At 71.3% G+C, this 57,671-nt stretch carries 35 protein-coding genes (1 of these 35 running past the window's edge); 6 read left to right on the top strand and 29 right to left on the bottom strand.

Translation table 11 applies throughout. From position 1 onward, the window contains the following. Both mazG and WC326_06325 read right to left on the bottom strand, forming a co-directional pair. Positions 1 to 800, bottom strand: partial view of a nucleoside triphosphate pyrophosphohydrolase gene (mazG, locus tag WC326_06330; protein MFA7330678.1) — the 5' portion only. 76 nt of this gene lie to the left of the window's left edge; only the first 800 of its 876 coding nucleotides appear in the window; it begins with the start codon at positions 798 to 800; its stop codon lies off the left edge, out of view. Beyond that, the gene (locus WC326_06325; GenBank protein MFA7330677.1) at positions 790 to 1,581 is read right to left on the bottom strand and encodes an RNA methyltransferase; all 792 of its coding nucleotides are present in this window, start codon (positions 1,579 to 1,581) and stop codon (positions 790 to 792) included. The genes mazG and WC326_06325 overlap by 11 nt, the downstream gene beginning before the upstream one ends. 161 nt (positions 1,582 to 1,742) lie before the next feature. On the opposite strand from WC326_06325, the gene acnA reads away from it, so the two are divergent. Then, on the top strand, positions 1,743 to 4,466 hold the full coding sequence (gene acnA, locus WC326_06320; protein MFA7330676.1) for an aconitate hydratase AcnA: 2,724 nt from the start codon (positions 1,743 to 1,745) through the stop codon (positions 4,464 to 4,466). A 97-nt stretch (positions 4,467 to 4,563) separates the two neighbouring features. On the opposite strand, the gene WC326_06315 is transcribed toward acnA, so the two are convergent. From WC326_06315 to purL, 6 genes are read right to left on the bottom strand one after another with little or no spacing between them, the layout of a single operon-like run. Then, positions 4,564 to 5,442 carry an EamA family transporter gene (locus tag WC326_06315; GenBank protein ID MFA7330675.1) on the bottom strand — a complete coding sequence of 293 codons (879 nt, stop codon included), beginning with the start codon at positions 5,440 to 5,442 and terminating at the stop codon, positions 4,564 to 4,566. A 46-nt stretch (positions 5,443 to 5,488) separates the two neighbouring features. After that, entirely contained in the window at positions 5,489 to 8,164 is a 2,676-nt protein-coding gene (locus WC326_06310) for an SIS domain-containing protein (protein MFA7330674.1), read from the bottom strand. A gap of 24 nt (positions 8,165 to 8,188) precedes the next feature. Next, on the bottom strand, positions 8,189 to 15,880 hold the full coding sequence (locus WC326_06305; GenBank protein MFA7330673.1) for a CHAT domain-containing protein: 7,692 nt from the start codon (positions 15,878 to 15,880) through the stop codon (positions 8,189 to 8,191). Then, positions 15,877 to 16,407 (bottom strand): DUF1318 domain-containing protein, encoded by a 531-nt coding sequence (locus WC326_06300; protein MFA7330672.1) that lies wholly within the window; start codon positions 16,405 to 16,407, stop codon positions 15,877 to 15,879. Before WC326_06300 ends, WC326_06305 begins: the two co-directional genes overlap by 4 nt. Beyond that, entirely contained in the window at positions 16,404 to 19,922 is a 3,519-nt protein-coding gene (locus WC326_06295) for a hypothetical protein (protein ID MFA7330671.1), read from the bottom strand. The genes WC326_06300 and WC326_06295 overlap by 4 nt, the downstream gene beginning before the upstream one ends. Positions 19,923 to 19,925: 3 nt before the next feature. Continuing rightward, positions 19,926 to 22,157, bottom strand: a complete 2,232-nt coding sequence (gene purL, locus WC326_06290; GenBank protein MFA7330670.1) for a phosphoribosylformylglycinamidine synthase subunit PurL — start codon at positions 22,155 to 22,157, stop codon at positions 19,926 to 19,928. Positions 22,158 to 22,382: 225 nt separating this feature from the next. Here purL and WC326_06285 point away from each other — a divergent pair, with 225 nt between their 5' ends. Next, entirely contained in the window at positions 22,383 to 22,790 is a 408-nt protein-coding gene (locus WC326_06285) for an Rrf2 family transcriptional regulator (protein ID MFA7330669.1), read from the top strand. Between the two features lie 19 nt (positions 22,791 to 22,809). On the opposite strand, the gene WC326_06280 is transcribed toward WC326_06285, so the two are convergent. Together WC326_06280 and WC326_06275 are read right to left on the bottom strand one after the other, a co-directional pair. Next, positions 22,810 to 25,419: a hypothetical protein gene (locus WC326_06280; GenBank protein ID MFA7330668.1), complete on the bottom strand. Its 2,610-nt coding sequence runs from the start codon at positions 25,417 to 25,419 to the stop codon at positions 22,810 to 22,812. A 119-nt stretch (positions 25,420 to 25,538) separates the two neighbouring features. Next, positions 25,539 to 25,709: a hypothetical protein gene (locus WC326_06275; protein ID MFA7330667.1), complete on the bottom strand. Its 171-nt coding sequence runs from the start codon at positions 25,707 to 25,709 to the stop codon at positions 25,539 to 25,541. 139 nt (positions 25,710 to 25,848) lie between these two features. Between WC326_06275 and WC326_06270 the strand changes: the two genes are divergently transcribed. The 3 genes from WC326_06270 (at position 25,849) to WC326_06260 (ending at position 28,691) form a co-directional block, all read left to right on the top strand. After that, positions 25,849 to 28,053: an oligopeptide transporter, OPT family gene (locus WC326_06270; protein ID MFA7330666.1), complete on the top strand. Its 2,205-nt coding sequence runs from the start codon at positions 25,849 to 25,851 to the stop codon at positions 28,051 to 28,053. 162 nt (positions 28,054 to 28,215) lie between these two features. Further along, positions 28,216 to 28,401, top strand: coding sequence for a hypothetical protein (locus WC326_06265; protein MFA7330665.1), 186 nt, complete (start codon positions 28,216 to 28,218; stop codon positions 28,399 to 28,401). Next, on the top strand, positions 28,389 to 28,691 hold the full coding sequence (locus tag WC326_06260) for a type II toxin-antitoxin system RelE/ParE family toxin (protein MFA7330664.1): 303 nt from the start codon (positions 28,389 to 28,391) through the stop codon (positions 28,689 to 28,691). Before WC326_06265 ends, WC326_06260 begins: the two co-directional genes overlap by 13 nt. 176 nt (positions 28,692 to 28,867) lie before the next feature. On the opposite strand, the gene WC326_06255 is transcribed toward WC326_06260, so the two are convergent. From WC326_06255 to WC326_06185, 15 genes are all read right to left on the bottom strand, one after another. Further along, complete coding sequence (locus WC326_06255; protein ID MFA7330663.1) at positions 28,868 to 29,827, bottom strand: sugar nucleotide-binding protein; 960 nt, start codon at positions 29,825 to 29,827, stop codon at positions 28,868 to 28,870. A 183-nt stretch (positions 29,828 to 30,010) separates the two neighbouring features. Next, the gene (locus WC326_06250; protein ID MFA7330662.1) at positions 30,011 to 30,781 is read right to left on the bottom strand and encodes a hypothetical protein; all 771 of its coding nucleotides are present in this window, start codon (positions 30,779 to 30,781) and stop codon (positions 30,011 to 30,013) included. 1 nt (position 30,782) lies between these two features. After that, positions 30,783 to 31,811: a hypothetical protein gene (locus WC326_06245; GenBank protein MFA7330661.1), complete on the bottom strand. Its 1,029-nt coding sequence runs from the start codon at positions 31,809 to 31,811 to the stop codon at positions 30,783 to 30,785. Next, a complete protein-coding gene (locus WC326_06240; protein ID MFA7330660.1) occupies positions 31,808 to 35,038 on the bottom strand; it encodes a hypothetical protein in 3,231 nt (1,076 codons plus the stop codon). Before WC326_06240 ends, WC326_06245 begins: the two co-directional genes overlap by 4 nt. Next, positions 35,020 to 38,034 carry an immune inhibitor A domain-containing protein gene (locus WC326_06235; GenBank protein ID MFA7330659.1) on the bottom strand — a complete coding sequence of 1,005 codons (3,015 nt, stop codon included), beginning with the start codon at positions 38,032 to 38,034 and terminating at the stop codon, positions 35,020 to 35,022. Before WC326_06235 ends, WC326_06240 begins: the two co-directional genes overlap by 19 nt. 115 nt (positions 38,035 to 38,149) lie before the next feature. Beyond that, positions 38,150 to 39,373, bottom strand: coding sequence for a PorV/PorQ family protein (locus tag WC326_06230; GenBank protein MFA7330658.1), 1,224 nt, complete (start codon positions 39,371 to 39,373; stop codon positions 38,150 to 38,152). 344 nt (positions 39,374 to 39,717) lie between these two features. Continuing rightward, positions 39,718 to 40,812 carry a PorV/PorQ family protein gene (locus tag WC326_06225; GenBank protein MFA7330657.1) on the bottom strand — a complete coding sequence of 365 codons (1,095 nt, stop codon included), beginning with the start codon at positions 40,810 to 40,812 and terminating at the stop codon, positions 39,718 to 39,720. A 100-nt stretch (positions 40,813 to 40,912) separates the two neighbouring features. Beyond that, positions 40,913 to 41,758, bottom strand: coding sequence for an enoyl-CoA hydratase-related protein (locus WC326_06220; protein MFA7330656.1), 846 nt, complete (start codon positions 41,756 to 41,758; stop codon positions 40,913 to 40,915). Between the two features lie 357 nt (positions 41,759 to 42,115). Beyond that, complete coding sequence (locus tag WC326_06215; protein MFA7330655.1) at positions 42,116 to 43,510, bottom strand: SGNH/GDSL hydrolase family protein; 1,395 nt, start codon at positions 43,508 to 43,510, stop codon at positions 42,116 to 42,118. Between the two features lie 2 nt (positions 43,511 to 43,512). Continuing rightward, positions 43,513 to 44,781, bottom strand: a complete 1,269-nt coding sequence (locus tag WC326_06210; GenBank protein ID MFA7330654.1) for an outer membrane protein transport protein — start codon at positions 44,779 to 44,781, stop codon at positions 43,513 to 43,515. Between the two features lie 31 nt (positions 44,782 to 44,812). Beyond that, positions 44,813 to 45,604 carry a tetratricopeptide repeat protein gene (locus WC326_06205; protein ID MFA7330653.1) on the bottom strand — a complete coding sequence of 264 codons (792 nt, stop codon included), beginning with the start codon at positions 45,602 to 45,604 and terminating at the stop codon, positions 44,813 to 44,815. Between the two features lie 78 nt (positions 45,605 to 45,682). Next, positions 45,683 to 45,868 (bottom strand): hypothetical protein, encoded by a 186-nt coding sequence (locus tag WC326_06200; protein ID MFA7330652.1) that lies wholly within the window; start codon positions 45,866 to 45,868, stop codon positions 45,683 to 45,685. Positions 45,869 to 45,965: 97 nt separating this feature from the next. Beyond that, positions 45,966 to 46,481 carry an HIT domain-containing protein gene (locus WC326_06195; GenBank protein MFA7330651.1) on the bottom strand — a complete coding sequence of 172 codons (516 nt, stop codon included), beginning with the start codon at positions 46,479 to 46,481 and terminating at the stop codon, positions 45,966 to 45,968. Between the two features lie 137 nt (positions 46,482 to 46,618). Continuing rightward, the gene (locus WC326_06190) at positions 46,619 to 48,685 is read right to left on the bottom strand and encodes an elongation factor G (GenBank protein MFA7330650.1); all 2,067 of its coding nucleotides are present in this window, start codon (positions 48,683 to 48,685) and stop codon (positions 46,619 to 46,621) included. Next, entirely contained in the window at positions 48,682 to 50,250 is a 1,569-nt protein-coding gene (locus WC326_06185) for a class I adenylate-forming enzyme family protein (protein ID MFA7330649.1), read from the bottom strand. Before WC326_06185 ends, WC326_06190 begins: the two co-directional genes overlap by 4 nt. Positions 50,251 to 50,416: 166 nt before the next feature. On the opposite strand from WC326_06185, the gene WC326_06180 reads away from it, so the two are divergent. Then, on the top strand, positions 50,417 to 53,716 hold the full coding sequence (locus WC326_06180) for an AAA family ATPase (protein MFA7330648.1): 3,300 nt from the start codon (positions 50,417 to 50,419) through the stop codon (positions 53,714 to 53,716). On the opposite strand, the gene WC326_06175 is transcribed toward WC326_06180, so the two are convergent. The 4 genes from WC326_06175 to WC326_06160 all read right to left on the bottom strand — a co-directional run bounded on the left by WC326_06175 (position 53,717) and on the right by WC326_06160 (position 57,456). After that, positions 53,717 to 54,394, bottom strand: coding sequence for a hypothetical protein (locus tag WC326_06175; protein MFA7330647.1), 678 nt, complete (start codon positions 54,392 to 54,394; stop codon positions 53,717 to 53,719). Positions 54,395 to 54,527: 133 nt separating this feature from the next. After that, complete coding sequence (locus tag WC326_06170; protein ID MFA7330646.1) at positions 54,528 to 55,787, bottom strand: aminoacetone oxidase family FAD-binding enzyme; 1,260 nt, start codon at positions 55,785 to 55,787, stop codon at positions 54,528 to 54,530. Further along, complete coding sequence (locus WC326_06165) at positions 55,784 to 56,680, bottom strand: AEC family transporter (GenBank protein MFA7330645.1); 897 nt, start codon at positions 56,678 to 56,680, stop codon at positions 55,784 to 55,786. The genes WC326_06170 and WC326_06165 overlap by 4 nt, the downstream gene beginning before the upstream one ends. A 2-nt stretch (positions 56,681 to 56,682) precedes the next feature. Then, the gene (locus WC326_06160) at positions 56,683 to 57,456 is read right to left on the bottom strand and encodes an AMP nucleosidase (protein ID MFA7330644.1); all 774 of its coding nucleotides are present in this window, start codon (positions 57,454 to 57,456) and stop codon (positions 56,683 to 56,685) included. Between the last annotated feature and the right edge of the window lie 215 nt (positions 57,457 to 57,671).

Raw genomic sequence — 57,671 nt, 5'->3', positions numbered from 1 at the left:
AGATCCGTCTGCGCGATGTCGCCGCCGGCGGCGCGCAGGCGGCGCTCCACGTCCCGGAAGCGGCGGATGAATTTGTCGTTGGTGCGCCGCAGGGCGTCCTCGGGTTGCACGCCCAGGTAGCGGGCCACGTTGACCACCGAGAACAGGAAGTCGCCGAACTCGGCCTCCGCGTCGCGCAGTGCGCCGCTGGCCAGGGCCTGGCGGAACTCGCCGTACTCCTCCTCGAGCTTCTGCAGCGCGCCGGCGGCCGCCGGCCATTCGAAGCCCACCCCCGCCACCTTCTCCTGGATCCGCTGGGCGCGCAGCAACCCGGGCAGCGCGACCGGCAACCCGTCGAGAATGGAATCGCGGCGCGCGCCGGACGAATTCTGCTCCTGGGCCTTGACCCGCTCCCAGAGGCGCTCCACCTCCCGCGCGTCCGCCGCGGCCGCCTCCCCGAACACGTGCGGGTGGCGGCGCAGCAACTTCTGGGAAATCTGCGTCAGCGAGTCGCTCAAGCGGAAACTGCCGCTCTCCTCGGCCAGCTCGGCCTGGAAGGCCACGTGCAGGCAGAGGTCACCCAGCTCTTCGCAGAGCTCCTCGGCGGATCCCGAGTCGATGGCCGCCAGCACCTCGTGACACTCCTCCAGCAGATAGGGCCGCAGACTCTCCGGCGTCTGCTCGCGATCCCAGGGACAGCCCTCCGGACTGCGCAGCACCTTGAGGATCTTCAACAGCCGCGCCAGGGCGCGTCCGTCGCCCTCGGCCTCCTCCACCTGCGCGGGGCTGAGCCGGGCGTCCAGCTCTTCGTCACTCAGCACGGGGTTCCTCCCGGGCGCCGAAGGAGAACAGCAGCACGGCCGCCGCCACAGAGGCGTTGAGGCTGCCGATTCGGCCTTGCATGGGAATCCGCAGCTCCAGGTCCAGGCACTCGCGCACCCGCTGGGACAGTCCCCGGCCCTCTCCGCCCAGCACCAGGGCCAGCGGACCGGCGGGCCGGTAGTCGGCCGGGGTCTTCTCGGCCCGCTCCGAGAGGCCCAGGCGCGCGTAACCGCGCCGACCCAGCCAGAGCAGCGCCTCGGACAGCTCCTCGGCCACCAGCACGGGCAGCCAGGCCAGGGCGCCGGCGCTGGCCCGGAAGGCCGCGTCGCTCAGGGGCGCCTGGGCCCAGCGCGAGATCACCAGCGCCGTGACCCCCGCCGCCTCCGCGCTGCGGGCCACGGCCCCGAAGTTCTGCGGGTCCTGCAGTCCGTCCAGCACCAACAGAAGCGGGCGACGGGCCTGCTCCAGGGCCGGCAGCTCCTGCTCCAGCGAACGCTCGGGCAACGGCTCGAGCTGCAGGGCCGCGCCCCGGTGCTCCGTGTGGCGCATCACGCGGTCCAGCTCGGCGTTGTCGACCTCCTCGCCCGGAACGCCGCGCAGCACCGCCTCCCGGCGCAGCTCGGCCAACAGGCCCGTCCGCACCGGACCGCGCAGCAACAGGTGGCGGGCGGGCAGGCCCGCGCGCAGGGCCTCCTGAACAGGCCGGCGGCCGCTGATCCACAGGCTGTCCGTGGGGGCGGGGGCTTCCTTGCGCCAGCGGGCGCCGTCTCGTGGCTGCATGATCGTCCTTCCGGGTTGGGCGGGCCGGCGGATTCCGGGCGCCGGCGCCAAGATAGCAGGCCGCGCGCCCTCTTGGGCAAATCCTACATTGTTTCGCGCGGCCGTCGAACCGGCCGCACGGCCCACGAAGGCCGCCTTACCCCCGACAGACAGGAGTCCACATGTCACACACCACCAACCTGCTCGGCGCGCGCACGCCCTTCGAGACAGGCTCAGGTACGGCCCACTACTACCGACTGGAGCACCTGGAAAGCCTGGGCCTGGGGCAGGTGAGCCGCCTGCCCGTGTCCATCAAGATCCTGCTGGAGTCCGTGCTGCGGCACTGTGACGGGCATCTGGTGCGCGAGGAGGATCTGAAGCGCATCGCGGGCTGGAACCCCGCCGCGCCCACGGACGAGGAGATTCCCTACCGGCCCGCCCGCGTGATCCTGCAGGACTTCACGGGCGTGCCCGCGGTGGTGGATCTGGCGGCCCTGCGCAGCGCCATGGCCCGGATGGGCGGGGATCCCCGGCGCATCAACCCCGGCGTGCCCGTGGACCTGGTCATCGACCACAGCATCCAGGTGGACCGCTACGGCCGGCCCGACGCCCTGCGCGTCAACACGGAGCTGGAGTTCCGGCGCAACCGTGAGCGCTACGAGTTCCTGCGCTGGGGCCAGCAGGCCTTCGACAATTTCAGCGTGGTACCGCCGGCGGTGGGCATCATCCACCAGGTGAACCTCGAGTACCTGGCCAAGGGCGTGCTGCAGCGCCGGGAGGACGGGCTGGACGTGGTCTTCCCCGACTCCTGCGTGGGCACGGACAGCCACACCACCATGATCAACGGACTGGGCGTGGCGGGCTGGGGCGTGGGCGGCATCGAGGCCGAGGCCGTGATGCTGGGCCAGCCCATTTACATGCTGATCCCCGAGGTGGTGGGCTTCCGCCTCACCGGCCGCCCGCGCGAAGGCGTCACGGCCACCGACCTGACCCTGACCTGCGTGGAGCTGCTGCGCCAGAAGGGCGTGGTGGGCAAGTTCGTCGAGTACTGCGGCCCGGGCCTCTCGGCGATGAGCCTGGCGGACCGCGCCACCCTGGCCAACATGGCCCCCGAGTACGGCGCCACCATGGGCTTCTGTCCCATGGACGAGGAAACCCTGGCCTACCTGCGCCAGACCGGCCGCGACCCGCGACTCGTGCAATTGGTGGAACGCTACGCCAAGGAGCAGGGCCTGTTCCGCACGGACGCCACGCCCGAGCCCGTGTTCACGGACATGCTCGAGCTGGACCTCTCCAGCGTGGAGCCCTGCCTGGCCGGCCCCAAGCGGCCCCAGGACCGGGTGCCCCTGCCCCGCGTGAAGAGCGAGTTCGCCACCAGCCTGGCGGCGCCCGTGGGCGCGCGGGGCTTCGGGCTGGCGGGCGCGCAGCTGGAGGCCTCGACGCAGGTCGTGCTGGACGGCCAGGCCCTCGAACTCAAGCACGGCGACGTGGTGCTGGCCGCCATCACCTCCTGCACCAACACCAGCAACCCGGGCGTGCTGCTGGCCGCCGGCCTGCTGGCCAAGAAGGCCGTCGCCCGCGGGCTGACGGTCCCGCCCACGGTGAAGACCAGCCTGGCCCCGGGCAGCCGCGTGGTGACACGGTACCTGCAGGACGCCGGCCTGCTGGAGAGCCTGGAGGCGCTGGGCTTCCACAACGTGGGCTACGGCTGCACCACGTGCATCGGCAACTCGGGCCCGCTGCGCGACGAGCTGGAGGCCGGCCTGGCGGGCGGCGAGGTGGTCGTGGCCGGCGTGCTCTCCGGCAACCGCAACTTCGAGGGCCGCGTGCATCCGCGCATCAAGGCCAACTACCTGGCCAGTCCGCCGCTGGTGGTGGCCTACGCCCTGGCGGGCAGCGTCAACCTGGACCTGACCCGCGAGCCGCTGGGCCACGATCCCCAGGGCCAGCCGGTCTACCTGCGGGACGTTTGGCCCACGGACGCGGAGATCCGCGAGCTGCTGGCCCTGGCCATGCGGCCGGAAGTCTTCCGCGAGCTCTACGACGGCGTGGGCGCCTCCAACGCCGACTGGAACGCCATTCCCGTCAGCCCGGGCGACCTGTTCGACTGGGATCCCGACTCCACCTACATCCAGGAGCCGCCCTTCTTCCAGGGCCTGAGCGAGCGACCCGCGGCCATCTCGTCCATCCGCGCCGCGCGCAGCCTGGCCCTGCTGGGGGACAGCGTCACCACGGACCACATCAGCCCGGCGGGGCGCATCCCGGACAACATGCCCGGCGGGCGCTACCTGACGGAGCACGGGGTGGCCGTGGCGGACTACAACAGCTACGGCAGCCGGCGCGGCAACGACCGCGTGATGACGCGCGGCACCTTTGGCAACATCCGCCTGCGCAACCAGCTGGCGCCCGGCACCGAGGGCGGTTGGACCACCTACCTGCCCACGGGCGAGGTGCTGCCGATCTTCGACGCCAGCGCGCTCTATCAGGCCGCCGGCACGCCGCTGCTGATCCTGGCGGGCAAGGAGTACGGCACGGGCTCCAGCCGCGACTGGGCGGCCAAGGGCACAGCCCTGCTGGGCGTCAAGGCTGTGATCGCCGAGAGTTTCGAGCGCATCCATCGCGCCAATCTGGTGGGAATGGGCATCCTGCCGCTGCAGTACGCCGCCGGCCAGAGCGCGGCCAGCCTGGGCTTGGACGGCCGCGAAGTCTTCCAGATCGAGCTGGACGAAGCGCTGCAGGCCCGCCAGACGCTGACCGTGCGCTGGACCAGCGCCGACGGCGTGCGATCGGGCGAGTTCCAGACCCGCTGCCGGATCGACACGCCGGTGGAGGTGGATTACTACCGCAACGGCGGCATCCTGCAGACCGTGCTGCGGCAATTCCTGGCAGAGACCCGCCAGAGCTGAGCCCCGCTTTCGACAGCAAAGGCCCGGATCGCACTGGATCCGGGCCTTTTTTTGCGGCGTGATCTCTGGCGCGAAGCGAGACTCCCACGGCGGACCTTCAGCTGGCGCGGCGTCCAGTCCGTCGCCAGCCGGCGGGCAGCGGCAGGGCCGCGGCCAGCACCAGCGGCAGGGCGGCCCACTCCCGGGGCAGCACGCCGGCCCCCAGCAGCGCGGCCAGCAGCAGGCCGTAGACGGGTTCCAGGCCCGCGGCCAGTCCGGCCTGGAAGGGGCTGACCCGGCGCAGGGCGTGGATGAACAGGCCGTGGCCCAGGGCCGTGCAGGCCAGTCCCAGCGTCGCCAGCCGCCCCCAGTCGCCGGCGCCCGCCTGCGCCAGCTCGTGCCACGACCAGGGCAAGAGCAGCAGGGCCGCGCCCGCCAGCTGCCCGGCGGCCAATCGCATGGCGCCCAGCCGGGTCACGCGGCCCGAGTTCCAGCGCGCCAGCAGCGCGAAGCAGGCCCCGGCCAGCAGGCCCCAGGCCAGGGCGGCTCCGCGGCCCGGACTTGCCGGGTCGAGCGGTCCGGCCAGGACCAGCAGACCCGCCGCCAGCAGGCCCAGCTGGACGAGGCTCCGACGCAGCGACGGCGCGGGGCCCGCGGAGGGAGCGGCGGGACGCACGTGCTGCAGCAGCAGGCTGAAGGCGGGAAAGGAGGCGTAGCTGAGCAGGGCCACGGGCACGCCGCCCAGCCGCATGGACTGGAAGAAGGCCACCCAGTGCAGGGCCAGCAGCGGTCCGGCCAGCACCAGTTGGGGAAGGTCAACGGCCCGGCCAAGCGCCCGACCGCTTCCTCGGACCGGATCCCGCCAGGCCAGGAGCAGCAGAACGGGCGCGGCCACCAGACAGCGGCCCAGCGTGAGGGCCAGCGGACTCAGGCTGGTGGCCTGGGCCACCAGGGCCGCGGCGCCGAAGAGCAGGACGGCCAGGTGCAGTGCGATCACGGCCGCCCCCCGATTCCCCGCAAACAGCCGGCCTGTGGCCGGGTGCTCAGTCCACCGTAATGCTCTTGGAGACGTTCTTGGGCGCGTCGGGATGCACGCCGTGGTCCTTCACGCCCAGCCGGTCCAGCAGTTCCATCTTCAGCTCGCACATGCGCAGGGCCAGGCGCTGCAGCACGAGGATCGAGGTGAAGGTGGTGGTGATCAGATCGCCCGAGCTGGGCAGCGGAATGAAGATCCCGCGGTAGTCCGACTGGCCCATGGGCGGCTCCAGGGCGGCCCGGCGCAGGTTCTCGTCCTCCTCGGCAATGACGATGCTCATGGCTCCGCGGATCTTGTGCGTGTTGATCTGGGTGATGGTCAGCTCCACATCGCGCTTGCCCGGCCCGGTGACGTAGATCAGCGGGTAGTCGCGATAGAGGCTGTCGAAGACGCCCTGGCCGTCCTCGCGGTGGGCCGTGGTGCTCAGGCCCGCGCCGCGCGGCGCGCCGGGCAGGCCGTCCCCCGCCGGCGGGAAGAGCCGGTCCACCAGTTCGTCCAGCCAGCGCGTGAGCTCGGGCAGCTCCAGGGACTGCCCGCCCCGCTCCAGCTCCCGGGCCAGCTCGTGGCCCAGGCTGGCCGTGAAATCCCGCACCTGGTCCAGCCCGAAGCCCGTGTTGAGTCCCAGAATGGTGTTGGGCCCGTGCTTGAACTCCGTGGCCTCGATGCCTTCGGAGTGGTTGAGCACCACCTCGCGGATCTTCAGGGCGCCCTCCCGGGCCACGCCCCACATGCGCGTGGCCAGGATGTGCAGGCTGGGCGCCTGGTAGAGCAGGCGCGCGGCCTCCTCCACGGCGGGCGCGGTCTCGATAAGCGTGCGGCCCAGCAGGTCGGGAATCTGCTCCAGGCGCTCGCGGCGGCTGAGCAGCACGTCGAAGCCCGTGGTGCCGCGCTCGCGCCCGCCCCGGGCGGCGGCCAGGTAGAGGGCCATGCCGTAGAGCAGGGTCAGCTGGTTGATGAAGCTCTTGGTGGCCGGCACGGCGATCTCCGGCCCGCAGCGCAGGGGAATGACGATGTCCGCCTTCTCCTGGGCCAGGGTTGAGTTCAAGTTGTTCACCAGGCAGATGTGTTTGAGCTGGGGCGCCTTGGCCCGCAGGTCGTCCACCACGTCGATGACGTCCTTGGTCTCCCCGCTCTGGCTGATGGTGACCAGCAGGTCCTGGGGCGTGATGCTGTGGTTGAACTGGCTGCGGTACTCGCCGGGCAGGAGCGGCACAAACTTGACCCCGCAGAGGTCATTGAAGAACATGGCCCCGGTGCGGGCCGCGTTGTAGCTGGTGCCCGAGCAGACGGCGTAGATCTGGCCGCCCTGCTCCAGCACGCGGCGCGCCTCGTCCACGAAGCGGTAGAGCTGGGTGGTGAGCTCGTTGATCTCGTCGTTTTCGTGATACAGGTCGGCCAGCAGCAGCAAGTCCCGGCGCGCGTGGCCCGGGAAGCGCTCACGGGCCCAGGCCAGGTGCGGCCCGGCGTCGCTGTAGAAACGCTCGTCCTCGCGGATCCCCGGCGGCAGCTCGCCGAACAGCTCCCAGAGCGCGTCGTCCACGAACAGGCGCTCGCAGGCCTTGAGCAGCGCGTCCGGACTGGGCGCGTCGGTCAGGGCCATCAACTCCTCCTCCACGGCGCTCATCACGCGGCGTCCGGAGGCGCCCGCTTGGCGGAAGAGCTGCAGGCGCGGGCTGCCGTTGGTCAGGTAGCGCACCAGCCGGCGCGCGCTGTCCACCTCGTCGGCGATTTCCTGCTCCATGAACCACTTGAAGCCCGGGCGCAGGCCGATGTCGTCCACGCGCAGGCGGCTGAACAGGGGCGCCACCTCCACCGGGTCGCCGGGCTTCAGCCGCACGCGGCCACGCTGGGGATCCTCCCACTCCATCTCCTCGAAGGCGTAGACCTGGTAGGAATCCGCCCGGTACTCCACGAACTGCCCGCGGCGCAGGGGCAGGATCATGCGCGTCTGGCCCAGCACGGCGGTCAGGTCGCTGGAGGCCAGGAAGAAGGGATTGGGTTCCCCATCGCCCTCCAGGCTGCCCACGCCGGCGTAAAGGCTGGAGCCGGCCTTGATGGCCCAACTGGTGCCCGTCTCGGGCAGCACGATCACAGCCGCGTACGCTCCGTCCACCTGCTCGGCCGCGCGCACGATGGCCCGGCGCATGGCGGCCTCGGGGTTGGCGTGGCGGCCGCCGGCCAGCTCCTCGTCGTAGTTGTGCTCGATCACGTGCACGAGCATCTCGCCGTCGTTGTCGGAGAGCACCACGTGCCCGCGCTCCGTCAGCCATTCCTTGAGCTGGGGGCTGTTGCTGATGTTGCCGTTGTGCGCGCCGTAGAGGTGGCGCTTGCAGCGCACCTCGTGGGGCTGGGCGTTCTGCTGGTCCACGGCGCCGAAGGTCGCCCAGCGCACCTGGCCGCAGAAGATCCGCCCGGCCTGGGCCGGCATGCCCAGCGTGTGACAGATCTCGCTGGGAGCACCCGGGCTCTTGAGCAGCGTGACGCGGTCGCCGTCCTGGAACGCGCCCCCGGTGGAGTCGTAGCCGCGGTACTCGAGGATCTTGAGCAGGCGGGTGGCCACCTCGCCCAGCCGCACGGTGCGGCGCAGATAGACCAGGCCCAGCACGCCGCAGCCCAGGGCTGGGTGGACGGACGGCACCGGCAGGGGCAAGCGGCCCAGGAAGCGGAACAGCGGACTCAGCATGCACAGACTCCTTCTTCGCCGGGATTATCGGCCGCGGGCCGGGGCCGCTTCAGGCAAGGGTTGCCCGGTGAGACAGAACGCCGCCCAGTGGGCGGGATGAGGGTGCATCCAGCTGCGCACCGCGCGCTGGGCCTCCTGCAGGGCCAGATCCGCCGGCAACCCGCGCGCCAAACCCCGGTAGAGGTGCTTGACCAGGATCGCTGTCGACAGGTCGTCCACCTTCCACAGGCTGGCCACCACGCCCCGGGAACCGGCGGCCAGGAAGGCCCGCGGCAGGCCGGCGCTGGCCTCCTCGCCCTGCCGGCCCAGCGCCGTCTCGCAGGCCGAGAGCACACAGAGGCCCGTGGGCAGCTCCAGCGCGGCGATCTCCGGCGCGCTCACCCGGCCGTCGTCCCGCTCTCCGGCGCCCAGTAGCAGCGCGCTCTCCGCCGGGCTGCGGGAATCGTGCAGGGCGTGGCAGGCGAAATGACGGAAGCTCCGGGCGCTGGTGTCCTCGCGCAGGGCCTCTTCCGTGGCTTCCCGGCCCTCCAGCAGGCGGCAATCCGGGAACAGGCGCCGCAGCTCGCCGGCTTCCAAGCTGGTGTATTCCAGGCTTTCCAGGCCACTCACACGCGGATTGCTCCAGGCCGCGGCCGCGCCGTGCCCACCGGGCAGGCGGGCGGAAAAGGCCAATTCGGCCAGGCTGCCCGAGCGGCAGAGGGCCGTTCGCTCGCCCAGCCAGCGGCCGTCCCGCAGCACCAGGCTCTCGAAGGCCAGCTCGTGCAGCTCGGCCTGGGGCAGCAGCCAGAGCCGCCGGGGCGGCGCTTGTTGCCAGTCCTCCGGCAGCAGCCAGGCCGCCAGCCGCTCCCCGGTGGGTTCCACGGTCAGGAAGCCCGTGGTGCGCTCGCGGTGGAGGGCCACCAGCCGGCGCAGGCTGTCGCGCGGGGCGGGCAGCGGCCGCACGTCCAGCTCCCCGGCCTGCCAGCGGAAGATCCAGCCCTCGCGCTGACCCAGGTGCCAGCCCAGCAGGGCCTGATCGGGCGCCAGTGAGGAGGCGAGCAGGGCCTCCAGCGCCTGCCGGTCGCGCGGACGCGCCAGGCGCGCGTCGCCCGTGCGCCGCACGACCATCTCCTGCAAGCCCAGGTTGCGGCCGCGCTCGCTGGCCGCCAGCGCCTCCCAGGGCCGGTTGCGCCGGGCGTGCAGGCCCACCAGCTCGTCCGCCAGCCGGCGCTGCAGCCAGCCCCGGCCCGGGTCGAAGCGCACGGGCGCCAGCGCGGCCGTCTCGGCCTCTGCGGCCTCCAGGGCCTCCTCCAACTGGCCGAGGGCCTCCGCGTCGCGCTTCAGGTCCACCAGCGCCCGCCCCGCCACCAGCCGGGCCTCCAGCTCCTCCCGCTTGTAGAGCAGGCGCGCGGCCTGCACGCTGCAGGAGCGGGCGACCTCCAGCGCGGCGGCGGGCTCGCCCAGCTCCAGCCGCAGCCAGGCCAGTTCCAGTTCCAGCCGGCAGGCCTCGCGCTCGTCGCCCAGCTCGCGCGCCGCCGTGCGGCCCTGTTCCAGCTCCCGGGCCAGCCGTCCCAGCTCGACGCCGGCCCGCCGCTGGCGCAGCAGGCCCTCGGGCAGGGAGGTCCACTCGTCCGGCAGGTGCAGGTCCGGCGCCAGCAGCCCGCGCAGGCTGGTGGCCCGGTTGCGCAGGGTGCCCAGCGAGCGACGCAGGGAGCGCGACAGGCTGTCCTGCTCCGCCGCCCGGCGGCAGGCCTCCAGGGCCTGCAGCCAATCCCCCTGGCGCTGGGCCAGCCGGGACTGGTTGTTGTAGACGGCGCTGAGCTCCAGCGGGTCCTTCAGGCGCAGGCCCAGCTCCTGGGCGCGCCCGAAGGCCGCGGCGGCATCGCCGGGTTCCTCGAGCTCCGTGGCCAGCAGGCCGCGCGTGTTGGCCAGCAGCAGGGCCAGCTGCGGCTCGTCTGCCGGGAGCAGCGAGTCCGCCGCCTGCAGTAGCCGGTCGCACTCGCCGTAGCGCCCCAGGCTCCAGGCCAGGTCCGCCCGGCGCAGCACGTGCAGCACGCGGCGCGCCGGCGCGGGGTGGATCCGTCCCAGCTGGGCCGCGGCTTTCTCCATCCAGCTGCGGGCCTCGGCCAGATCCCCCAGCCGCTGGGCGATCAGCGAGCGCAGTTCCAGCGACTCGAGAGTCTCCAGGCTGTCCAGCCGCTCCCAGCGCAGCTCGGGCACCTGCAGACACTCCCGGGCCAGCCGGGCGGATTCCGTGTCCAAGTAGAGGCGGGCCAGGAAGAGCGCGCGGCGAGGATCCTCGCCCTCGGGCATCAGGCGCGCGGCCCGCGCCAGCTGCGCGGCGCGCTCCCGGGCCCCGCGCCGCTCCAGCGCGGCCAGCCGGCTCTCCAGCGCCGAGCGCAGTTCGCCGGGCGTGGCCGGCGTCGCCACCGGCGGAGCGCCCAGGCCCAGCGGCTGCCGGCGCTCCAGCAGGCGGCGCCAGAGGCTGTCGGCCTGCTCCGGCCGTCCGGCCAGGTCCGCCAGCTGCACCAGCCGGCTGGAAACCTTGTCCCACTCCACCTGGGAGGAGGCCAGCAGGCCCAGCTCCTCGAGCAGGACATCCAGGGCCTCGCCCGGCCGCGTGCCGTCCAGCGCGCTGGCGCTGCCCAGCCGCACCAGCCGGCCCGCCGCGACGGAGTCCCCGCTTTGCCGGGCCAGGCCCAATGCCTGGCGATAGGCCCGCCAGGAGGCGTCCGGCTGCTCGCGGCGGCGGTATTCGTTGCCCAGCAACACCAGCTCTTCCAGCCCCTGGCGCTGATCCTCCCGACGCTCTGCCAGGCTGCGCGGCGGGGCGCCCACGCACCACCAGCCGGCGGGCAGCTCCGCGCCGTCCTCCAACTGGGCCAGACCCAGCGCGCCCAGCCCGGCCCCCCGCAGGCTTTGGCCCGGACCCGGCAGCAGCAGGCGTCGCAGGCCCGCCTGGGCCAGCAGGCGCTCCAGCACCAGCCAGCCCTCGCCCCAGTCCGCGGGCTGCTCCGCGCCCCAGTCCACCTCGCCCAACACCAGGGTCTCGCCGGGCAGGTCCAGCCGCAGCAGTTCGCGCAGGGGAACGCGCTGATCGGCGAATTCCAGCCAGGCCGACTGCGGCGCGCCGGGCACCAGCCGCAACACGCCGTCCAGACAGAGCACGCGGGCGTCCAGACCCGGGTGGGCGGGATCCAGCAGCGCGGCGGCCGGCACGGGCCGCAGGCGCCGCTCGCTCGCAACGGCGGGAGGCGCGCTCGATCCCACCAGTGCCACCTCGTCCGGCGCCAGGACGGGTTCCGCCCGCAACACGCCCTGCACGGAGGGCGATCCCAGCCGCCAGCGCAGGCTGTCCGGCTTGAGCGCCAGCCCCTGGCCCTCCGCCTGCCAGGCCGCCCACTCCCCGGCCCGGGTCGGATCCGGCTCCAGCCACAGGCGGGCGCGCGGCTCGCGCTCGCGCAGCTCGCCCTCCGAGCGGGCCAGGGCGGCGCGGGCCCGGGGCAGGGCCTCGGCATCCGGCTCCGGCTGGCCGTCCAGCCGCGCCTGCAGCAGCTGGTTCAGCTGCCGCTGGTCGGCCTGCAGGTTGCCCCAGGCGTTGCGCCAGGACTCCTGCGGAAAGAGCGGATCGGTCTGCTCCCAGAGGCGGCGGCCCAGCCACCAGGCGCGCCAGTCGGCGGCCGTCCGGGCGGCGCCGGGACCCAGTTCGGCGTAGAGTTCCTCCAGCTCCCGGACCAGGCCCTCCAATCGGCGCAGCGGAAAGAGGCGGTCGGGTTCGGCGGGCAGGGCGTCCAGCCAGCCGCGCAGGGCGTCCAGCTCCTCCAGCCGCAGGGGAAGGCCCTCCACGCGGTCGGCCTGTAGGCGCGCCCAGCCCAGCAGCAGGGCGGATTCCGCGGGCAGGTCGGCCGCCTGCCAGTCCCGCAGGCGCTCGCGCGCGGCCCGGGGATCCCCGCTGGCGCTGAACAGGCGGGACGCGGCCAAATCCAGGCTCAGGCGCTGGCGCGGAGTCCACACCAGTTCCAGCTCCTTGCGCCAGTCCTCGAGGTCCTCCAGCTGCAGCAGGGCCTGGCTGCGCAGCAGCAGGGCCGTCACGGGATCCGCGTCCGCGGCCCGGCCGTCCTGGTCGCGGATGCGCAGCAGCTCCAGCCGCACGCGCTGGTCGGGGGTGAGCAGCGGGGCGTTCAGCGGGTCCAGCAGCCGGTCCAGTTCCAGGGCCGCCGTGCGCCCGTGCTCGACCAGGCGCGCGCGCCGCGCGGGCTCGCTCACGCTCTCGCGGCCCAGCACGCAGCAGAGCAGCGCGCCTTCCACGGCCCGGGCCTCCGGACCGGCCAGCACGGCCTCCCGGGCGGCGCGGGCCGTCTCCTGGAAGCGCAGGGCCGCGGCCTCCCAGTCGCCCTGGGCGGCCAGTTCCCGGGCCAGCACGAGGTCCAGGCGCAGCATGCCGTCCACGTCCCCCTGCCGGCGCAGCAGGCGCCGCCTTGCGTGCAGGCCCGCCAGACGCTGGTCCAGCGCCCCCTGCCGGCCGCTCAGCTCATCGCGCAGGGATTGGCGCAGGGCGGCCTCCTCCTGGGGACCCCAGTCCAGCCGGCCCTGGCCCGTGTAGAGGCCCGGAAAATTCCAGACGGGGATGCTCAGGCCCAGCACGCGGATCCGCAGCCAGTTCTGCTCGGGTTCCAGCGGCCAGGGGCCCAGGGCGGCCTCCTGCTCGGCGCGCTGCAGGGAGAGCCGCGACTCCTCGGCGTCCCCCAGCCCCGCCTGCACCATGGCCAGATTGCGCCAGAGCAGAGCGCGCTGGCCCGGCGCGGTCTCCAGGGCCAGGGCCTGGCGCAGCCAGCCCAGCGCCTCCACGGGCCGCTCGCGCTCCCCGGCCAGCATGGCCAGCCGCGAGAGCAGCTCCAGCCGGTCCCCGGGCAGATTGAGGCGCGTGGCCAGCACCAGCGCGCTGTCCAGATCGGCGCCCGCCCGGTCCAGGTCGCCGCTCCACTGGCGGGCCGTGCCCAGGTTCTTGAGGAACTGCAGGCGCTCCGCCGGACCGCTGAAGGGTGCGGGCAGGCTGAGCCGGTGCTCCCAGGCCTGGCGGGCCTTGAGGGCGCCGAACTCGCCCAGCGAGAAGTGGAAGTTGCCCAGGTTGGTGGCCAGGGCCGCCGCCAAGTCGGGATCGCGCTCCGCGTCGGTCCAGCGCAGGCCGCGCTCGGCCAGCAGGATGGCCCGGTCGCGCAGGCTCTCCTCGTCGGGATCCTCCAGCCGTGCCAGCCCGCGGTGGCGCAGGCGGCTGACGGCCTCGCGCCCGCGGCCCAGTTCCCGCAGCAGGCCCTTCAGCCCGCCCCGGCGGCCGGCGGCCAGCTGCAGCTCGCGCCCCAGGTTCCAGCTCAAAGTCAGGCAGGCCGGGGCCAGCCGGTCGTCCAGGCCAAGGGCCTCCTCCAGCCAGCCGTCGGATTCCGGCAGGTAGGCGGGATCCGTCTCCGCCTGCCAGGAGAGCAGCAGGCCCAGCGCCCAGGTGTCCACGGCGCGCCGGCGCAAGGCCTCGCCGCGCAGGGCCGCCTGGCTGGCGCGGCTCTGTTTGCGGGTCAGGCGCCCGCGCAGGGAATCCTCCAGCGCCTCCAGCCGCTCCAACCGGGCCAGGGACTCGATCCGCAAGCGCCAGGCCCGCGTTTCCAGCGGGTCCAGCTCCAGGGCCAGCCGGCAATCCGCCTCGACGGGCTCCCAGTCCTCCAGGCTGGCCGCCGCGCGGGCGCGCTCCAGCAGCCAGTCGATGCGCCGGGCGCGCAGGATGCCCGCCAGGGCGGGTTCGCCCGCCGCCCGCAGCTCCCGGTCACCGCCGCCCAGCCGCTCCAGGGCCTGATCCAGCCGGCCGCCCGCGCGCAGCAGCTCGGCCTCCAGCCGGCGGCCCTGGGTCAAGGCCCGGCGGGCAAAGGGCCCCAGCAGGGCCGGCGCGGGTTCCAGCGCCGCGCGCAGATCCTCCAACGCCACGGCCCGCCCGTCGGGCCCGGCGGCGGCTTCGCGGGCGGCCAACTCCACCAGCAGGGCCAGGCGCAGCGGCGGAATGCCGCCCAGTTCCACCAGCCGCTCGCGCAGGCGCAGGCGCGCCCGGGCGGCCGAGAGGTCCTCCAGGCTGGCCAGATCGCGCCGCAGCCAGTCCGCCAGCAATTCGGGCCGCTCCGCGTGCTCCACGGCCAGGGAGCGCAGAGCGCCCCGGGCGGCCTCGGGCTGACCCAGGCCCTCGTAGGCCAGCACGCGCAGGGCCAGGCCGTCCGCCTGCTCAGGCAGGCTGTCCGGCAGCGCACCCAGTTCCAGCAGGGCGGTCAGCGCGTGATTCCAGCGTCCGCGCTCCACCTCCAGGCGGGCCCGGCAGAGGCGGATCTCGGCGCCCACGCCCGGCCAGTCCGCCGCGGCAGCGCGGGCGGCCAGGTCCTCCAATTCCGCGGGATCGCGGCGCCGGTCGGCCCGCAGCCCGGCCTCCAGCAGCAGGGCTTCCAGCCGCAGGCGCGAGTCGGCGCCGGCCATCCACTCCTGCAGCACGGCGGCGCGCTCGCCCAGCAGGTCCAGGGATTCGCCGCGCCGCATGCGCAGGCGGAATTCGTCCAGCGCGGCCCGGTCGGCCTCAGGCGTGCCCGGGCTCTCGGCCTGGATGGTCTGCAGGAGCGGCACGCCCAGCTCGTTGCCCGCGAAGCGGCGGGACAGCTCCAGCAGGGCCGCCGGATCCGGCGCCGCACCGCCCGGCGCGAAGCGGCCCTCGGGGTTCTCCAGCCAGAGCAGGGTGGGGCGGGCGTCCTCGGTGTAGACCAGGCGCGAGTCGCTGACCGCCAGCTGGCGCGGCGCCCGGCCCTCCTCGAGCAGCGGCCGGGGCGGCGTGTCCCGGGCGGGATCCAGCAGCCAGAGTTGACTGGGCGCGGCCAGTTCGGGACCCGGCCTGAGCAGGCCGCCCTCCTCCAGCGTGGCCGCCCAGAGCCGCCCCCGGGAGCCGGGCTGCAGGTCCAGCAGCGGGCCCGCGGTCTGCCAGACCAGCCGGCGCGGCGTGGCCGGCCGGGCCTTGCCCAGCAGGCTGTCGGGCAGCCACTCCACGCGCGCCGCCTGGGAATCCGGCAGGGCGGTCAGGTAGAGGCCCCCGTGCCCCGGGCGGGGCAGCGTGGCCGGCCGGGCCAGTTCGCGCACCAGTCCGGGAACGGCCCAGCGCATCACGCGCCGCCCGCCCGGGCTCTCCTCGTCCCAGACCAGGCCGCCCCGGCCGTCGCGGCAGGGATGGTCCTGGGCCCCCGCCCGGCGCAGCACGGCGCGGGCCTCGCGCGCCTTGAGCCGGCCGGTCCAGCGCTTGAGGGGGATCTCCCAGATGTCCCCCGCCGCGTCCTCCCGGTGGCTGATGAACAGGATGCGCGTGGCGTCGGCGTTGAAGCAGGGCCGCAAGTCGGCCGCCACGTGGGTGGTCAGGCGGCGGGCCGGCTCGCCCGGCGGGGCTTGCAGGTCGCGCAGCCAGATGTCCCAGTTGCCGTCCACCCGGGCCGCGTAGGCCAGCCAGCGCCCGTCGGGGGAGAGGGCGGGGTCCTGCTCCGCGTCCCGCCCGCCCAGCGGACGGCCCGGCGGGGCCAGCAGGCTGTCCAGGCCCCCCGCGGCGACGGGCTCGTCCAGCCAGGGAACCCCCGGAGCCGCCGCCAGGGGTCGCGCGACAACCAGCAGCAGCCAGGCCCAGAGCGGCAGGCCGATCAGGAACTTCAGACTGACAGGGGCGGGACGGACGCTCATTTACGCTCCCAGCCTCCGTCCGCGCGTTGCAGCCACGCGCCCTTGGGAGCTTCGTCCCGCTGGATGGCGGCGAAAATGGCCGCCAGCTCCGCCGGTTCCTGACCGGGGTAGAGGCGCTGCAGGCGCCCCAGCAGGGCCTCGCGGTCCAGATTCTCCTGGCGCAGCACGCGCTCGCGCAGCTCGGCCTCTTCAGGGGCCGGGGCCGTCTCCCCGCGCAGGCTCAGCCGCCCGTCCAGCCCCTCGCCCAGCCAGCCCGCGGCCAACAGGCGCAGGCGGTCGTCCTGGTTGAAGCGCCGGCGCCGGATGGACTTGAGCAGGTTCTCGCGCTCGCCCTCCGGGGCCAGGCTGTCGGGCAGACCGCGCAGGGAGGTGACCATCCACTGGTTCCGGCTGAAGCTCTGGTAGGAGCCCAGCACCTGCTTCTCCAGCAGGGAGCGCTCGCCCGTCACCTTGATTTCCGGGGCCTGCAGCGAACAGGCGCCGCAGAGCAGGCCGCAGAGCAGGGTCTGCCAGAAAAGGTGTCTCATGGGATCTCCTCGCCCGTCAGGGCGAAATTGCGCACCATGAAGCCCAGCGGCAGCGGACTCATGGGGATGGCCACGTCGGGCAGCGGCGAAAAGGGACTCTTGCGCAGGGAGACGCGCGGCCGGGCGAAGCCGTGGGCCACGTCGAACTCCACGCGCTCCACGCGGTACCGGAAGCCGGGCAGCTCCAGCAGCCGGCGGATCCGCCCGATGCTGGGATCCACGCCCTGTGCGTCCAGCGCGCGCAGCAGGTTGAGGGTCACTTCGCGATCCAGATCCGGCATGCGCAGCTGGCCGCGCAGCTGATCCAGGGCCTGCAGGTCCAGGCCCTGCCCCTCCAGGTTCAACACCGCGTGCACGAGCCCGCCTTTGCGACCCTTGCCGCCGCCCAGCCGGTCGCCGAACTCGAAGTAGCGGCTGTCCAGGCCGATCAGCGCGCAGTCCAGCGCGTAGCGCGTGCTGTCCAGGCCCACCACGGCCGCCGAGCCGCGCACTCCGCCGCCGAACAGCGTGAAGCGGAACTCGGGGATGTCCAGCCGGCCCTGGCCCGGCCGCAGGTCCACCATCAGGGCCTCCAGCGACCAGGTGTCGTAGCGGGCCTTGGCCACGCGCAGGGCCCAGCCCTCGCCGTCGCGCCCTTCCCGGCGGGCCACGCTCCGCTCCTCGAACTCCGGCTGGCGCCGGTCCCAGGCCCGCAGGCCCGACCAGTCCAGCGGGCTGCGGCGCCGGTCGGACTCCAACCCGAAAACCGGTTCGAGGGTCACGACCTGTTCGAAGGGCAGATCCAGCGCCAGCTCCTCCAGCGCGGCCGAGCCTTGCCAGGCCAGGGAGTCCAGCCGCGCGTGCAGGCGGCCGCGCGTCTGGTAGCGGCCCTGACCCAGGTTGGTGAAGCTCTCCTCCAGCCCCAGCTTGCCCGTCAGGCGCAGCCCGGGCCAGGGCCGCAGCTGGCCCGCGCCGCCCATGAACAGCGCCAGCCGCGCCTCGTCGGGCCGCTGGCTGCGCCAGTCCGCCAGGCTCGCCGTGAGTTGGGCGCTCAGGTTCAGCGAGCGCAGGCCCAGCTCCAGCGTGAGGTCCGCCGGCCAGGGTCCGCCGCGGCCCGGCTCCAGCCAGAGGCTGTCCGCCAGGATGCGCTCCAGCGGTGCCTGTACGCGGCCCGAGCCCGCCAGGCTGAGGCCCTCCCAGCTCCAGACGGGATCGCGCATGCTGAGGGTTTCGCCGGCCCCCGCCAGCACGTAGTCCACGCCCAGGCTGTCCAGGGCCAGGTCCAGCCGCAGCTCCAGCTCTTCGAGGCCGTAGCCCGGCACCTCGGCCCGCAGGCCGTTGACGCCCAGGCCCGCCGTGCCGCCCAGGGGCAGCCCGTCGGCGCCCAGCAGCAGGTCGCACTCCAGGAAGGCCCGGCCGGATGTGAGCTCCACGTCGGGCGGCTGCCAGGCCGGCGGCAGCATGGCCAGCAGCCGGGGCAGGTCGAAACCCTTCCAGGACTGCAGCAGGCGCGCCTGCCGACCCTGGCGGCCCAATTGCAGGGTCATGGGCGGCAGGGGATCCGGCCGCAACTCGACCCAGAGGGTGTCCGGCCACGGGATGGGATTGTCCAGCGGCCCCAGCCAGGCGTGGCCCTCCAGCTCCAGGCGGTGCAGAGGCAGGTCCAACCGCTGGCCGGCCGCGTCCACCCGCAGGCCGCCGGGCACAGCCTCCAGCCAGAAGTCCAGGCCCCGGCCGCAGCGCAATTGGGCCGAAGCGCGCAGACCGCCCGCCACGGCGGGATCCAGCCCGTCCAGGCTGAGCTGGCTGGTCTCCAGATCCACCACCAGCGGCAGTTGTTGGAAGCGCTCGGGCCGGTCCAGCCAGCTCTGGTAGTCTTCGCTCCACTCCGCCAGGCTGGGCAGACGGCCGCTCAGGCTCAGATCCAGCCGGCCCTGCTGCCAGTGGGCGATGCCCAGATCGCCGCTCAGGCTGAGGCTGTCCCGGGCCCCGCGGCCGCGGATGTGCAGGGCGAGGTCCAGGTCGCGCGGGTCGTCCAGGGGCGCCAGGCCCAGCTCCAGCCGGCCCACCCGGCCCGTCAGGTCCAGCTCGGGTCGCCCGGGCAGGGGATCCGCCAGGTCCAGCTCGGCCCGCAGGGTCTGCCTGAGCTGCAGGTCCACCAGCGCCAGGCCCGACTCGGGCAGCGCCAGCCGGCCGGCCTTGGCCGTCAGCGTCTCGCGGTAGCGGCCCGTCCCGCCGCTCAGGGTGGAGTCGAGGTCCAGTTGCAGGCTGCCCGTCAGGTCCAGGGCCAGGTCGCCGCCCAGGGCGGGCAGCTCCAGCGCCCGGCCCAGCGGGTCCAGTTCCGCCAGCCGCGAGCTGAGTTGCTGGTTCCAGTCCGCCCGCAGGCCCCAGCCCGCCCCCTGCTGCCGCAGGCGGGCCGTGGCCCGGACCGTGGTGGCCAGACCGGGGCCGCGCAGACTCAGATCGAAGCCCAGCTGGGCCTGGAGGGGATTCTCGCGCACGGGCCAGCTCAACTCCAGCCGGCTGAGCAGGTGGGTGGGCAGGGGCAGGCGGCGGGACTCCCAGCGCAGGGCCAGATCCCGCGGCCGGGCCTCCAGCCGGACCCCCAGCCGCAGGGTGTCCCGGGCCAGGTCGGCGCTCAGGTCCAGGCCCTGGAGGATCTCCGGGCTCCGCTCCAGCTCCAGGCCCGCCAACCGCAGGGTCTCGCGCGTGTCCGGCGGCAGGGGCAGCGGCCGCAGGCCCGTGCCCGTGCCGGGACCGCGCTCGCGCCAGTCGCCGGACCAGGCCAGCAGCAGGGAGGCCAGCAGGCGGGGCGGCAACTCCCCCTGCGCCAGGGCGCGCAGGGCGGCGGGGTCCAGTTCGGGCAGACGCAGGGTGAGGTCCAGGGGCGGGCTGTCCAGCTCCAGCGGGCGGCCGCCCTGCCGGCCGCTGAGGCCCAGCCGCAGGTCACGCACGATGAAGCGCGTGGAGTCCACGCGCCAGCCCTTGTCCGCCAGCAGGCGCAGGTATTCCAGCGGATCCGTCGCGCTGCTGTCCTCCACGGTCGTGCTGTCGTCCAGGCCCAGCCAGGCGGGCAGGAGCAGGCTGTCCTGCCAGCTCAGGTTGACGCGCAGCCCCTGCACGACCAGCGAATCCAGATGCAGGCGCTTGTCCCACAGCCGCCCGGGCCGCGGGTAGAGGCCCAGGCGCGCGATCTGCAGGAAGGGCGGGGTCCGGGCGTCGCCGCCGATGGCCAGCTCCAGCACCTCGAAGCGGTGCCAGCCGCTGCGCCGCACCTGCAGATCGATGGGGGTCTTGAGGGTCGCGCTCAACTGCTCGCGCAGCAGGCGGGCCAGCCGCGCGTCCTGGAGGAAGTAGCGACCGATCAGCCCCAGCGCCAGCAGGAAGAGGGCCAGGGAAACGAAGAGCGTGCGCCAGACCCGTCGACGCCGCCGGCCCTGGGGCGGCCGGCCGGCCGGGGGCGGGTCCGGCGGCAGAGCGCCGGCCGGGTCGGAATCCGGTTCCACGTCCGGCGGCGGAATGGGAGGCACTCCCATGGATCAGGCCTCCAGCCGCCGCTCCAGACTCGTCCACCAAAGTTCCGCCAGCTCGTCCACCGCCAGGTCCAGCAGACCTTCCACCAGCAGGCGGTCGCCGCCCGTGCTGCCGATCTCGGCCATGGGCAGGGCGTGCCGGCGGGCCAGGCTGGCCAGTTCCTCGCGGTGCTCGGGCCGCGCGCTCAGGACCACCAGGCCCGGCGTCTCGGCGAAGAGCAGGCGCTCGGGCTGGGACTCGGCCTCCGGGCCCAGGTCCACCAGGCAGCCCAGGGTCCGGCCGTCCTCCATCAGGCAGGCCTCCGCCAGGCAGACCGCCAGCCCGCCCTCGGAGACGTCATGCGCGCTGCGCAGCAGGCCGCGGCCCGCGGCCTCCACCAGGAAGGCCTGCAGGGCGCGCTCCAGCGCCAGGTCCACGGCGGGCACGGCCCCGGTCTGTTCGCCCAGCCGGCGCTCCAGATAGAGGCTGCCGCCCAGCTCGCGACCGGGCCGCCCGGCCAGCAACACCAGCTCGTCCGGTCCGCGGAAGGCGCTGGGCACGGGCTCGCGGCCTTCCAGCAGGCCCACCATCCCGATCACCGGGGTGGGGTGCACGGCGCCGTGCGGGCTCTCGTTGTAGAAGCTCACGTTGCCGCCGGTGACCGGCGTGTCGAAGGCCCGGCAGGCCTCGCCCATCCCGGCGATGGCCTCACGGAACTGCCAGTAGATCTCCGGATCGTAGGGGTTGCCGAAGTTCAGGCAGTTGGTGATCGCCAGCGGCGCGGCCCCGCTGCAGGCGATGTTGCGCGCCGCCTCCGCCACCGCCGCGCGCGCCCCCATCCGCGGGTCCAGCCGCACCAGCCGGCCGTTGCAGTCCGTGCTCACCGCCAGGCGCTTGTCCGTGCCCTTCACTCGCACCACGGCCGAGTCGCCGCCCGGGCGGATCTCCGTGGCCGTGCCGATCATGTGGTCGTACTGGCGGTAGAGCCAGCGCCGGCTGCAGACGTTCTCGTGGGCCAGCAGGGCCTTCAGCTCCGCGTTCAGGTCCTCCGCCGCCGCCACGCCGGACAGGTCGCGCCCGCGGTGACGGCGGAATTCCTCCGGCTCGCGCCACTCGCGCTGATAGACCGGCGCGCCGCCGCCCAGCACCAGCGATTCCGCCGGCACGTCCACCACGGTCTCGCCATGGTGCGTGACCTGGAAGCGCCCCGTGTCCGTCACCACGCCGATGTGCGCGCAGTGGATGTCCCAGCGCGCGCAGATTCGCCGGATGGTCTCCTCGCGCCCGGCCTTCACCACCACCAGCATGCGTTCCTGGGATTCGGAGAGCAGCACCTCGTAGGCCGTCATCCCGCTCTCGCGCTGGGGCACCTGGTCGATCTCGATCCGGATGCCGGCCTTGCCCTTGGCGCTCATCTCGCTGCACGAGCAGGTGATCCCCGCCGCGCCCATGTCCTGGATGCCCACCAGGTCGCCGGACTGGATCATCTCCAGCGTGGCCTCGAGCAGCAGCTTCTCGGAAAAGGGATCGCCCACCTGGACCGAAGAGCGCTTCTCCTCCGACTCCTGGGACAGCTCCACACTGGCGAAAGTGGCCCCGTGGATGCCGTCGCGCCCGGTGGAGGCGCCCACCAGGAAGACCGGATTGCCCGGGCCCGCCGCCGTGGCGCTGGCCGTCTGGTCGTGGCGCACGATGCCCACGGTCATGGCGTTCACCAGCGGGTTGCCGTTGTAGGAGGCGTCGAACTGCACCTCGCCACCCACCGTGGGCACGCCCAGGCAGTTGCCGTAGTCGCCGATCCCACGCACGATGCCGTCCATCAGCCAGCGCGTGGTGTCGTGGCTGAGCGCCGGGAAGCGCAGCGAATTCAGGCTGCAGATCGGCCGCGCGCCCATGGTGAAGATGTCGCGCATGATGCCGCCCACGCCCGTGGCCGCGCCCTGGTAGGGCTCCACGGCGCTGGGGTGGTTGTGGGATTCGATCTTGAAGGCCACGGCCAGGCCGTCGCCGATGTCCACCAGGCCCGCGTTCTCCTCGCCGGCCTCGACCAGCAGGCGGCCGCCGGAGCGGGGCAGGGTCTTGAGCTGCGCGATGGAGTTCTTGTAGGAGCAGTGCTCGGACCACATCACGCTGTAGACGCCCAGCTCGGGCCAGCTGGGATCCCGGCCCAGCAGTTCGCGGATCCGCCCGAACTCCTCGTCCGTCAGCCCGTGCTCGCGGGCCAGCTCCAGATTCACCACCGGTTCGCAGCGCCCCATTCCGCAGGCCCTCACAGGATGCACGGTTGACGTGGAGCGCCGGGCCATCCGGCGACGTCCGGAAAGAATGTAGCAACCGCGAGGCCGCGGGACGGGGCCGCCCGGCGGGAGCGCGGGGCGGCGGGGCTGGGGCCGGCCGGGCGGAACTGTTAGGTTGACGCGCCGTGGATCCGGCCGCCGCGAGGGCGGAACCATCCACGGACACCACAGCCCAGCCGGACGTCCATGCGCCTTTCCAAGACCACCGAATACGCCATCCGCGTGATGTCCTTCCTCGCCCGCCGCTCGGACGAGGCCGTCTCCGTGGCCCAGCTCTCCGAGACCCTGGCCATTCCCTACAAGTACCTGGCCCGCCTGATGACCCAGCTCAGCCAGGCCGGCCTGCTGCAGAGCACCCAGGGCAAGAAGGGCGGCTACCGCATCGCCCGCCCGCTGGAAGAGATCTTCATCTACCAGATCGTCGACGTGGTGGAGGGCCTGGAGAACTACAACCGCTGCGTGATGGGCTACCCGCAGTGCGACGACCAGAACCCCTGCTGCATGCACCACCTCTGGGAGCCGCAACTGCTCGGCGTGCGCCGGATGATCTACGAACACACCCTGGCCGATCTGCAGCAGGGCACCAAGTTCTAAGGGACCGGTCGCCGCCGGGCTACTTCAACAGCAGCAGCTTGCGCACCGCCCCGCCTTCCGCCGTCTCCAGCCGCGCCAGATAGACCCCGCTGGCCAGCCGTCCTCCCCGCAGGATCCGCCGGTGAAGGCCCGCGCCCAGCGTCTCGTCGCACAGGCACGCCACCTCCTGGCCCGCCAGGTTCACCACCCGCAGCCGCACGGGGCCCGGCCGGGCCAGCTCGAACTCCAGCCAGCAGTCGGGATTGAAGGGATTGGGCCAGGGCGGGGCCAGCCGCGGGCCGGCGGGCCGGACGGAAGCCGGCGGCAGGCCCGTGTCCTCGCAGCTCCCGCTGAGGGCGCCCAGCCCGCCGCAGGCGGAATCCGCCGCCGGGCCGCAGGGTGAGTTCGCCTGCAGGTGGAAGTCGCCGCTGGCCGGCAGGCAGTAGCGCGGATCCACCCGCCGGTTGCCGTCCCGGTTCTCCAGTCCGGCCAGGCTCCCCAGCCAGTCGCCCCCGCTGTTTCCCCAGAGGTCCGTGCAGCTCACGTCGAGGATCCCGTCGCCCGGCTGCAGGCCGCACCCGCCGCGGGACAGGGTCAGCAGGCAGCCCGCCACCCGGACGGGCTCGCCCTCCGCCGGGCTCGCCAGATCGACCACCGCCCCGTCCGCGGTCGTGGAGTCGAAAGCGAAGGTGCAGCGGGTGAGTCGCGGCCCGGCGTGGTCCCAGAGCGCTCCGCCGCCCAGGCCGGCGCCGTTGCCGACGAACAGGCAGCGGGCGTAAGAGCCGCCCCGCGTGCCGGCCCAGGGCTCGTTCCACACCGCGCCGCCGCGCTCCGTGGCCCGGTTGCCTAAAAAGAGCGCATCCGCCACCCGGGCCGGTCCTTCCAGGGCCAGGGCGCCGCCGCGGGCCGCCTGGTTGTCCAGGAACCGGCAGTCCGTCACCACGGAGCTGTCGGCGAAACAGGCCGCGCCGCCCTCCGCGTCCGCCCGATTCCCGCTGAACGTGCAGGCGCTGAGTTCGAAGCCGTAGCCGCTCAGCGCGCCGCCCCGGCGCGCCCGGTTGTCCTGGAAGCGGCAGGAGTCGAAGTGGGCGCCCAGGTCCGGCCGGGGCTGGGCCAGCGCCCCGCCCTCGTAGCCGCCGTCATTGCCGCGGAACTCGCAGCGGCGCACCGTCAGCCGGCCGCCGGATTCCGACGCCGCGTCCAGGACCAGGGCGCCGCCGGCATCCGTCGCCCCGCCGGTGAGAATCAAGTCCTGCAGCAGCAGGAAGCGCGCGTCCAGGCGGATGCGCAGCACGCAGCCCCCCTGCTCGGCGTCCAGCACGGTGCCTCCCGGCGTGCCGGCCAGCACCACGCCGGGCGGCACGGACAGATCTACCACGGGGTAACGTCCCGGCCCGAGGCGGATCAGGTCCTGGGGCTGCGCGGCCGCCAGGGCTGTGCGGAACTGCTCCACGTCCGCCACGTCCCTGACCTGGCCCCCCACGTGAACCGGCGGGCTGGCCTGTTCCAGCAGCTGCCCGCCAGCGCGGACCCGCAGGAGCACCTGATAGTCGCCGGGCAGCTCCCAGCTCCACTCGAAGTCCGAACCCAGGCCCTCGGGCTGGCCGTCGCCGTCCACGTCCCACTCCAGGGACTCGAAATCGCCCAGCAGCTCGGCGTGGAAGCTCACGCGCTGCGGCAGGCTGTCGCCGAGCGGGACGACCGTGAGCGCCTGGATCAGCGGTCCGCAGCCCAGCGCGCAGGCGCCCATCCACATCGTGCCCAGGCTGTCCAGCACGCAGGGGGAACCGGCGCTCAGGCGGTAGTCGGCGGGAGCGTCGCAGAACAGCGGGTCCGCCTCGATGTTGCCGTAGACCCCCAGCAGCGGCTCCAGCGCTCCCGTCCAATCGTTTCCCTCGCCGCTCCAGATGTCGGTCTGGCGGATCTCGAACAGGTCCGGCTCCAGGACCCCTTCGCCCAACAGGCTGCCCTGGGGCCGCACCACCAGGCAGCGCTCCAGTTCCAGGAAGTCCAGGCTGGTGCCCATCCCGCCGCAGTCCACCAGCGTGCAGCCGTGGAAGCGGATCTCCCCCTCGTCCCAGGAGACCCAGCCCCGGTCGCCAAACTGCTCCACGCGCTCCAAGAGGCAGGACTCGAACAGCAGGCCTGGATGCGAGGATTGGTCCAGGCAGCCGAGGTCGCGCAGCTCGCATTGGTAGAACACCACCGGTGGGCTCTGCAGGCTGGAGCCCAGCCGGGTCAGCGAGTCCAGCCGGCAGTGGGCGAGACTCAGACTGGCGTAGGAACCCTGGTACAGGCGCTCCGCCACCAGCCGGCAGCCCGCCAGCGCCACATGCCGATTGTCCGGTTCCAGCAGCGTGCCGCCCGGAAAGCGCAGCTCCAGGCCCTCCAGCAGCACCGAGTCATGGCAGTGCAGGCTGTTGGAAAGCAGCAGGCGGGCCATTCCCAACCCGCGCAGGGTGAGCTGCTGGTCCAGGGGCTGATAGCCGTCGAAGGCGTGGGTTCCAGCCGCCAATTCCACGGTGTCACCAGGTTGATTGACGAACAGAGCCAGGGCCAGCGTGGAATAGTCCTCGGGCACGCGCAGCACGCGGGCCGCGCCGGGCAGGGTGGCGAACAGCAGCAGGGTGACGGGCAGGACGCGCTGCATGGGGACCTCGTGAAGGCCGGGCGGAAGGGCGGGCCGCGCGGAGGGCGACCGCTGCCAGGACAGGCTCGGAGCAAAAGGTACGGTGCGGGCGCGCGGATTGGGATGGATTTTCGCCCGGCTCAGGCTTCCGGTTTCGCCGCCTTGATCTTCAGCGGCTTGCAGAGGGCGTCCTTGTCCGCCGCGGCGCGGCCACAGGAGCGGCAGACATGGGTGGGCTTGGCCACCAGCTCGAACAATTCCTTGCGGTCCTTCTCCAGCTCTTTCTTGGACCACTCGCACAAGGTTTTCATCGACGTCCTCCTCCGGCTTGCCCCCATGATCGGGAACCCGGCCCAACAGCGCATCCTGCCCGGCCCAGGTGGTATGTTGGGGCCGCTAGGCCGGCGGAGGCCGGTCCCCTCCCGCGTGTCACGGATCAAGGAGCGTGCCATGACCGAGCCCCAGGCCCCGTCCGTCCATTCGCCCTACGTCCCGGCCGGCAGGATCGTGCCCGAGCTGGGCCTCTTGCCCCTGCTGCTGGGCGTGCTGCTGGGCATCATCTTCGGCGCGGCCAGCCTCTACCTGGCCCTGCGGATCGGGATGACCATCAGCGCCTCCATCCCCATCGCGGTGATGAGCATCTCGATCTTCCGCTGGTTCTCCCGGGCCTTCGGTTCGCGCCCGGCCTCGATCCTCGAGAACAACATGGTGCAGACCACGGGCTCGGCGGGGGAATCCATCGCCTTCGGCGTGGCCGTGACCATGCCCGCCCTGCTGGTGCTGGGCTACGACATGGACCTCTGGCGGATCATGACCGTGGCCGTGCTGGGCGGCCTGCTGGGCATCCTGCTGATGATCCCGCTGCGCCGCGGCCTGATCGTCAAGGAGCACGGCAAGCTGGCCTATCCCGAAGGCACGGCCTGCGCCGAGGTGCTCATCGTCGGCGAGCAGGGCGGCACCAACGCGCGCACGGTGTTCACGGGCTTCGGGCTGGGTTTTCTGGGCAAGCTGCTGGCCGGCGACGGCGGGCTGCGCGTCTTCAAGACCGTGCCCGAGCGCCTGCTGGGCTTCTTCAAGGGTGGCAGCCTGGGCCTCGAGCACGCCCCCGAGCTGCTGGGCGTGGGCTACATCATCGGGCCGCGCATCGCGGGCATCATGTGCGCAGGCGGCGTGCTGGCCTATCTGGTGCTGATCCCGGCCATCAAGATCTTCGGCGAAGGGCTGGGCGCGCCGCTCTTCCCCGCCCAGGATTTGATCCGCGAGATGGACCCGCACCAGATCCGCAACGCCTACGTGCTCTACATCGGCGCCGGCGCCGTGGCCACGGGCGGCATCCTCAGCATGTTGAAAGTCCTGCCCCTGCTGGCGGCGGCCTTCGGCGCGGGGATGAAGGACCTGCTGGCCGGGCGCGGCCAGGCCAAGGCCCAAAGCGAGCGCACGGACCGCGACCTGCCCCTGGGCGTGGTGGGGCTGGGCAGCCTGGCCCTGGTGGGTGCCCTGATGCTGGCGCCGGGCCTGCACGTCAGCGCGCTGGGCGCCGTGCTGGTGGTGGTCTTCGGCTTCCTCTTCGTCACCGTCTCCTCGCGCCTGACCGGCGAGATCGGCTCCTCGTCCAACCCCATCAGCGGCATGACCGTGGCCACCCTGCTGCTCACCTGCCTGCTCTACCTGGCCCTGGGCCTGACCAGCCCGCTGGACCGCGTGGCCGCGCTGATGGTGGCGGCCATCGTCTGCGTGGCCTCGTCCAACGGCGGCACCACCAGCCAGGACCTGAAGACCGGCTACCTGATCGGCGCCACGCCGCGCGCGCAGCAGATCGGCATCCTGGTGGGCGCGCTCACCAGCGCCATCGTCATCGGCCTCACCCTCAAACTCTTCAACGATTCGGCCACGGTCTACGCCAAGCGCGACCTGCCCTGGAAGGCGCCGGTGGAGCTGCTGGGCAAGACCGAAGGCCTGCGCGGGCCGGACGCCGCCCGCGACGCCGCGCTCTACCGCGCCGTGTTCATCACCGACGAGACGGCGCCCAAGGACAGCACGGGCCGCTACCTCGTCCCGCCCGGCAAGTACCTGGCGGAGGCCGACGGCACGCTGCGCTACCTGGTGGATCCGGGGATCAACGGCGTGGTGGACCGGCGCGACCCGGCCCCGGGCGAGAGCCAGGGCGTCTTCGTGCGCAAGTTCGACGCGCCCAAGGCGCGGTTGATGAGCCTGATCATCGACGGGATCCTCACCCACAAGCTGCCCTGGGGCCTGGTGCTGCTGGGCGTGTTCATCGCGCTGACGCTGGAGCTGGCGGGGATCAGCTCGCTGCCCTTCGCGGTGGGCGTCTACCTGCCGCTCTCGGCCTCCACGCCCATCTGGGTGGGCGGGCTGGTGCGCTGGTGGGTGGAGCGCGGCCGCCCCAAACCCGTCTCCGAGAGCGAGGGCGACAGCTCGCCCGGCGTGCTGCTCTCCAGCGGCCTGATCGCCGGCGGGGCCATCGCCGGGATGACCCTGGCGATCATCGCCGGGACCAGCGAGGCCGTCTCCGCCCGCCTGGGCACCGTGGGCGACGCGCTGGGCTGGAATGGCAGCGACCTGGCCTCCCTGGCGGCCTTCGGTGTGCTGGCCCTCGTGCTCTATTGGATCGCCAAGCGGCCGGCGGTGCGCTAACGAGTTCCCGCACATGCCGAAACTGGCTGTGGGTGTTCGGAGCGCCTGACGGGATCGGCAGTATTCCCGACTGGACGAGCGAGCGCCTTGCGCATGCCCGGTTTGATTGCTCTCTTCGCCGGCGTGTGCCGCATGCTCAGCAATTGGTGTAGGAGGTCCTCCATGGCCAGTGTCAAAGAACGACTGACCGCACTCATCCAGGCCCAGCCGGACGATGCCAGTTTTGAGCAGATCCTGCGTGAATTGGCCTTTGCCCGGCTGGTGGAGCGCGGGCTCGAAGATGCCCGGGCGGGTCGCTTTGTCTCTCATGCCGTGTTGGCCGAGCGCGTGCGACGATGGCCTGCCTGAGTTGGAGCGCGGAAGCCGAAGCCTGTTTGCGCGACATTCACGACTTCATTGCCCGTGAGCGGCCCCAAGCCGCCGTGCGAGTGGTGTTGGGCATCCTGCGAGTGGCTGAGATGCTGCAGGATTACCCCTTGGCCGGATCTCCCTACCGACTGGAAGAGGTTGGGGAACTGCGCATGCTGCGCTGTGGGCGCTATCGAATCCCCTATCCCTTGCTCGCTGCCGACCACGTCATCGTGCTGGGCGTCTTCCACGAATCCATGAACCTGGATCGCTTTCTGCCTCAAGCCTGAAGCTTGGTGCTGTTGGGCGCCCTGAGATTCACCACAGAGACACAGAGTCACAGAGACAGAGTGACAGTCGTGAATCACTGGAAAGGCTTCATCAAGGGCAATTCAAGTTGTGCCAGGGTTTCCGTGACTCCGTGACTCTGTGTCTCTGTGGTGAGATCCCCCGGTCGGGTTGAACGCTAGCGCGGATACTCCCGGGGCAGCCAGTCGTCGGTGCTGGGCAGGGCGCCCAGCAACTCGCGCAATCGCGTGAGATCCAGCGGCAGCTCGCGCGCCAGCGGCTCGGACAACCCCGCCTCCGCCGTGTCCAGCGGCCGCAGGCGGCTTTCGTCCAGGCCCAGTTGGCGGAACAGGCGGCGGGCGAAGTCCTCGCGGCTGAGGTAGTCGGCGGAGCCCAGGTTGAGCGGCCCGCGCAGCCCGTCCGCCGCTGCGCCCCCCGCCATCATCAGCTCCAGCATGCGCTCCAGGATCTCCGGCAGCGCGCCCGCGGCCAGCAGGTTGCGGCGGTTGTCGCGGAAGACCGGCACCGCCTCCGTGTCCGACTCCTCCAGCCGCTTGAGCAGCCAGCCCGAAAACGAATTCTGCCCGACCCGCGCGCGGCCCCAGAGCAGGCTGGAGCGCAGCAGCAGGGCCGTGGGCAGCTCGGCCAGCACCGCCTCTTCCAGTTCCTGTTTGCTGCGCCCGTATTGGTGGACGGGGGCCAGGGGCGAATCCTCGCGCCAGCCGCCCGCCGGCACCGCCTGCGCCGCCTGCGCAGCTGGCGCCGCATGCGTCGCCCCTTTGGCCGCGTCGGCGTAGACCGTGTCCGAGCTGAAGGCGATCAGCCCGCGGTCCCGGCGCCGGCACCAGCGGGCCAGCCAGTGGCCGGCCTCCACGTTGACGCGCCGGCAGCGCAGGGGATCCCGGGCGAAGAGCAGGGGCTGCGAGACCGCCGCGCAGTGAATCACCCAGTCGGGCCGGAAGGCCTCCAGCCGGTCTGCCAGCGCGCGCGGCTCCTCGGCCAGATCCAGCGGGTGGTATTCCAGGGCTTGCCCGGGCAGCGGGTGGCGGCTGCAGCCGGCCAGCTCGTGGACCCCCGCCCAGGCCTCGGCCAGCCGCGAACCCACGAAGCCGCTGCACCCGGTGATGTAGAGACGCATGGCTGGCGGCTTTCCTCGCTTAGCAGTCTGCCGGGCTTGGGCCTTGGATGGGATTCGCGCCCATGTCGAGGCCGGTTTTTCGAAAGTTTCGCCGGGCATACTGGTGGTCTGTTCAAGAAACTTGCGGAAATCCGGACCGACAGGGACGATGAAGACCGCCAAGTGGCCAAGTCCGACAGGCTGCTAGTGGCGGGGCGTGCTCAGATCCAGGCTGAGGGCCAGGCCCACACCGCCCGGCACGGGCAGGGCGCTGAGCCGGGGCTCCTCCCGGGCCAGGCGCAGCACGTGGGCCGCGCTCAGCACGTGGTTCAGGAAGATGGCCCCGCCCACTGCCAGGGCCTGGGAAAAGGCCTGTTCGGAGACGGCGCGCAGGTCGCGGTAGCGGGTCTGCTCGCTGCGCGAGGGCCAGGCCCAGTCGTCCGCAGGATCCAGGTAGCGCTCGCTGTAGCCGCCAGCCTCGAGCATGGACTGGTTGAAGTCCGCCCGGGAGAGGTGGTTGCTCACGTCCACCCAATAGTCGCTGGCATCGCCGTGGGGCCGGGCGCCGGCCACGCGCACGGCGTAGGCCTGGAACTCGTCCTGCTTGGTCTGGCTCAGGTGCAGCAGGGCCCAGGCGCCCGTGACCAGACCCACGTCCAGCCAGAAGCCCGCCTGTCCGCGACCCTGCAGCTCCGGCCGGCTGCGCGCCAGCACGGCCTGGCCCCAACCGGGCACGACCAGGGAGCGCAGGGCCAAACCCGCCGTGCCGGGAGTGCCGGGTAGTGGCGCAGCGGGCCGGAGGGCCGGTCGCCGGGTCTGCTCCAGGCTGTCGGGCCGGGCGGCGGGGGCGGCAGTGCTTCCCCCGCGCTTGAAGCGCGCCGCCTGGGCCGCGGGAGCCAACAGGCACGGGGCCGCCAGCAGGGCGGCCAGGAGGAGCGGCAGGCGGAGCCGCGTGCGCCAGGTCGTGGGCTTCATCTCAAAAACTCCAGCTGAAGGCCAGACCGCTGGCGGGACCCGTGGCGGTCTGCAACGGCGCGGCCCGCACCTGGAGGCGGGCGGGGCCTTCCGACTTCTTCAGCTGGATCAACACGTCCAGGAAGGAGGCCACGTGGTTGGCCAGCAGCACGCCCATCAGGCGGTCCGCGGCGATCAGCTTGTCGTTGGATTCCGTCCGCATGGCCATGTAGTGCTCGGTCTGGGCGCAGAACTTGTGCACGCCCCAGCTGTCCCGCGCCACCAGCAGGTCGCTGGCCAGCTCCCAGTCGGAGCCCGACCCGAAGCCGTCCCAGCCGCGCTGGAACTGGGCGTACTTGCCGATCATCTCGTAGAACTGCTGGGTGCGGCTGACCAGGAAGTGCTCCCAGGAGTCCGCGTCGCCCACGGAGTAGCCGTCCACGTAGTGCCCGGGCAGGCCGTGGCTGCCCTGGCCGCCGCCGGGCACGAACTCGTCGTTGCCCGCCGCGTCGCCGAACAGGGCGTCCAGCTCGGCCTGGGTGTCCACGCCGAGCCAGTCCTCTTCGCTCAGGTTGCGGTCCAGCCAGCCCTCGTTCTCCGCGTCGCCGCCGCCGGCGAACTCGCCCGGGTGCTGGCGGTAGGTCACGAAGCGCTCGTAGCTCCAGTGCTCGTTGGCGAAGTCCTTGAACTGGCCGTCCAGCTCGTCGCCCCGCCGGTTCAGCGCGTCGGCGCCCAGCAGCACGCCCGTCTCCACCACCAGGAAGAGCGCGCCCTTCAGCCACTGCCCGTGCTGGGCCTGGTCGAAGCCGGGCAGCAGCAGGGCCTGCAAGAGGTCCAGTCCGTCGTGGTCGCCGGCCTCCTGCCGCAGGCTGAACTCGAAGGACGCCGGGCCAACCGGCAAGGCCGGTGCCGCGGTGCTGGGCAGCAGGGTGGGAAGTCCGGCAGGCAGCGCGTAGAGCCGTTCACCCAAGCCGGCGCCCTGGGCCACGCCCAGGCAGACGAGACCCGCGCCCCAGCCCAGGGCCAGGCGCGGGAGGGAAAAGGCACTCATGGCATGCGCTCCTGAAAGGCGTCGAAGTCGAAGAGCAGGGTGACGTACCAGCGCCACTCCTGGCCGTAGGTGTCGCCCGGATCCAGTTCCGGCACGCGGAACTCGTCCAGGCCGTAGGCCGCGCCCAGAGTCAGGGCGGTGGGCATCAGGCTCCACGAGGTGAAGAAGAGCTTGAGGTCGGCGCCCGCCTCGCGCTTCAACTCGAAGTCGCCGGACTGGCCGCCCCAGGCGTCGCCCGCGCCGGCGAACAGGCTGCCGTAGAGCCGCTTGAAGTGCAGGGGCCCCAGCTGCGCGCCCGCGCGCTTGACGATGGGGAAGCCCAGCCGCGCGTGGCCCAGGGCCTTGCGCACGCCGCCCAGGCTGTAGTACGAGTAGCCCTTCAGCCCCATCAGGCCGCCGGCGTAGGTGTAGAAGAAGTCGTCCACCTGGGAGTCGCCGATCACGGCGGCCTTGCCGTCCAGGCCCAGGCTCAGCTCGGGCAGGAAGGGCAGGGCCCAGCTGCGGCCCAGGGCCAGCTCGCCCTCCAGGAAGGTGGCGGGCTTGTATTCCTCGCGCAGCATGCCCGCGTCCACCTTGAAGCCGTCGATGAGCTTGTCCCAGTGCTGGTTCAGCTCGAGCCGGGCCCACTGCTTGCCGCGGGGATTGATGAAGTCGTCCACGCGCCGCCCGGGATTGGCCTGCCAGTCCAGTTTGAGGTTCAGGCCCAGCCCGTGGTAGTAGTCGTAGTTGATGGTGGTGGTGTGGATCTTGTAGATGGCCCGGTAGGAGGCCAGCCGCAGGGCCGCCTCCACGCTCAGGGCGTCGCCCACCCGGCGCCGCAGGCCCAGCCGGCCCTCGGAGAGCGAGAAGCGGTAGGGCACGGAGTAGCTGTCGTAGACGGGCTGGCCGCCCGACTCGTCGATGATCCGCAGCGAATCGGCGAAGCGCTCGTGGTGGTCGCGCACCATGCCGTAGAGCTCGGTGAAGACGATGCTGCGCCCCAGCTCGGCCGTGGCCGAAGCGTAGAGGTCCACATTGTTCATCCGCGCCGCGGCCACGCCCGCGCTGAGCTGCACGCGCTCGAAGACGTCCAGGTTGAGGAAGTAGAAGCCGGGCTTGACCTGGCCGTCGTCGATCACCAGCCGCGGAATCCAGAAGGGCTTCTCGAACTCGGTCTTGAGCGGGCTCCAGACGCGGGCCGCCGGCTGCTGGTCGGCCGTGTCCAACGGCGGAATCTGCGCCGCGTAGTCCGGCCGGGCGACGGGTCCCTCGTCCAGGGCCTTGACCCCCGCCAGTTCGAAGAGCCGGAAGCCCTGGTCGCGGTAGCCCGAGTAGTAGAGCGTGTCGCCGCTCAGCGCCGGCAGGAAGGCCCCGCCCGTCACGGCCGTGAGCCGCTCGGTGGCGCCGTCCGCCAGCCGCCGCCGGTAGATGTTGAAGATCCCCGCCTCGTCGCGCGAGTAGAGCAGCCACTGGCCGTCGGCGCTCCAGGCCGGTTGGCGCTCGTCCAGCGGCGTCGCCAGCAGGTCCCGCACGCTGCCGTCCGCCAGACTAACCTCCACCAGGTCCCGGCCGTGGCCCCAGGCCCGGGCGACGGCCAGCCGGCCGCCCGCCGGATGCACCCGGGGCTGGGTGTATTGCGTGCCGTAGGGATCGTGGGTCAGCCGGCGGGCCACGGCCTTGGGCGCCTTCTCGCGCTGGCGCTTGGAGAGGGCTTTCCAGGCCGGCCCGTCCAGGCTGTCCAGCTCGAGCAGGGCCAGCCACGTGGAACCGCCGCCGTTCTGCACGCAGACCACCTGACGCCCGTCCGGCGTCACGCTGGGCTGGCTCAGACGCGCGCCCTCCGTCAGCCGGCGGCTCAGCTTCTCTTCGAACCAATACTGGTAGAGGTCCTTGTAGTGCCGGCCCTGCTTGTCCACCGGGCTGGTGCGCGAGATCAGCACGCTCTGGCCGTCGGGCATGAGGCAGAAGGGGCCGCGGATGTTGGCCAGCAGCTTCTCCGTCTGGCCGCTGGCACGCTCCAGGCGCCACAGGTCGGTCATGCCCAGCCAGTCGGCGTCGCCGTTGGAGGCGTAATACACGTAGCGGCCGTCGGGCGAGAGCTGGGCGTTGAGATTGTTGGTGGGGCCCAGTTCGTCGGCGGGCTCGGGGAACTCGTGCAGGGCGAAGGCCGAGCAGCAGGAGGCCAGCTCCGCCCCGGGGCCCGCGATGTTGCGCGGGGCCTTGAGCTCCTCACGGTGCTCGTCGCGCCCGCCGCCTTTCTGGTTGACTTCCGGCGCGCTGGAGATCAGCCGTCCCTCCACGCCGCGGCCCTCCAGGCCCGCCAGCTGGGCCGCGTAGCGCGCCTCCAGGTCGGCCTTCCAGCGCCGCCAGAGTTTGTGGCCCTCCACGCCCACGGCCGTCTCCAGCGCCGTCGCGATGGAAATCCGCCCGGGCCGGGACATCTCCTCTGAGATCCGCCGCAAGGACTCCTCGCCGTACTGCGCGGCGATCCAGTTCACCAGGCTGAAGCCCTGGTTGTAGACGGACTCGCTGCCCACCGTGCTCTTGTCGAAGGAGGCCATCTCGTCCAGGTCGTAGAGGCTGCCGTGCTGCACGCGGTCGCGCAGCAGCATGTCGCGGTGGCTGTCCCAGAAGTCGTAGCGGTGGCCGTCCAGCATGTGCTGGGCCGTGCCCTCGGCGAACCAGGCCGGCATGATGGTGCCCGGGAAGGGCACGCTGCTGATGAAGTTGGGGAAGCCCTGGACCACGTCGCCGCGCTTCTCGCTCTCGTAGTCCATCACCTGCAGGTAGGCGAAGGGCACCTGGCGGCTGAACTTGCGCGAGGCCCCCAGCTGGATGATGTGCGTGAACTCGTGGGTGAGCACGTTGCGCAGCCAGTTGTGCTGGCCGCGCAGGTCGAAGTCCAGGCTGGTGGCCCAGATGATGATCTTGTTGTTGTAGTAGTACGCGCCGCCGTTGGAGTAGTCGTCCGTGTCGTAGAAGATCAGGTGGATGCGCGTGTCCGGCACGAAGTCGTAGAGCGTGGTCACGGGCTCCCAGATCTCGTCCATGATCTGGGCGGCCACCAGCCCCAGCTCCTCCAGGCCCTGGTGGGTGTGGATGGCGCAGTGCGCCGTCTGGGTGGTTTGCCACTCGAGCTCGGGGTGCGGGACCTCCGCCGGCTGGGCCGCCAGCCGGGCGGGCAGGGCCAGGGCCAGGAGCGCGCCCAGCGCCGCCGTCCAGACCAGGCTTAGCGGATGACGGCGCATGTGAGCCTCCGGGTCCAGGTGTCGCTGACGCCCTCGGCCTCCAGCAGGCAGAAGTAGGCGCCCGGGGCCACGTCCGCCAGCAGCCAGTGCAGCTCCTGCTCGCCGGCGCGCTCGAAGCGGCCCTCCAGCCGGGCCACCCGGTCACCGGCCGTGTCGTAGGCCGTGAAGGTCACGCGGGCCGGACCCGCCAGCAGGAAGCGCACGTGGGCTTCGTCGCGGGCCGGGCTGGGCCAGATGAAGGCCGGATTCTCGCGCACTTCGCGCACGGGCTGCGTGTGGACGGCTCCCGAGCCCCAGGGCCGCCAGCTGTCGTTGAACCCGCGCGGCTGGGTCCAGACGGGATCCTGCAACTCCGCCTCCCAGGCCTGCACGCCGCCATCCGGCCGCAGGCCCAGCACCAGGCCCAAGCCAGGCAGCGCCACGGGACCGTCCAAGCGGCCGGACCACACCCGGGGCCAGCTGGCCGGCGCCTCGCCGTCCCCGGCCAACCCCTCCAGGCGATCCGCGGCGGCGGCGAGCAGCAGCAGGCCGCCCTCGTCCGAGCGCGAGCCCGTCAGCGGCGGTCCGGCGCCTTCAGCCAGTCCCGCGGCCAGCACTTCCACGCCCGATTGGTTGAAAATCCGCAGGCGGCTGTCCAGGGTCAGGAAGGCCAGCTCGAGGCCCGGATCCGGTCCCATCTGCACGGGTCGCACACCCCGATTGAGACACTCCACCCGCCCCAGCACGGCGTGGCCGCGGTAGAGCGTCGCACCCTGTGCGTCCCGCAACACGGCCGTGGCGGTCAGGGTGTCGCCCCAGGCGCTGACCTCCGGTCGGGCATCCCAGCCCAGCAGCCGCGCGCCGGCGGGCAGGACGCCGTTCTCCAGCACGTTGTGCCCTTGCAGGTAGAGCCGGTCCACCTCCCCGTCCACCACCACGCCGGGCAAGCCGCTCCCGTCGGCCAGCTCGGCCAGGCGCACCTGTCCCGCGGCCAGTGAACCCGCGCTGTCCACGACTTCCAGTGTAACGGGGTCCAGTTCCAGCAGCAGGTTGCCCGTGACCACCCAGAGACGCGGTTGCCGTCCGCTCCAGGGGTCGCCACTCCGGGCCTCCCCGCCCCCCGCCACCAGCACGGCCTGCAGGGACTGGCCGGAGGCCCAGACCCGGTCCAGAGTGAAGCGCGGCGGCAGGCCCAGGGGGCGGAACAGGGCCAAACTGTCCCCGCGCTGGGCCAGCAGGCGCGGCTCGCCGCTCTGCTCCAGGCGCCACAGCCCGCTCAGCTGATTCTGCCAGCCCTCGGGCAGCGGGCATGGATATCCGTCCGCCCGGATCCAGGCGGCCACGTCCCCCGCCAGGGGCCGGCCAAAGAGCTGGGCGTGGTCGTCCACGTAGGTCAGCCACGCGCAGGTGTCCGCCGCCATCAGCCATTCGTGGCCGCTCAGCTGAGCGCCCCACTGGGAGTCCTGGGGCGGGACGAGGGCCAGGCTGTCGCCGTGACAGGGGGGACGCAAATCCCAGCCCAGCCGGAAGTGACCCAGACTATCCGGCGGGCCGAACTGGTCCAATCGCAGGCCCGTGAACAAGCCGTCGTTGCTGGCCGTGGAGGGCTCGGTATCCCAGGCCAGGCTGACGTTGGAGAGCGAGTAATGGCGGTTGCTCAGGTACCAGCCCGTGTTGGGTTGCTGCCAGGGATCCTCGTTGCCGCCCAGGGCCACGGAGCCGCGGGGCGAGAACAGCCCGTACTCGCGCCCGATGTCCTGCACGCCGTCGCCTTCCTCCAGATCCACGCCGCGCCGCGCCGGATCGTCGTTGACCCGGTTGGCGGCGACGTTCTCCGGCGTCGCGCTGCGCTCGTCCACGTGCCAGACCAAGAGGCCCTGGCCGGGCAGGTCGAAGTCCAGGTTGCCCACGGCCACCAGCACGCCCGCGCTGTCCGAGGCCACGCCCAGGGTGTCCTGGAAACTCAAGGAGTAGTCACTGTCCAGCCGCGCCCAGCGATTGTCGCGGTCGCGGCCCCAGGTCCAGTCCCGGCCGGTCTCCTCGCGCTGGCGGTTCTCCACCAGCAGGTATTCGTGCTCCGTCAAGGGGATCTTCACGATGCGCGGCTCGCCCGGGGCGCGGCCGGGGGCCGCCACGCGCACGCTGTCCCGGGGCGTGTCCGCCAGCAGGGCCTCGTCCCAGCCCAGCAGCAGGCGGCTCCAGGCGTCCGGGCGCGCGGGCAGCAGGCCGCGGAAGTTGGCGCTGCCCTGATCCATCAAACCCCACTTGCCGATCACGCTCGTGCCGTCCCGGCTGTCGTAGAGATTGGGCAGACCCAGCTGGTGGCCGAATTGGAGGATCAAGAGGCCCGCCAGGCCGTGCTCGAAGTCGGCGTGGTTCTCGCCCTCGGGCAGGATCAGGCCCTGCCGCACGGGCACTTCCAGCCCGGATTCCCCGTCCCGCAGGCTGGTCTCGTGGGCCGCGGGCGTGCCGTCCGTGGAGCGCGAGAGAAAGGCCGAGGGAATGTCGTGGGGCGTGCCGTCCTCGCCGAAATCCTGCCCCACGCCGGCGTGGAAGACCAGGAAGGCGTCGAAACGCGGCTGGCCCGCGTCGTCCCGCACCCGTAGGTCCGGGTCGGCGTCGGCCAAGGCCCAGGCGGCGCGGAACAGCTCGGCCAGCTGGCCGTCCGTCCGCTCGTCGCCGTCGTTCCAGTGGTAGTGCCACATGGGCTGGGGCAGGCGATAGGCAGCCTGGCCGCCCCGCGGCCAGATCTCCCACTCCAACCGCAGCGAGTCGTTGGAGACCCGGCTGTAGTAATGCTCCAGGAAGCGCAGCTGGGAATCGAAGTAGAGCGAATCGTGGGGCAAGGGATCGATGGCCCAGGGCGTGTCGAAGCGGAAGGCGCTCTCGAAACTCCCGTCCCCGCTGGTGGTGCTCAGTTGGTCGGGCTGGAAGTCCACGCGGATGGCCAACAGGCGCAGGGTCTCCGCCCGCGCCGGCAGGCTCCACGCCAAGGCCAGGGCCAGGACGAGGGCCACCAAGCGCCCGGCGGACCGTCGACGGGTCGGGCATGAAACGGTGCCCGGGCCTGTCGGAAGGGACAGGCCCGGGGCACGCAGAGTCGAGTCCATCGGATGTCTCCGCATGACCGCCCTAGAAGGTGAAGCCGAGGGAGTAGCGGATCGTTTTGTTGCGGGGCGAGGGGTTGGCCTTGTCCGTGGAGATCTCATAGCTGAAATCCAGCGAGGCCATGTTGATCAGCATGGACATGCCCAGGGTGTAGGATTTGATGTGCCCGGCCATGTCGTTCAGGTAGCCGCCGCGCAGGCCGAAGGCCGTCTTGCCCAGGCCGCCCGCCTCGCCGCGGTACCAGTACTCGGCGCCCATGTTGTAGACGTAGCTCTGCAGCTCCTTCTGGAAGCCGTTGGGCGCCCAGGAGCTGAACAGGGCCTTGAAGACCGGGTCGGACTCCCACTCGCCCTCCCAGGCCTCCTCGTGCCAGACCGTGTCGCCGCTGGCGATGTGGTAGGGCTCCACGGTCAGGCTGGTGCCGTTCTCCCAGTAGGCGGGCTGGTCGCCGGACATCAGGCGCGTGTGCGAGACCAGCGACTTGTGCACCAGCTGTTTGTTCACGTCCAGCACCAGGTTGACTTCGTTGTGCTCGTCGCTGTAGGCGTTGAGCGCGGCGCCCAGCTTCAAGTTGGTGGGCAGCGGATCGGCCTGGGCCTCGTCGGCGTAGCTGATCTCCGGACCGATGTTGGCCAGGTTGAAGCCCAGGTTCAGGGGCATTTCCGTGAAAGGCAGGTGCGTCTGCCAGAGCGTGCCCAGGTCCACGGCGAAGCTGTAGCCCGTGCCCGCCACTTGGGAGCCCACCTTGACGCCACTGGCCAGGTCGGAGACGATGAGCTTGGTGGTCAAGCCAAAGCCCAGGTCGGGGTTCAGGTTGGTGCCGTAGCTCAGGCCCAGCGCGTATTCCTTGCTGGTGATCACGCCGATGACGTTGCCGCCCTCGTCCGTGCGCGTCTGGTCACCCTCGTTCAGGTAGATCAGCGAGAGGCCCATCTTGCCGGAGAGCGAGGGCATGTCCCACGAGGCGGCCAGGAAGTCGAAATAGATGTCGTCCAGGTTGAAGCCGGGCAGCCAGTTGGAGTGCATGAAGCGCACGTCCCGGCCCTCGGTGAAGGCCAGGCCGGCGGGATTCCACCAGGTGGCGCTGGCGTCGTCCGCCACAGCCACGAAGGCCTCGCCCATGCCGGCGGGCCGCGAGCCGGGGCTGATCAGCAGCCAGATCACGGCGGCTTCGGACACCGCGTGGGCCTGCTGCATGGGGATGATCACTCCCGCCAGTACCGCCGCGGTGAGGGTCAGTCGCTTCATTCCATCCTCCAGGGTTCAAGTGTGGTGACCGGCGCGCCGCCGAAGTCGAACTTCCCCAAGCCGGCACAAAAAAACCGGACCCGCGTCCGGTGCCGGACGCCTGGGAATTATCGTCTCCGTGTCAGCGAACCTTTGCGCGGACCGAAACAACAACTCAGCCAGGCGTCGATAGATGTCCTCGTTTGAAACTCCGCGGCCGTCGCGCCGCCCGTCCCTCATCGTCACAAAGGACGAAGTCCTTGAGTGCATTCAAGGACCGCCAAGTGTACTACCCATCCGGCAGAGACGCAAGGGCAGTTTCTGCCCGCTGCGCCGTCCACGCAAATCCTGCTGGGAGCCGGTGGTCAATCCCCTGCTTCCGCTCTGTCAGACGAAAAGCTGAGGCCCAGGCTGAAGCGCCGCGTCACATCACGAGCCAGCCAAGCGCCACGTGGTGTTTCGTGCTCCTGGCTGTACTCCACTTGCACGCCATGCCATCCCAGACCCAGGCCCCAGGTCCAGTTGCGCAGTTCCCGGGCGGGCAACACGCGCCGACCGCCACGCAGGGCCAGCCGCAGCTCGCCCAGCTTGGGCAAGGTGAAGGCGCGCTCGTATTCGGCGCCCAGTCGATAGTCGGCCTCATGCAATTCGGCGCGCACGCCGTGGCGGAACCACGATGTGAACACATTGGCCGGCACACTGGAGTTTTCATATGAGAGCAATTTGACCGCTTCGCCGGCCACACTTAGTCGCCCGTCGGCCAGCTCCAGTCCGTCCAGGGCCAAGGCCATGGTGGCCGTGGCAGGCAAGGAAAAGTTGAAGCTGGGTTCGAAGTGGACGACGGTGCCCAGGTTGTCCAGCTTGACGCCGGCCGCCACGGGCCAGCGGCCCGGCTTGCGCCAGGCAAGTCCCGCGTTCAACGCCCACGCCGTCCCTTTGAAGTCAAAGATCCCCCAATCCTCCTGAAGCCAGCGCAGGCCGGCGCCGGCCCGCCAATCCCTCCCCAGGGGCAGGCCCGCGGCCACCGTCAGGTCCGTGTTCGCAGGACGGTCCCGGCCCACCATGTGGCCGAGTTCATCGGTCCTGATCATTTCGGGGTACAGGATGCGATTGGCCGCAACTCCCACACCCAGTCCCTTCCAGCCTGTCGCCCACGATGCGGCCAGGAACTGGTGTCGGGAATGGCCAGAATGATGATACGGGTACAGGGCGTAACTGTGCGCCGTCACCCCGCTGCCCGCGCGGGCCAGCCGAGCCGGGTTCCACCACGCCGCTGCGGGACCTGTCACCAGCAGGCTGCCGGCAGCGCCCAATCCCGCTTCGCGCGCGCCGGGGGGATTCAGCACCACAGTGGTCAACGGGTGGGCGGACCATCCTTCGTGTTGAACTTGTCCCTCCGCCGTGGAGACGGTCAGGGCAACCAGCGCGGCAACAGACGTGAAGGAGGGCAGGTGGCGCATGGGATCCTCGGGTGATGGTGACCCAAGCTGACACTTCGCTGTATCCCAAACAAGAAAGGCCCGGCGATAACCGGGCCTTTTCATTCTGGTTGTGGGAAAATCAGCGGCCGCTGAAGCGCGCCGGCCGCTTCTCCAGGAAGGCCGCCGTGCCCTCGTGCATGTCCTCCGTCCCGAAGCAGGCGGCGAAGAGGTCGCGCTCCACGGCCAGGCCGGCGTCCAGCGGCAGGTCCAGGCCGCGGTCGATGGCCTCCAGGCAGCCGGCCACAGCCAGCGGGGCCTTGGCCAGAATCTCGCGCGCCAGCGTCAGGGCCGCCTCCAGGAAGGCTTCGCGGTCGAAGACGGGCTGGCCCTTCTCGTCGCGCGCCAGCTCGCCCTGCTCGTCCTTGGCCCAGGCCGTGACCACGCGGTTCACCAGCCCCAGCCGGTGGGCCTCCTCGGCGCCCAGCAGCGCGCCGGTCAGGCAGAGTTCCGTGGCCCGGCCGCGGCCCACCAGCCGCGCCAGGCGCTGGGTGCCGCCGTAGCCCGGGATCAGGCCCAGGTTGACTTCCGGCTGCCCGAAGCGCGCGTGGGGCGCCGCCAGCCGCAAGTGGCAGGCCATGGCCAGCTCGCAGCCGCCGCCCAGGGCGAAGCCGTTCACGGCGGCGATGACGGGCTTGGGCAGCTGCTCCAGCCGGCGCAGGATGCGCTGGCCTTCGGCGCTCACCTGGCGGGCCGCGCGCGGGTCCAGCCCGGCCAGTTCCTCGATGTCCGCCCCGGCGGCAAAGGCCTTGGGTCCGGCGCCGATGAGCACGGCGGCGCGCAGGTTGCCGTCGCGCTCCAGCACGATCAGCGCCTGGTCCAGTTCCGCCAGGGTCTGCCGGCTGAGGGCGTTCAGGCGCGCGGGCCGGTTCAGGGTCAGGACGGCCACGCCGTCGTAGTTCTCCAGCAGCAGGTGGGCCGGATTCATGGATCGACCTCCAGGGGTTAGACGCCGACAACGTACAAAGCGAGCGCCGGCAGAATCTCTTGCGCGCCCGTGCTTGGGTCTCGCGCTGGCCGGCGGTTCTTGGAACACGAAGACTCGAAGACTCGAAGCGGAGTTGGGATCCAACGGATCATGATTACGTAACTGACTCAGCCTCGACTGTGCGTGTGCGTGAGGGCCAATGTGCATATGACAACGGCGGCCAAGCTCTCTACGTATCTGGGAGTCTCAAAGCGGTGTTGGGTCCTGCAGATTGGGATCAAGCAACGCAGTCGGAGCCGGGTGGAAACGCACAACCCCGCGGCCGGAGTCGCGGGGTTGTGCGGATCGGGACGAATCTCAGTGCTGGAAGAGCTCCACCACGGAGCCGAAGTCCGGCCACTGCAGCGGCTGGTCAATGGAACCCAGTCCGTTGTTGACGCCGATGAACTCGGCCAGGTCGACGGGCTCCACGTTCAGGCCCCAGTGCTCGTTCAAGTTGGCGAGGATCTGGTTGGCCACGATGGCGTAGCCCAGACTGGTGGGATGCACGCCGTCCAGGCTGAAGATCCCGCCCGACACGAACTGGGTCGTGAAGGTCTCGCCGTAGGCCGAGTAGCCGTGGGCCACGATGTGCGTGAAGAAGGAGTTCATGTCCACCAGCAGGACGTCGTGCGCGCGGTCCGCGGCGTTCAGGGCCGCCACGCCGTCCGCCAGCTGCTGGTTGAAGTCCTCCACCGCGGCCTGGGCCACCGCCAGTTCGGCGGCGTCCAGCACCAGGGCGTCGGGCAGCGGGTTGGCCGGACTGGAGCCCAGGGTGGGATCCAGCGTCATGGCCGTGGCCGCCGGCAGCAGGATGTAGTTGTTCGTGCCCGCGTCGGTGAAGATCGGCACCGCGTGGCCCAGCTCGTTGTCCATGGCGTAGACCGCGTGCGGATAGCCCAGCGCGGTCAGCTTGGCGTTGAGCACGGGGTTGAAATAGGTGACGAAGGGGATGTCCGTCACGGACGGAATGTTCATCACGGCCAGATAGGGCGCCGTGCCCAGGGCGCCCAGCGTGCCGCTCAGCGTGGCCTGGAAGGTGGCGCTGGGCGTCAGGCTGCCCGTGCCGCCGCTGGTCACGAAGCCCAGCACGTCGTTGTTGCCCAGCCAGCAGGTGATGAAGGAGGCGCCGGACTCGGCGGCCAGCTGCACCTGGGTCTTGGAGCCCGAGCTGGCGTTGCGGTAGAAGTTGGCGTAGGGATTGCCCAGCCCGTTGGCATAATAAGCGTCCAGCGGGGCGCCGGCGGCGTGCATCAGCGTGATGCCCGGGATGCCGAAGTTGCGCGGGGCCGTGAAGTCGAAGTCCGCCGCCGCGCCGGCCTGGAGGGCCGCCACGTTGGCCATGTCGACAGTCGTGTAGCTCAGCACCGGGCCTGTGGCGCCGATGTTCACCACCATGTTGCCCACCGGCGCGCCGCCGGAGAAGCCCAGGCCCGTGCCGACCATGCTCACCTGCTTGAAGTCCGCGATGCCCAGCTGGCGGGCAATCAGGTTGGGATAGCTGGCGGCCACGTGCTCGGGGTTGCCCCAGGCGCCGCTCTGGTAGCCGGCAGTCAGGCTGTTGCCGATGGCCGTGTAGGCCTGCAGGCCGGCCAGGTCCGCCGCGTCGGAGTAGTTCGGCGTGGTGGGCAGCTCGTCGGAGGTGCCGCAGCCCGCCAGGGAGACGGCCACCAGGGCCAGGGCGCCCAGCCGAAGGTTCAGGGTGCTCTTCATGCTTAGAACTCCTTCCGCACGCTGAGGCCGAAAATGGGGATGCCGCTCTCATAACCGCCGGGCAGCTCGGCGAAGCTGCTCACCCGGTCCTGGAGCAGGATCTGGATGAAGTAGGCGTCGATGCCCAGGCTCTCCGTCGCCTGCCAGGAGGCACCCAGGCTGAGGCCGTTGCGCTCGGCGTCGGGCAGGCTGGGCTCCACCATGTTGTCCACCACGGCGTTTTGCTCGTAGTACCAGCCGCCGCACAGGTCCCAGTCCTCGTTCAGCGCGTACTCCACGCCGGTGCGGAAGGCCCAGGTGTTCTCGTAGAGCTTGGGGGAGTGGGAGTCCGCCAGGCCGGCCGTGTTCGTCTCGAAATCGATGTCCAGGCTGGCGTACTTGTTCCAGCGCGTGAAGACCAGGTCGCCGCGCCAGGTCAGCTTGCCGTCCAGCAGGCCCGCGGGCGTCCACTGGGCGCCGGCGATGGCCAGGTCCGGGATGTCCAGATCCAGGTTGGCGTCGGTGGTGGGGAACAGGCTCTGCAGGTAGGCCACGTGGCTGGGGTTCTCCACGTCCTGGATGCCGAAGGTGGTCTCGCCCTCGGCGGAGAGGGTCAGGCCCGAGCGGTAGGAGAGGCCCAGGTTCAGCTCCTCGTTCACCCGGTGCTGCAGGCCGACGTTGAAGCCGTAGCCCAGGCCCGTGCCGTCCAGCTCCACGTCCACGTACCCGTTGAAGGGATAGCCCGTGTAGCTGTCCTTGCTCAAGAGGGCCTTGCCCCACATCAGGTCCAGGCCCAGCCCCAGGCTGGTGTTTTCGCCCAGGGTGAAGGCCACACTGGGATTGATCGTGAAGGTCTGGAGGTTGATCTCCTCGGTCACCGTGCGCCCGGCCCAGTCCTCGGGCCAGCGGGTGCCCAGTCCCATGTAGGTGAAGACGCCCACGCCCCAGCGGGCCTGCTCCGTCAGGCGGCCCGTCAGGTAGAGGTCCACGGGCGGGAAGGTCTGCTTGTCCATGGCCACGGTGCCGTAGGTGGGATGGTCCGTCGGGCCGGTGAAGTCCGTCGCGGGCATGATGATGTTGATGCCCATCTCCAACTGCGTCCCCTCCAGCCGGGCGATGCCCGCCGGATTGTAGAAGAGGCTGGCCGCGCCTTCCGCGCCCGCGTAGGCGCCGGCGGTGCCCATGGCCCGGCCGGATTGCTCGTGGATGGCGAATCCGGCGGCCGGCAGACGCGTGGCCAGGCCGCTTAGCAGGCAGGCCCCTGTCAACAGACAGGCAAACCGCTTGGTCATGTCGACTCCTAAAAATTGATGGAACTACTCGTCACGGTTGGGTCTGGAAACGCGTGAGCTGCCCCGTCAGATAGGGGTCGCCCGGGCGGGCGGCAAGGGCCTCCCGGATGGTGGCCTGGGCGGCCTCGCGCTCGCCGCGCCGGAACTGGACCTCCGCCAGGGTGTCCAGCACGTTGGGGTCGCGCCCGCTCAGCTCCACCGCCCGCTGCGCCAGTTCCAGCGCGCGCTCCAGGTTCCAGCCCTTCTCGGCGCCGGTCCAGGCGTAGCTGTTGAGCAGCTCGACGTCGCGGGGATAGTCGGCCACGGCCCGTTCCAGCAGCGTTTGCATGCGCGCGTCGTCCCCGGCCTTGGCGGCCAGCGCGACCAGCGCGTTGTAGAGCTGCGGCCCCTGCTCCAGTCCCTTCCAGTTGGTCAGCACGGCCTCCAGCACGGCGGGATCCTTGCTGGCGCGGAACTGCAGCAGCGCCAGTTCGCCCGCCGCCTCGTCCGCGCCGCCCTGCACGTTCTGCGGGTCGGCGTCCAGCACGCCCTGATAGACGGCCCGGGCCTCGTCGGCCTGGCCGCGCCCGGCCAGCTTGCCCGCCACCTGCAGGGCCAGGGCCTGGTCCTGGGGCTTGAGGGCGCGCTCGGCCTGCAGGGCCGCCAGCGTGCCGATGCCCGCCTGATAGTCCTGCAGCGTCTTGAGGTAGCCGGGCATGGGCGCGTAGCCCGCCAGGCGGTCGATCTCGCCGCCCTTCCCGTCCAGCAGGATCACGGTGGGATACCCGTTCACGTGGAAGCGCTTGGCCCAGTCCACGCCGTCGCCCTTCTCCGCGTCAATCACCAGCCGCGTCCACTGCGCGCTGCCCGTCTGGAAATCCGGTGTGGCGAATACGTCGGCTTCCAGCCGACGACACCAGCTTCACCAATCGGTGGTGAAGAAGGCCAGAATGGGCTGCTGGCGCGCCCCGGCCTGCTGAAGCGCCGCGCTCTTGTCCGTCAGAAAGCCCAGGTTGGCGGCCGCGTCGGTGGACGGGCTGGCCCAGAGGGTCTGGCTGATCAACAGCAGACCCGCGGCTACCCACAGGCGCCGGTGTTGTGTGGACATGAACTCTCCCGGGTGATGTGTGAACTGGATCCGCTTCACTTGATCCTAACGTAGGAATCCGGCCGGGCCGGCCCAAGAATTCCCGATGGGAGCGCCTCTACTCCAGTGTGGCGAAGCCGTCGCGCAGCCGCTGCCAGCTGTCCTGGATGGATTCGGAGATCACCTTGGTCTCCCCCAGCACGGGCATGAAATTGCTGTCCCCCACCCAGCGCGGCACCAGGTGCCAGTGCAGGTGCTGGTCGATGCCCGCCCCCGCCGCCTTGCCCAGGTTGAGGCCCAGATTGAAGCCCTGGGGCGCCAGGCTGCGCTGCAGGACGAGCACGGCGTCGCGCAGGGCCCGCTGGCAGTCCAGCAGCTCGGCGTCGCGCAAGAGGGTGAAGTCGCAGAGGTGCCGGTACGGCACGACCATCAGGTGGCTGTTGTTGTAGGGGTAGAGGTTGAGGATCAGGAAGCAGTGCTCGCGGCGGGCCACGATCAGGTTGGCCGGATCCTCCGCTGGGGGGGCCTGGGGCTTCCAGCAGAAGATGCAGCCTTTGTCCGGCTCGGCCGATTCCGCCTTGGGGTCCAGCCCGCGGATGTAGTCCATGCGCCAGGGCGCCCAGATCCGTTCCATGTGAGTCTGCTCCTCGATTTGTGGCCGCCCCAAGGTAGAAAGCCCTGCCGGCCAGCGGCAGCCGGCCGCCGGCCGCCAGAGAAAAAAGGGAGGCCGAACCCCGTCCGGCCTCCCCCGTTCGTTCGTGCTGCAGGTTCCTAGGAGTTGGCCTTCTCCGCCTGGTACTCCTCCACCACGCGCGTCTGCACATCCGGCGGACACTTCTCGTAGTGGTCGAACTTGCGGCGGTGCGTGGCGCGGCCGCTGGTCATGGAGCGCAGGGTGGTGGCGTAGCCGAACAACTCGGCCAGCGGCACCAGGGCCTTGATCAGCTGGTTCTTGCCGGCCGAATCCATGCCCAGGATCTTGCCGCGGCGGCTGCTCAGGTCGCCCATCACGTCGCCCATGAACTCGTCGGGCACCTTCACCTCCACCTCCCAGATCGGCTCCAGGAGGATCGGCTTGCACTCCAGGAAGCCCTGCTTGAAGGCCTCCTTGCCGGCGATCATGAAGGCGATTTCCTTGGAGTCCACCGGGTGCATCTTGCCGTCGTAGATGGTGACTTCCACGTCCTCCACGCGACAGCCGGAGATGATCCCTTCCTCGAGCATCTGGCGCATGCCCTTCTCCGTGGCCTGCTGGAACGGGATGGTCACCGAGCCGCCCACCACTTCGCTCTTGAAGACAAAGCCGCTGCCGCGCTCGCCGGCCTTCATGCGGATCCAGACCTCGGCGAACTGGCCCGCACCGCCCGTCTGCTTCTTGTGGCGCACCTTGACGTCGGCGTTGCCCGTGATGGTCTCGCGATAGGGCACGCGCGGCTTGATCAGCTTGACCTTGACGCCGGAGCGGCGCTCGAGCTTCTCCAGCAGCAGGTTGAACTGCTGCTCGCCCAAGCCCGCCATGATGGTCTGGTGCAGTTCGGGATCCTGGCGCACACTGAAACTGGGATCCTCGTGGTGGATGAGGGTCAGGCCGCTGGACATCTTCTCGTCATCGTCGGCCTTCTCCGGCTCGATGGCCGTGCTCATGACCGGCTCGGGGAAGACCACGGGGGCCAGTTCGATCAGGTGGCCCTTGCTGCAGAGGCTGTCGTTGGTGTGCGTGGAGCGCAGCTTGACCGTGCAGGCCAGATCGCCGGCGTGCACCTCGGGCAGGTCCTTGCGCGTCTTGCCCACGACGCTGAACAGCGTGCCGATCTTCTCGGCGTTGCTGTTGTGGGCGTTGATCAGCTCGTCGCCCGGTCGGACGGCGCCGGTCTGGACGCGGAAGAAGGACAATTCGCCCACGTGCATTTCGTTGACGGTCTTGAAGACCAGGGCGCTGACGCCGCCCTCGTCACTCAGGGCCACCTCGACGGGCTCAGAGCCCTTGCGGCCCGGGAAGGGCAGCAGGCCCGGACCCGGATAGTGCGCGGCCAGCACGTCCAGCACGCGGCCCACGCCCACCAGCTTGCGCGCGGCGCAGCAGAAGACCGGACGCACCGTGCCGGCGCGCACGCCCTTGGCCAGGCCGAGCTGGAACTGCTCTTCGGTGAGTTCCAGGTTCTCCAGGAAGGCCTCCATCAGCGCGTCGTCGCTCTCGGCCACCGTCTCCTGCAGGGCCGAGTACAACTCGTCCACGCGCCCGGCCTCGCCGCCCAGCTCCTCCTCGCGCACCTTGCCCTCGGCGTCGTGCACCAGGATCTTGCGCTTCAACACGTCGACGATCCGGCTGAAGGACTCGCCGGTCTCCAGCGGATACTGCACCTGGGCCACGCCCTTGAAGGCGCCCTTCAGGTTCTCCAGCTCCTCCTCGAAGCGGATGTGGTCCTTGTCCAGGCCGTTGAAGACGAACAGGCAGGGCAGGCTGCGGGCATCCACGGTCTCCATCACCATCTCGGTGATCACCTCGGGACCGTTGGTGGGGCTCACCAGCACCACGGCGATGTCGCACACGTGCAGGCTGGCCACCACTTCGCCGTAGAAATCCGAAAAGCCCGGCGTGTCCAGCACGTTGAGCTTGCGCCCCTGCCACTCGAACTGGTTCAGCGTGGCGAACACGGACTTCTGCCGCTCGTGCTCGAAGACCGTGTAGTCGGAGACCGTGTTGTGCCCCTCGATGGAACCCAGACGATTGATCTCCCCGGCCAGCTTGAGCATGGCTTCCGTGAACATGGTCTTGCCGGTGGACTCGTGACCCACCAGGGCGATGTTGCGGATGGTCTCCGCCTTGTGGACGTTCAAGAGCTCCTCCACAGGTCAGCAGTTGAGGTTCGGTATTTCAGTTCCTTGCGCAGCTTGAATTCCTCGTCGTCGTGGGGAATCTCGTCCACCACGAAGACCTGGGCCGGTTGCAGGTAGGGCGGGAAGAGCTGGCCGCAGCGGGCCAGCAGCGCGGCCTCGCTCCAAGCGGGGCGGCCCTCCGCGTCCTCCTCCACCTGCACGTAGAGATGGATCAGGTCGGGGTGCGTGGCGCGCGGCGCGTTGACCGCGGCGGCGTCCAGCACGCCCGGCAATTCGCGCACGGGCTCTTCGATCTCCAGCGGGCTGACCTTGAAGCCGTAGACCCAGATCACGTCGAAGACCTCGTCGGCCAGGGTCAGAAAGCCGTCCGTGTCCTGCATGGCCATCTGCTGGGAGCGCAGCCAGCCGTCCTCGCCCAGTTCGGGATTGAGGCGCTCGTCCCCGAGGAACTCGCGCGCCATGCCCGGGCTGCGGAACAGCACTTCGCCCCAGCGGCCGGTGGGCCGCTCCAGGCCCGTCTCGTCCAGGATGCGCAGCTCCACGCCGGGCAGGGCCTTGCCCACAAAGCCCTCGCGATCCTCCAGCCAGGGCAGATTGAGCGACAGGAAGGAGCCGGCGAAGGTGGTGGCGAAGCCCGCCAGCAGATGCCCCTGGAACAGGTCCTCCCAGGAGGAGCGGAAGGGCAACTGGGGGGAATCCGCGTTGACCACGGCGTGCAGCAGGCAGCCCAGCGGGCGGCCCTCCTCCTTGCGGCGCAGGGCGGCGCGGTGCAGGTACCAATAGGTCTTGCGGTAGTGGATCATCAGCCGCGGCTCGTGGGCGGCGATGGCGTCGAGCAGCGGGTCGTCGCCGCAGCCCCGGTCTAGCAGCAGCAGTTTGCCGCCGGAACAGAGGGCGGGCAGGATCATCGAACTGAGCGCCAGGTAGTGGGCCGTGGACATCTGGCAGAGCACGGCGTCCCCCAGGTGCAGGGAGAAGAGCTGGCGGACCTGCCGGCAGGTCGCGCTCAACTCGCCCAGCCCGAAGACGGCCCCGCGCCAGTGGTCCTCGCGGTCCATCCGGAAGTAGAGCACACGGCCCTCGCGGGAGAGGGGCCGGCGCGCGGGCTCCGGCGCCGCGGCCACGGCCTCGCGCAGTCCGGCGCTGGTCACCAGCAGGGTGCGCGGCGGGAGTTCGCGCAGCAGCTCGCCCGCGCGCTCCTCCATGTCCGGCGCGCAGAGCACGACGCTGGGCTGGAACTCCTGGGCGATGAGCAGCAGGGCTTCGCGATTGGTTTTCAGGTCCACCAGCGCCGTCAGGGCGCCGTTGCCCAGCAGGGCCAGCTGGAGCCAGATGGTCTCGGGCCGGTTCGGAGAGAGCAGCAGGACGCGGCAGGAGGCCGGAATCCCGCGGCTCTCCAGCCAGTGCCGGGTGGCCTCCCAGGCGCGTTCCAGCTCGGCGTAGGTCTGGGTCAGCTCCTCATGAAGCAGCGCGGGCCGAGTGGGAAAATCGGCCATGACCCGCCTCAAATCCTCCAGGCAGGAGTTCGAGGAGGCTTGATGGAGGAACTGCAGGTCGGCTGTCATGGATGATCCGCGTTGTGAAACCGTTGATTCTAAGGATCAGGCCCTTAACAAGCAAGCTGAAGGCGGCTCAAACAGGGCCCGCGGGCCGCGGATTTGCGTGTCTCACAGTCACTTCCCGCAGCGCGGCGGCCAGCGGCTTCCGCCGCCGCCTCCCTACCTTGTCTGCATGTCCAGCGAACCCGGTCATCCCGAGCTGTCCAGCTTCCTCGCCCGCGGCGATCTGCCGTTCTGCGGACGCGCCGCCCTGCTGTCCCGCCTGTCCCGCTGCTGGTCCGCCACCGTGCACGAGGCGGAGTCCGGCTGCGTCCTGCTGGAAGGCGTGGAGGGTCAGGGCAAGACGCGCCTCCTGCAGGAGTTCGCCCGGCTCGCCGGCCGCCAGGACGCGCGGATCCTCCAGGTCGGCTGGCGCGGACTGCCGGTCCCGGAGCTGGACCAGCTGGCCCAGGCGCTGGAGGCCCAACTCCCCGCACCCTTGCCCGAATGGCCCGCGCTCTCCGTAGAACAACGCTTGACCCGCCTGTTGCGGGCCGGCGGCCGCCAGCCCCTGCTCTTGCTCCTCGACGACTGCGAGGCCCTGCCTTTCGCCGTCGGACTGGGGTTGATCCAGTTGCTGCGCGCCCCGGGCATGCCGCCCTTCCTGGCCCTGCTGGCCGGCCGTCCGCCCCTGCTCCTCTTGCGTTCCAGCCTGGAGTCCCTGCTGCTCTGCAGCCTGGAGCTGGAGGGTCTGCTCGAGGAGGACCTGCGCGATCTCTGGCAGCGACTCTTCGCCCAGGACACCAGCCCGGCGGTCTGCCAGGTCCTGGTGGAGACCAGCGGCGGCTCGCCCCTGGCCCTGCGCCACCTCCTGCGCTCCTGTCTGGAGGCCGGCTGGATTTCCGGCGGCGGCCGCGGACAACTCCGCCTGATCCCGGCGGAGCTCCGCGAGCAGGCCACCCTGCTGCTCGACGCCTTCCACCAGGGCCGGCTAGCGGTGCTGCAACCCGCCGAGCGCCGGCAGCTGCGCCGGCTGGGCGCGCTGGGGCCGGTCTTCTCCCGCGAGGCCGCGCGCCGGCTGCTGGACGACGCCGCCGACCCGCTGCTGGACCGGCTGGAGGGCTGCGGCCTGGCCGGCCCGCCGCTGCATCCGCCGCGGCGTGTGGCGGGTCCAGCCACCCGCGAAGCCCTGGTGGAGATCTGGGACCACGGTCTGCGGATCTGGCTGGCCGGCCGGCCGGAACCGCTGCCGGAAGCGACCCTGGACCTGCTCGCCGGCGCCCTGCCCCTCTATTCCCTGGCGCCCCTGCTGGCGCTTGAAGAGCTGGTGGCAGGCGTGCCTGGCGTTCCCTGGCTGGAGCGCGTGCTGGCGCTCGCGGAGCAGCTGGTGCTGGCCCAGCAGCGCAGCCCGGATCCCTCCGTCGGCGACCGGCTGAGCCGGGCCGCGCTGGCCGTCCTGGAGCGGCGGCCCGACTGGCGCCAGCTGTCGAGTCTGCGGCTGGCGGCCGGCCGCCTGCTGGTGGCTCGCCTGTTCCTGCTCAAGGGCCAGGCCGGCGAGAGCGTGTTCCTGGAACAAGTGGGCCGGCTGCTGGAGCTGACGGAACCCTGCGCGGAGCCGGCCCTGGCCGAGCTGCGCCTGCAGACGCTGATCCACCTCAACCGGCATCACCTGCGCCGGGGCGACCCGGCCGTGCTGGACACGCGGGCCGCCATCGAGGCCCTGCTGGAGCCGCATCCCGCCCTGCGCGGGCACCGGGCCTTCCGCGTCTTCCTGGGCGACCTGGGGCTGATGGCCTGGGGCCGCGGTCAGCACGGCACGGCCGGCTGGGTCGAACAGCAGGTGGAGCGCCTGCTGGCGGAGGATCCGGACGAGGAATCCCGCAATCTTCTCCAGCAGCGGGTGGGCGTCACCCTGCTGGCCCATTTCGAGACCTCCGGGCAGGCCGACCGGCGGCTGGAGCTGGCCCGGAGCCTGGCGGCCGTGGTGCCCGCCAGCGACGCCGTGTTCCCCGCCGTGCGCCTGCACCTGCTGCTGCAGACGGGCCAGCTGGGTGAGTTCCTCGAACTGTGGGACGCGGCGCGCCAGATCTGGCTGCAGCGTGGCCTGCAACGCAACCTCCAGGTGGCGGAGGCCTGGCACCAGGCCGTCCTGGCGCTCTGCGGCGAAGAGCCTGAGCGCCTGCTGCCGCAACAGGACCCGGATCCACTGCGTTCCGCCCAGGAAACCCTGCGGGAATTGCCGCTGCTGGAGGTCGCGCTGCTGCTGGGTCACACCGATTGGGTGGGCCGCCGGCTGGGCCCGCTGACCATCACGCGGGAGGCGGAGCGAGCCGCCCGGCGCCTGCAGTTCCTCTGGGCGCGCCAAGCCGGCGGCCGCCAACCCGGCGCCCGGCGCCTGCGCGCGCTGCCCGAGACCGACAGCGAGGATCCGCCCCGGTTGGTGGCCCTGTTCCAGTGCCTGGCGAACCTGGACGAGGGCCGGCTCGAGACGGGCCGCGAGCAGGCCCGCGCGCTGCTGGCCCAGCCGCCCGCCCGCCTGGATCACCTGCTGATCCTGCAGACCTTGTTGGCTGTGGCGGGCCGCACCCCGGCCTTGCACGAGGCTGCCCGGCAGGCGCTGGAAAGCGCCCTCGAGTGGTGCGTGGAGCGCCAGTTGGGGCTGGTGGTGCGACCGTGGAGCCGCCAGTTCGCCGGCCTCCTGCCCGCCCCGCGCCGGCGGAGTTGGCTCCGGCGCGCCGAACAGGCTCGGGTCTGGAGTCCGCCGGACCAGGGCGCCGCGGAGACCGACCGCCAGCGGACTTGGCTCCAGTTGATCGGCGGAACGCGCCTGCGCCTGGCCGGGGAGGAACGCGAGCGGCGCATCCAGGGAGCTCGCATGCGCACGCTGCTGGCCCTGCTGGTGGCCGATCAGCTGCTCCAACTGCCTCTGCCCCGGGAGGAGTTCCGGGCCCTGGCCGCCGGCGCCGACCACGAAGCCTCCGCGGCCCAGGTGCGGAACATCCTGGCCATCGGCGTGCATCGCCTGCGGCGCCTGCTGGGGCCCGACGCCATTCTGGGCGGCGCCGACCGGCCGCGCCTCAATCCGGCCCAGGTCCAGAGCGACGTGCAGGAAGTGGCGGGTCAACTGGAGAGCGCGGCCCAGGCCCTGCACGCGAGCCGCCCCCAGGCAGCCGCACAGGGGGTGACGGAGGCCCTGATCCGGCTGCGGCGCGGCCTGCCCTTCCAGGACCTGTTCCAGCCCCTGTTCGATTCGCTGCGGGATGATCTGGAAACCCGGGCTCGCGGCGTGGGGCTGGAGACGATCCGCGCGCTGCAGGCCGGCGGCGCGGTCCGCGAGGCCCGCAGCCTGCTGGAACAGCTCTTCTTCTGGCACCCTGACGACGAGGAGGTGGCCGGACGTCTGGCGGAAGCCTACGAGGCGGAGGGTCGCCAGGCCGAGGCGCGCGTGGCCCTGACCCGGCACCGGCAGGCGCTGGCCGACGGCCCGCGCTGATCAGAGGCGGCGCAGGCTCTCTGCCAGGTCCAGCACGCGCAGCACGAATTCGCCCTCGCCGTCCTGGATCAGCCGCCCCAGCGCCCGCTCCACGTCGGCCGCCCGCCAGGCCGGCTCGAACTCCGCGCCCAGCAGTCGGCAGAGCTGGTTCCAGCGCTCGTAGCAGGTCTCGTTCAGCAGGCTGACCGGCCAGTGGCCGCCCTCGGAGCGGAAGTCGTGCAACACGCTGCGCCCGGGCAGCGCGGCCAGCTGGAGGTGGAGGGGACGCAAGCACGTGTAGCGCCCGGGATCCAGCAGCATGCGCAGGGTGCTCAGGGTGAACAGATCGCGGAAGACCGGCAGGCCCAGGTGCTCCAGACTCACCAGCCCGGGGCCGTCCAGCCAGTCGATCAGGCGCAGGGCGTCCACCAGGGACCAGCGCCGCAACCCGGCCCGGAAGTCGTAGATGTCGTCCTGCCCCGCCCCTTCCAGCTGATGGCGCCAGTAGAGGACGTTGGTCAAGCCCTCCTGCAGCAGGTCGGGATCCTTGGCCCGCAGCCAGGCGGCCAGCTGGATCTCCAGCTCGGCGTGGCTGGCCGGCCGGATCAGGCTGGAGTCGGCGAAGCGGCACAGGTTGCGGGGCAGCACCACCTGGCGCAGCGCGCGGACGAGCTGCTCACGATCCTCAGCGATCAGCACAGTGCATCCTCTGTCCATCTCCGGTTTCGGCGGCTCGCGCCCGGGCGGAATCCGAGCCACGGGCCGTCTGAGCAAGTCTCGGCCAAAGCCCACGCCCGCTGGACGTCAAGGGTGGGATAGTGGCGCCGGAATCTCAATGCACGGCGTCGGGCCGACGCCCGTCCAACAGCCGGGCCGCCGCCTGGCCCGCCACCCAGCCACTGGTCCAGGCCCACTGGAAATTGAAGCCCCCCAGCCGGCCGTCCACGTCGCACAGCTCGCCGCACACGTGCAGTCCGGGGACGGCCCGGGACTCCAGGGTGCCCGGATCCAGTTCCGTCAGGGACACGCCCCCTGCCGTAACTTCCGCGTGGTGCCAGGAGCGGGCCCCCGTGACGGGCAAGGGCTCGGCCTTGAGCAGGCCCAGCAGCCGCTCGCGCCGCTCCCGCGGCAACTGGGCGACCTCCTGCTCCCGCCCCAGGCCCGCCCGCTCCAGTTGCAGATCCAGCAGCCGCCCGGGCAACTCCGCCTGCAGGCGCGCGCGCAGCCGGGGCGACCCGCCCGGCGCGCTCAACCGCCGGCGCAGCGTCTCCTCCGGCACCTCCGGCAGCCAGTCCACGCGCAGGCGGGGCTCCCGGCCCTCCGCCAGCGCCCGCAGCACCTGCCGCGAGGCATCCAGCACGGCGGGACCGGACACGCCGAAATGCGTGCAGAGCAGGGCCCCGCGGCAGCGGTTCGGCGCCGGACCCGTCCAGCGCAGTTCCACGGGCTGGCTGATTCCAGCCAGCTGCGTCAAGGGATGGCCCTCCGGCAGGCGCAGCGGAGCCAGGCCGGGCACCAGCGGTCCGTTCACGCGCAATCCAAGGCCGCGGGCCAACTCGAGTCCCGAGCCATCGCTGCCCGAGCGCGGCAGGCTGCGCCCGCCCAAGGCCAGCACCACGCGCCGGGCGTGAAGGCAGCCCGCCGGACCCGCCAGCCGAAATCCGTCGGCCTGGCGTATCACGTCCGCAACGGGAAAGGCCAGGCGACAGGGGATGGCCAGCCGCCGCACCTCGTCCCAGAGCGCGCGATGCACGTCCCGCGCCTGCTGGCTGGCGGGATAGATCCGTCCGCCCGACTCCTCCACCGTGACCAGCCCGAGACTGTGGAAGAAGTCCAGTGTGGCCGGCACGGGTAGGGCGCGCAACACGGCGCCGCGCAGCGCTGGCGCCTCGCCTTGGAAATCCTCGCCGCCCACCAGCCGGTTCGTCAGGTTGCAGCGTCCGCCGCCCGAGACCAGCAGTTTGGCCCCCGGACGCGCTTGGCCGTCCAGCAGCAGCAGGCGCCCCTGCGGCTGCACCCGGGCCGCCTGGATGGCCGCCATCAGGCCCGCCGCCCCCGCGCCCGCCACGATCAGGTCGACGGACTCTGTCATGGCAGCCACCCCAACGCCCAGGAGAGCAGGGGAATCCAGAGCAGGGCCGCAAGGATGCCCACGCTCACCAGGCTGGCTGCCAGTTCGGGGCAGAGGTCGCGCTCGGCGGCCCAGGCGGCGGCCGTGGCCATGGGCGGCATGGCCGCCTCCAGCACGGCGGTCTCTGCGTGCAGGCCGCGCCAGCCCAGCAGCAGGGTCAGGCCCACGGCCAGGGCGGGCAGGACCAGCATCTTGCCAGTCAGTCCCAGCCAGAGGGCGGGCCGATCTTCCGGAGCCAGGCGGATGCGCAGCCGCGCGCCCAGCGAGATCATCACCGTGGGCACCAGCGTCCAAGACAGGACCTGCAGCAGCGGCAGGCTCTGTTCGCGCACCCAGGGACCCCAGGGACTGAGCGCCAGCAGCAGCGCGGGCAGGGGGGGGAAGGCCAGCAGCCGCAGGCCGGCCCGGCGCCAGCCGGCGGAACGGGCGCCGCCCTCCAGCAGCAACGTGCCCAGCAACAGGAGTTGCGGGAAACTGCCGAACTGGTCGTAGAGCAGGGCCGGGTGCAGGGCGGAGTCGCCGCGCACGGCCTTGAGCAGCGGCAGGCCCAGGAAGGACGTGTTGCCCAGGGGAATCAACAGCAGCAGCAGCTTGATGTGGTCGGCCGAAAGTCCGGAGCTGTGACCCAGCGCGCGCACCAGCAGAAGGATCAGGGGCAATAGCAGCCAGGGCAGCAGCACGGCGGGATCCCAGAGCGCGGCCAGTGGCAGACCCGCCAACACCTTGAGCACCGTGGCGGGCAGGGCCACGCGCAAGGCCCAGGCGGCCAGCCACCCCGGCAGGCCGGCGGGCACGCGGGGTTGCTGCCGGGCCGCCCAGCCGGCGAACAGGAAGACAGGAATCCAGGGCAGCATGATCAGTAGTGGAAGTGTCGGATGGCTTCGCCCTTTTTGCCGATCTCGAGCATGGATTCGATCCCCAGCTGCAGGTGCATGCCCGCCCAGGTCTCCGTGACCGAACGGTCCGATTCCTCGGTCTTGACCCCTTCCGGCGTCACGGGCACGTCGGAAACCAGCAGCAGCGCGCCGCGGCTGATCTCATTGGCGTGCCCCACGATGAACAGCGTGGCGGTCTCCATGTCGATGGCCAGGCAGGTCATGCGCTCCAGCCGCTCGCGAAAGGCCGTGTCGTGCTCCCACAGGCGCCGATTGGTGGTGTAGACCACACCCGTGCGATACTCCAGCCCGCGCTCGATGATCTTCTCCGAGATGAATTTGTGCAGCTTGAAGGAAGGCAGGGCCGGCACCTCGGGCGGCATGTAGTCATTGCTGGTCCCTTCGCCGCGAATAGCCGCAATGGGCAGGATGAAGTTTCCGATCTCCGAGCTGCTCTTCAATCCGCCGCATTTACCCAGGAAGAGCACGCCGCGGGGAGCTCGAGCGCTGAGCAGATCCATGATGGTGGCGGCATTGGCGGAACCGATGCCGAAATTGATGATGGTCAATCCATTGCTGGCGGTGGCCGCCTGCATGGGCTTGCCTTCGCCCTGGATGTCGCAGCCGAACTGCTCGGCAAAGGCGTGGACGTAGTGATGGAAATTGGTCAGCAGGATGTAGTCCCCGAACTGGTCCAACGGCATGCCCGTGTAACGCGGCAACCAGTTGCGGGCAATCTCCAAGCGACTTTGCAGCATGGGAACCTCATCGATCAACCCCGGTCCAGCTGGACCTCTTCTGCCCGCTGACAAGCGGACGCGCCAGTCAACCACACCCACAGCATGGTGAATGGTCCGGACACACAAAAGCCCGCTTGTGGCGGGCTTTTGGTAAGAAAGAACAGGCGACGACCTACTCTCCCACAGGGTTACCCCTGCAGTACCATGGGCGCGGACGGGCTTAACTTCTC

Source organism: Candidatus Delongbacteria bacterium (assembly GCA_041675285.1).
Taxonomy (GTDB): domain Bacteria; phylum CAIWAD01; class CAIWAD01; order CAIWAD01; family CAIWAD01; genus CAIWAD01.
Note: the sequence above shows the minus strand (reverse complement) of the source record. Positions and strands in the feature narration are given on the sequence as shown.

Excerpts from the sequence above, each read along its gene's own strand:
- WC326_06325 (MFA7330677.1), bottom strand. The coding sequence starts at position 1,581 with ATGCAGCCACGAGACGGCGCCCGCTGGCGCAAGGAAGCCCCCGCCCCC.
- acnA (MFA7330676.1), top strand. The coding sequence starts at position 1,743 with ATGTCACACACCACCAACCTGCTCGGCGCGCGCACGCCCTTCGAGACA.
- WC326_06310 (MFA7330674.1), bottom strand. The coding sequence starts at position 8,164 with ATGCTGAGTCCGCTGTTCCGCTTCCTGGGCCGCTTGCCCCTGCCGGTG.
- WC326_06305 (MFA7330673.1), bottom strand. The coding sequence starts at position 15,880 with ATGAGCGTCCGTCCCGCCCCTGTCAGTCTGAAGTTCCTGATCGGCCTG.
- WC326_06300 (MFA7330672.1), bottom strand. The coding sequence starts at position 16,407 with ATGAGACACCTTTTCTGGCAGACCCTGCTCTGCGGCCTGCTCTGCGGC.
- WC326_06295 (MFA7330671.1), bottom strand. The coding sequence starts at position 19,922 with ATGGGAGTGCCTCCCATTCCGCCGCCGGACGTGGAACCGGATTCCGAC.
- purL (MFA7330670.1), bottom strand. The coding sequence starts at position 22,157 with ATGGGGCGCTGCGAACCGGTGGTGAATCTGGAGCTGGCCCGCGAGCAC.
- WC326_06285 (MFA7330669.1), top strand. The coding sequence starts at position 22,383 with ATGCGCCTTTCCAAGACCACCGAATACGCCATCCGCGTGATGTCCTTC.
- WC326_06280 (MFA7330668.1), bottom strand. The coding sequence starts at position 25,419 with ATGCAGCGCGTCCTGCCCGTCACCCTGCTGCTGTTCGCCACCCTGCCC.
- WC326_06275 (MFA7330667.1), bottom strand. The coding sequence starts at position 25,709 with ATGAAAACCTTGTGCGAGTGGTCCAAGAAAGAGCTGGAGAAGGACCGC.
- WC326_06270 (MFA7330666.1), top strand. The coding sequence starts at position 25,849 with ATGACCGAGCCCCAGGCCCCGTCCGTCCATTCGCCCTACGTCCCGGCC.
- WC326_06265 (MFA7330665.1), top strand. The coding sequence starts at position 28,216 with ATGGCCAGTGTCAAAGAACGACTGACCGCACTCATCCAGGCCCAGCCG.
- WC326_06260 (MFA7330664.1), top strand. The coding sequence starts at position 28,389 with ATGGCCTGCCTGAGTTGGAGCGCGGAAGCCGAAGCCTGTTTGCGCGAC.
- WC326_06255 (MFA7330663.1), bottom strand. The coding sequence starts at position 29,827 with ATGCGTCTCTACATCACCGGGTGCAGCGGCTTCGTGGGTTCGCGGCTG.
- WC326_06250 (MFA7330662.1), bottom strand. The coding sequence starts at position 30,781 with ATGAAGCCCACGACCTGGCGCACGCGGCTCCGCCTGCCGCTCCTCCTG.
- WC326_06245 (MFA7330661.1), bottom strand. The coding sequence starts at position 31,811 with ATGAGTGCCTTTTCCCTCCCGCGCCTGGCCCTGGGCTGGGGCGCGGGT.
- WC326_06240 (MFA7330660.1), bottom strand. The coding sequence starts at position 35,038 with ATGCGCCGTCATCCGCTAAGCCTGGTCTGGACGGCGGCGCTGGGCGCG.
- WC326_06230 (MFA7330658.1), bottom strand. The coding sequence starts at position 39,373 with ATGAAGCGACTGACCCTCACCGCGGCGGTACTGGCGGGAGTGATCATC.
- WC326_06225 (MFA7330657.1), bottom strand. The coding sequence starts at position 40,812 with ATGCGCCACCTGCCCTCCTTCACGTCTGTTGCCGCGCTGGTTGCCCTG.
- WC326_06220 (MFA7330656.1), bottom strand. The coding sequence starts at position 41,758 with ATGAATCCGGCCCACCTGCTGCTGGAGAACTACGACGGCGTGGCCGTC.
- WC326_06215 (MFA7330655.1), bottom strand. The coding sequence starts at position 43,510 with ATGAAGAGCACCCTGAACCTTCGGCTGGGCGCCCTGGCCCTGGTGGCC.
- WC326_06210 (MFA7330654.1), bottom strand. The coding sequence starts at position 44,781 with ATGACCAAGCGGTTTGCCTGTCTGTTGACAGGGGCCTGCCTGCTAAGC.
- WC326_06200 (MFA7330652.1), bottom strand. The coding sequence starts at position 45,868 with ATGTCCACACAACACCGGCGCCTGTGGGTAGCCGCGGGTCTGCTGTTG.
- WC326_06195 (MFA7330651.1), bottom strand. The coding sequence starts at position 46,481 with ATGGAACGGATCTGGGCGCCCTGGCGCATGGACTACATCCGCGGGCTG.
- WC326_06185 (MFA7330649.1), bottom strand. The coding sequence starts at position 50,250 with ATGACAGCCGACCTGCAGTTCCTCCATCAAGCCTCCTCGAACTCCTGC.
- WC326_06180 (MFA7330648.1), top strand. The coding sequence starts at position 50,417 with ATGTCCAGCGAACCCGGTCATCCCGAGCTGTCCAGCTTCCTCGCCCGC.
- WC326_06170 (MFA7330646.1), bottom strand. The coding sequence starts at position 55,787 with ATGACAGAGTCCGTCGACCTGATCGTGGCGGGCGCGGGGGCGGCGGGC.
- WC326_06165 (MFA7330645.1), bottom strand. The coding sequence starts at position 56,680 with ATGCTGCCCTGGATTCCTGTCTTCCTGTTCGCCGGCTGGGCGGCCCGG.